General features: G+C 67.8%; 55 protein-coding genes (2 of these 55 cut by a window edge). 35 read left to right on the top strand and 20 right to left on the bottom strand.

Annotation, left to right across the window (positions count from 1 at the left end):
- Window positions 1-725, top strand: the 3' portion of a protein-coding gene (locus CFB40_RS19835) for an epoxide hydrolase family protein (RefSeq protein ID WP_089432140.1). Its footprint begins 562 nt before the window's first position; only the last 725 of its 1287 coding nucleotides appear in the window; its start codon lies off the left edge, out of view; the stop codon is at window positions 723-725.
- 190 nt (window positions 726-915) lie between these two features.
- On the opposite strand, the gene CFB40_RS19840 is transcribed toward CFB40_RS19835, so the two are convergent.
- Window positions 916-1356: an RICIN domain-containing protein gene (locus tag CFB40_RS19840; RefSeq protein WP_089432141.1), complete on the bottom strand. Its 441-nt coding sequence runs from the start codon at window positions 1354-1356 to the stop codon at window positions 916-918.
- A gap of 484 nt (window positions 1357-1840) precedes the next feature.
- Between CFB40_RS19840 and fabI the strand changes: the two genes are divergently transcribed.
- From fabI to CFB40_RS19915, 15 genes are all read left to right on the top strand, one after another.
- Window positions 1841-2650, top strand: coding sequence for an enoyl-ACP reductase FabI (gene fabI, locus CFB40_RS19845; RefSeq protein WP_089428321.1), 810 nt, complete (start codon window positions 1841-1843; stop codon window positions 2648-2650).
- A gap of 61 nt (window positions 2651-2711) precedes the next feature.
- Complete coding sequence (locus CFB40_RS19850) at window positions 2712-5060, top strand: DUF3141 domain-containing protein (protein ID WP_089432142.1); 2349 nt, start codon at window positions 2712-2714, stop codon at window positions 5058-5060.
- Window positions 5061-5079: 19 nt separating this feature from the next.
- Window positions 5080-6018, top strand: coding sequence for a phosphate acetyltransferase (locus CFB40_RS19855; RefSeq protein WP_089428319.1), 939 nt, complete (start codon window positions 5080-5082; stop codon window positions 6016-6018).
- A 4-nt stretch (window positions 6019-6022) separates the two neighbouring features.
- Window positions 6023-7201, top strand: coding sequence for an acetate/propionate family kinase (locus CFB40_RS19860; RefSeq protein ID WP_089433252.1), 1179 nt, complete (start codon window positions 6023-6025; stop codon window positions 7199-7201).
- Window positions 7202-7229: 28 nt separating this feature from the next.
- Window positions 7230-7484, top strand: coding sequence for a hypothetical protein (locus tag CFB40_RS19865; RefSeq protein WP_089428318.1), 255 nt, complete (start codon window positions 7230-7232; stop codon window positions 7482-7484).
- Between the two features lie 270 nt (window positions 7485-7754).
- Window positions 7755-8798, top strand: coding sequence for an alpha/beta fold hydrolase (locus CFB40_RS19870; protein WP_089432143.1), 1044 nt, complete (start codon window positions 7755-7757; stop codon window positions 8796-8798).
- The gene (locus CFB40_RS19875; RefSeq protein ID WP_089428316.1) at window positions 8798-9340 is read left to right on the top strand and encodes a cytochrome P460 family protein; all 543 of its coding nucleotides are present in this window, start codon (window positions 8798-8800) and stop codon (window positions 9338-9340) included. The genes CFB40_RS19870 and CFB40_RS19875 overlap by 1 nt, the downstream gene beginning before the upstream one ends.
- 301 nt (window positions 9341-9641) lie before the next feature.
- Window positions 9642-9986 carry a DUF4148 domain-containing protein gene (locus CFB40_RS19880; RefSeq protein ID WP_089432144.1) on the top strand — a complete coding sequence of 115 codons (345 nt, stop codon included), beginning with the start codon at window positions 9642-9644 and terminating at the stop codon, window positions 9984-9986.
- Window positions 9987-10070: 84 nt separating this feature from the next.
- Window positions 10071-10862: an alpha/beta fold hydrolase gene (locus CFB40_RS19885; RefSeq protein WP_089433253.1), complete on the top strand. Its 792-nt coding sequence runs from the start codon at window positions 10071-10073 to the stop codon at window positions 10860-10862.
- Window positions 10863-10938: 76 nt separating this feature from the next.
- Window positions 10939-12339: an amidase family protein gene (locus CFB40_RS19890; protein ID WP_089432145.1), complete on the top strand. Its 1401-nt coding sequence runs from the start codon at window positions 10939-10941 to the stop codon at window positions 12337-12339.
- A gap of 423 nt (window positions 12340-12762) precedes the next feature.
- Entirely contained in the window at window positions 12763-13233 is a 471-nt protein-coding gene (locus CFB40_RS19895) for a rhodanese-like domain-containing protein (RefSeq protein WP_089428313.1), read from the top strand.
- 28 nt (window positions 13234-13261) lie between these two features.
- Complete coding sequence (gene epsC / locus CFB40_RS19900; protein WP_089428312.1) at window positions 13262-14200, top strand: serine O-acetyltransferase EpsC; 939 nt, start codon at window positions 13262-13264, stop codon at window positions 14198-14200.
- Window positions 14201-14208: 8 nt separating this feature from the next.
- Window positions 14209-14430 carry a helix-turn-helix domain-containing protein gene (locus CFB40_RS19905; RefSeq protein ID WP_011356215.1) on the top strand — a complete coding sequence of 74 codons (222 nt, stop codon included), beginning with the start codon at window positions 14209-14211 and terminating at the stop codon, window positions 14428-14430.
- Between the two features lie 138 nt (window positions 14431-14568).
- Window positions 14569-15501, top strand: a complete 933-nt coding sequence (locus CFB40_RS19910) for a family 2A encapsulin nanocompartment shell protein (RefSeq protein WP_006479760.1) — start codon at window positions 14569-14571, stop codon at window positions 15499-15501.
- Window positions 15476-17476 (top strand): family 2A encapsulin nanocompartment cargo protein cysteine desulfurase, encoded by a 2001-nt coding sequence (locus CFB40_RS19915; RefSeq protein ID WP_089432146.1) that lies wholly within the window; start codon window positions 15476-15478, stop codon window positions 17474-17476. Before CFB40_RS19910 ends, CFB40_RS19915 begins: the two co-directional genes overlap by 26 nt.
- A 60-nt stretch (window positions 17477-17536) precedes the next feature.
- Here the strand turns inward: CFB40_RS19915 and CFB40_RS19920 are convergent, their stop codons facing one another.
- The 7 genes from CFB40_RS19920 to CFB40_RS19950 all read right to left on the bottom strand — a co-directional run bounded on the left by CFB40_RS19920 (window position 17537) and on the right by CFB40_RS19950 (window position 23684).
- Window positions 17537-18430 carry an acetylglutamate kinase gene (locus CFB40_RS19920; protein WP_089432147.1) on the bottom strand — a complete coding sequence of 298 codons (894 nt, stop codon included), beginning with the start codon at window positions 18428-18430 and terminating at the stop codon, window positions 17537-17539.
- A 48-nt stretch (window positions 18431-18478) separates the two neighbouring features.
- On the bottom strand, window positions 18479-19000 hold the full coding sequence (locus CFB40_RS19925; protein WP_089432148.1) for a PTS sugar transporter subunit IIA: 522 nt from the start codon (window positions 18998-19000) through the stop codon (window positions 18479-18481).
- A 132-nt stretch (window positions 19001-19132) separates the two neighbouring features.
- Window positions 19133-19351, bottom strand: coding sequence for a hypothetical protein (locus CFB40_RS19930; protein WP_256976858.1), 219 nt, complete (start codon window positions 19349-19351; stop codon window positions 19133-19135).
- Between the two features lie 58 nt (window positions 19352-19409).
- Complete coding sequence (locus CFB40_RS19935; protein ID WP_043178447.1) at window positions 19410-19781, bottom strand: DUF6697 family protein; 372 nt, start codon at window positions 19779-19781, stop codon at window positions 19410-19412.
- A gap of 532 nt (window positions 19782-20313) precedes the next feature.
- Window positions 20314-21954, bottom strand: coding sequence for a chaperonin GroEL (groL, locus tag CFB40_RS19940; protein WP_039354347.1), 1641 nt, complete (start codon window positions 21952-21954; stop codon window positions 20314-20316).
- Between the two features lie 12 nt (window positions 21955-21966).
- On the bottom strand, window positions 21967-22257 hold the full coding sequence (locus tag CFB40_RS19945; RefSeq protein WP_011694564.1) for a co-chaperone GroES: 291 nt from the start codon (window positions 22255-22257) through the stop codon (window positions 21967-21969).
- 143 nt (window positions 22258-22400) lie between these two features.
- Window positions 22401-23684 carry an alpha/beta fold hydrolase gene (locus CFB40_RS19950; protein ID WP_089432149.1) on the bottom strand — a complete coding sequence of 428 codons (1284 nt, stop codon included), beginning with the start codon at window positions 23682-23684 and terminating at the stop codon, window positions 22401-22403.
- Between the two features lie 388 nt (window positions 23685-24072).
- Here CFB40_RS19950 and CFB40_RS19955 point away from each other — a divergent pair, with 388 nt between their 5' ends.
- Together CFB40_RS19955 and CFB40_RS19960 are read left to right on the top strand one after the other, a co-directional pair.
- Window positions 24073-24753, top strand: coding sequence for a class II aldolase/adducin family protein (locus tag CFB40_RS19955; RefSeq protein WP_089429172.1), 681 nt, complete (start codon window positions 24073-24075; stop codon window positions 24751-24753).
- A gap of 120 nt (window positions 24754-24873) precedes the next feature.
- On the top strand, window positions 24874-25998 hold the full coding sequence (locus tag CFB40_RS19960; protein ID WP_089428307.1) for a sigma-54 interaction domain-containing protein: 1125 nt from the start codon (window positions 24874-24876) through the stop codon (window positions 25996-25998).
- On the opposite strand, the gene CFB40_RS19965 is transcribed toward CFB40_RS19960, so the two are convergent.
- Genes CFB40_RS19965 through CFB40_RS19980 form a run of 4 tightly spaced genes read right to left on the bottom strand, consistent with a single transcriptional unit; the run spans window position 25989 to window position 29823 of the window.
- Window positions 25989-26777 (bottom strand): ABC transporter permease, encoded by a 789-nt coding sequence (locus tag CFB40_RS19965; protein ID WP_089428306.1) that lies wholly within the window; start codon window positions 26775-26777, stop codon window positions 25989-25991. The genes CFB40_RS19960 and CFB40_RS19965 overlap by 10 nt on opposite strands.
- Window positions 26778-26793: 16 nt before the next feature.
- A complete protein-coding gene (locus CFB40_RS19970; RefSeq protein WP_089432150.1) occupies window positions 26794-27609 on the bottom strand; it encodes an ABC transporter permease in 816 nt (271 codons plus the stop codon).
- Window positions 27609-28715, bottom strand: coding sequence for a PhnD/SsuA/transferrin family substrate-binding protein (locus CFB40_RS19975; RefSeq protein WP_089432151.1), 1107 nt, complete (start codon window positions 28713-28715; stop codon window positions 27609-27611). Before CFB40_RS19975 ends, CFB40_RS19970 begins: the two co-directional genes overlap by 1 nt.
- A 31-nt stretch (window positions 28716-28746) precedes the next feature.
- Entirely contained in the window at window positions 28747-29823 is a 1077-nt protein-coding gene (locus tag CFB40_RS19980; protein ID WP_089432152.1) for an ABC transporter substrate-binding protein, read from the bottom strand.
- 457 nt (window positions 29824-30280) lie between these two features.
- On the opposite strand from CFB40_RS19980, the gene CFB40_RS19985 reads away from it, so the two are divergent.
- From CFB40_RS19985 to CFB40_RS20020, 8 genes are all read left to right on the top strand, one after another.
- Entirely contained in the window at window positions 30281-31453 is a 1173-nt protein-coding gene (locus tag CFB40_RS19985) for an LLM class flavin-dependent oxidoreductase (protein WP_089432153.1), read from the top strand.
- A gap of 50 nt (window positions 31454-31503) precedes the next feature.
- The gene (locus tag CFB40_RS19990; RefSeq protein ID WP_089432154.1) at window positions 31504-32550 is read left to right on the top strand and encodes an ABC transporter substrate-binding protein; all 1047 of its coding nucleotides are present in this window, start codon (window positions 31504-31506) and stop codon (window positions 32548-32550) included.
- Window positions 32551-32583: 33 nt separating this feature from the next.
- On the top strand, window positions 32584-33417 hold the full coding sequence (locus CFB40_RS19995; RefSeq protein WP_089432155.1) for an energy transducer TonB: 834 nt from the start codon (window positions 32584-32586) through the stop codon (window positions 33415-33417).
- Window positions 33418-33458: 41 nt separating this feature from the next.
- Window positions 33459-34175 (top strand): MotA/TolQ/ExbB proton channel family protein, encoded by a 717-nt coding sequence (locus tag CFB40_RS20000; protein WP_089428299.1) that lies wholly within the window; start codon window positions 33459-33461, stop codon window positions 34173-34175.
- On the top strand, window positions 34175-34585 hold the full coding sequence (locus CFB40_RS20005; protein ID WP_089432156.1) for an ExbD/TolR family protein: 411 nt from the start codon (window positions 34175-34177) through the stop codon (window positions 34583-34585). Before CFB40_RS20000 ends, CFB40_RS20005 begins: the two co-directional genes overlap by 1 nt.
- A 34-nt stretch (window positions 34586-34619) precedes the next feature.
- Window positions 34620-35696, top strand: a complete 1077-nt coding sequence (locus CFB40_RS20010; RefSeq protein WP_089432157.1) for an ABC transporter substrate-binding protein — start codon at window positions 34620-34622, stop codon at window positions 35694-35696.
- Window positions 35693-36910 carry an MFS transporter gene (locus CFB40_RS20015; RefSeq protein ID WP_089432158.1) on the top strand — a complete coding sequence of 406 codons (1218 nt, stop codon included), beginning with the start codon at window positions 35693-35695 and terminating at the stop codon, window positions 36908-36910. Before CFB40_RS20010 ends, CFB40_RS20015 begins: the two co-directional genes overlap by 4 nt.
- 192 nt (window positions 36911-37102) lie before the next feature.
- Complete coding sequence (locus CFB40_RS20020; RefSeq protein WP_089432159.1) at window positions 37103-39415, top strand: TonB-dependent receptor; 2313 nt, start codon at window positions 37103-37105, stop codon at window positions 39413-39415.
- A 45-nt stretch (window positions 39416-39460) separates the two neighbouring features.
- Here the strand turns inward: CFB40_RS20020 and CFB40_RS20025 are convergent, their stop codons facing one another.
- Window positions 39461-40420: a LysR substrate-binding domain-containing protein gene (locus CFB40_RS20025; protein WP_089428294.1), complete on the bottom strand. Its 960-nt coding sequence runs from the start codon at window positions 40418-40420 to the stop codon at window positions 39461-39463.
- 184 nt (window positions 40421-40604) lie between these two features.
- Here CFB40_RS20025 and CFB40_RS20030 point away from each other — a divergent pair, with 184 nt between their 5' ends.
- The 3 genes from CFB40_RS20030 to CFB40_RS20040 are packed head-to-tail and all read left to right on the top strand — an operon-like array spanning window position 40605 to window position 43807.
- Window positions 40605-41726: a M20 aminoacylase family protein gene (locus tag CFB40_RS20030; protein ID WP_089433255.1), complete on the top strand. Its 1122-nt coding sequence runs from the start codon at window positions 40605-40607 to the stop codon at window positions 41724-41726.
- Between the two features lie 50 nt (window positions 41727-41776).
- Complete coding sequence (locus tag CFB40_RS20035; RefSeq protein ID WP_089428293.1) at window positions 41777-42565, top strand: ABC transporter substrate-binding protein; 789 nt, start codon at window positions 41777-41779, stop codon at window positions 42563-42565.
- Between the two features lie 51 nt (window positions 42566-42616).
- Complete coding sequence (locus CFB40_RS20040; protein ID WP_089432160.1) at window positions 42617-43807, top strand: porin; 1191 nt, start codon at window positions 42617-42619, stop codon at window positions 43805-43807.
- 51 nt (window positions 43808-43858) lie between these two features.
- Here the strand turns inward: CFB40_RS20040 and CFB40_RS20045 are convergent, their stop codons facing one another.
- Complete coding sequence (locus CFB40_RS20045; protein WP_089432161.1) at window positions 43859-44878, bottom strand: zinc-dependent alcohol dehydrogenase family protein; 1020 nt, start codon at window positions 44876-44878, stop codon at window positions 43859-43861.
- A 126-nt stretch (window positions 44879-45004) separates the two neighbouring features.
- Here CFB40_RS20045 and CFB40_RS20050 point away from each other — a divergent pair, with 126 nt between their 5' ends.
- The gene (locus tag CFB40_RS20050) at window positions 45005-45916 is read left to right on the top strand and encodes a LysR family transcriptional regulator (protein WP_089428290.1); all 912 of its coding nucleotides are present in this window, start codon (window positions 45005-45007) and stop codon (window positions 45914-45916) included.
- Between the two features lie 45 nt (window positions 45917-45961).
- Here the strand turns inward: CFB40_RS20050 and csgH are convergent, their stop codons facing one another.
- From csgH to CFB40_RS38110, 6 genes are all read right to left on the bottom strand, one after another.
- Window positions 45962-46282: a curli-like amyloid fiber formation chaperone CsgH gene (gene csgH / locus CFB40_RS20055; RefSeq protein ID WP_089432162.1), complete on the bottom strand. Its 321-nt coding sequence runs from the start codon at window positions 46280-46282 to the stop codon at window positions 45962-45964.
- Window positions 46283-46353: 71 nt separating this feature from the next.
- Complete coding sequence (locus CFB40_RS20060; protein WP_089432163.1) at window positions 46354-47730, bottom strand: beta strand repeat-containing protein; 1377 nt, start codon at window positions 47728-47730, stop codon at window positions 46354-46356.
- Window positions 47731-47862: 132 nt separating this feature from the next.
- Window positions 47863-48402: a hypothetical protein gene (locus CFB40_RS20065; protein WP_143329866.1), complete on the bottom strand. Its 540-nt coding sequence runs from the start codon at window positions 48400-48402 to the stop codon at window positions 47863-47865.
- 31 nt (window positions 48403-48433) lie between these two features.
- The gene (locus CFB40_RS20070; protein WP_089428286.1) at window positions 48434-49372 is read right to left on the bottom strand and encodes a CsgG/HfaB family protein; all 939 of its coding nucleotides are present in this window, start codon (window positions 49370-49372) and stop codon (window positions 48434-48436) included.
- A gap of 23 nt (window positions 49373-49395) precedes the next feature.
- Window positions 49396-49833 (bottom strand): curli assembly protein CsgF, encoded by a 438-nt coding sequence (locus CFB40_RS20075; RefSeq protein ID WP_089428285.1) that lies wholly within the window; start codon window positions 49831-49833, stop codon window positions 49396-49398.
- Between the two features lie 30 nt (window positions 49834-49863).
- Window positions 49864-50232 (bottom strand): CsgE family curli-type amyloid fiber assembly protein, encoded by a 369-nt coding sequence (locus tag CFB40_RS38110; protein WP_143329867.1) that lies wholly within the window; start codon window positions 50230-50232, stop codon window positions 49864-49866.
- Between the two features lie 826 nt (window positions 50233-51058).
- Here CFB40_RS38110 and CFB40_RS20090 point away from each other — a divergent pair.
- From CFB40_RS20090 to CFB40_RS20110, 5 genes are all read left to right on the top strand, one after another.
- Window positions 51059-53017, top strand: a complete 1959-nt coding sequence (locus CFB40_RS20090; RefSeq protein ID WP_089432167.1) for an arylsulfatase — start codon at window positions 51059-51061, stop codon at window positions 53015-53017.
- A 16-nt stretch (window positions 53018-53033) separates the two neighbouring features.
- Window positions 53034-54083, top strand: a complete 1050-nt coding sequence (locus tag CFB40_RS20095) for a formylglycine-generating enzyme family protein (RefSeq protein ID WP_089432168.1) — start codon at window positions 53034-53036, stop codon at window positions 54081-54083.
- Window positions 54080-54889: a MetQ/NlpA family lipoprotein gene (locus tag CFB40_RS20100; protein ID WP_089432169.1), complete on the top strand. Its 810-nt coding sequence runs from the start codon at window positions 54080-54082 to the stop codon at window positions 54887-54889. Before CFB40_RS20095 ends, CFB40_RS20100 begins: the two co-directional genes overlap by 4 nt.
- A complete protein-coding gene (locus tag CFB40_RS20105) occupies window positions 54883-55869 on the top strand; it encodes a YkgJ family cysteine cluster protein (RefSeq protein WP_089432170.1) in 987 nt (328 codons plus the stop codon). The genes CFB40_RS20100 and CFB40_RS20105 overlap by 7 nt, the downstream gene beginning before the upstream one ends.
- Window positions 55870-55934: 65 nt before the next feature.
- A protein-coding gene (locus CFB40_RS20110; RefSeq protein WP_039354446.1) for an antibiotic biosynthesis monooxygenase family protein crosses the window boundary here: on the top strand, window positions 55935-56057 show its beginning. 204 nt of this gene lie beyond the right edge of the window; only the first 123 of its 327 coding nucleotides appear in the window; it begins with the start codon at window positions 55935-55937; its stop codon lies off the right edge, out of view.

The following is a 56057-nucleotide window of genomic DNA, read 5'->3' on the forward strand; positions in this document are numbered from 1 at the left end:
GCTGGGGTTCCGACCACATCGCGCGCGCTTGGGGCGAGCTGATGGCGCGGCTCGGCTATACGCGCTTCGTGTCGCAGGGCGGCGATTGCGGCTCGGTGATCTCGCACCGGATGGCGATGCAGCGCGTGCAGGGCCTCGCCGGGATCCACGTGAACATGCCGGCGACGGTGCCGCCGGATATCGCGACGCTGCTCGCGACCGATGCGCCCGCGCCGGCTTCGCTGTCGCAGAAGGAGAAGGCCGCGTACGAGAAGCTCGCGACGTTCTATCGCGACAACTGCGGCTACTCGGCGATGATGGTCACGCGCCCGCAGACGGTCGGCTATGCGCTGGCTGATTCACCGTCAGGGCAGGCGGCGTGGATGTACGACAAGATTTCGCAATGGACATACAGCGGCGGCGTGCCCGAACGCTCGATTCCGCGCGACGAGATTCTCGACGACATTTCGTTGTACTGGCTGACGAACACCGCGACGTCCGCCGCGCAGATCTACTGGGAGGATCACTCGAACAACTTCAACGCGGTGGACATCTCGCTGCCGGCCGCGATCACGGTGTTTCCGGGCGAAATCTACCAGGCGCCGCGCAGCTGGGCCGAGCGCAGTTATCACAACCTGATCTACTTCAACGAAGTCGACAAGGGCGGGCATTTCGCGGCATGGGAGGAGCCGGCGCTGTTTGCGCGTGAAGTGCGTGCCGGGTTCCGGCCGTTGCGGCGCGTGTAAGCGGGGAGGGAATGGCGAACGCGGGCCGGCGCGGTCATGCGGCCTGCGTTCGTTTCTGCTTTGCGGTTCAGCACGCCCACGCGGATGGCAACCTCGGCTGCCTGCGATTCGGTGTGTCATGCGAACCGGCAGTGACGAACGATGGTGCGCCGAACAACTCAATCGGCACACCACCGAAGCCCGGGTCAGGTCACTTCTTGAACGAATCCTGCGGGACGGGAACCGGGCTCCAGATCTCCGCATCCGATGCGTTGGCCGTGTACGTCCAGATGTACGTGCCCTTCGCGACGTTTCTCCACTGGAGATCGAAGACAAGTTGCGAATTGCTCACGTTTTCGATGTAGCCCGATTGCGCGTCGTCCGATTGCGGGTCGAATTGCCATTGCTGAGAGGCCGACGCGTTGTTTTTCTTGTAGGTGTTCAGGTAAAGGTATTGCTCGGCGGATACCGTTCCGCAGTCGATGGCGAGCGTGGGGTCGCTGTGCAGCGTGATTCCGCCATCCGGTTGGAAGTCCCACTCGGTATACAGGTTGTCCGTACTGGTGGGAAGGAGCACCAACCTGTTGCCTTTGACGCGATCGGTGACGCCGATGAGCCAGCTGTTGTCGGCCGAGTAATAAATTTTTGCCATTTTTTCCTCTGAGCGGTAATTGGATGAGTCGATAAATGAACGCTTCTTTCCCGACAGCAGCCTCGCGTGTAAATCATTCTTGCCCTTGATGCATCTGCATATAGTCGACGAAAAATCGTCGGCGCTTGATTGGCAAGGTTTAATGATGGGCGTCTGCCTGGGACAAACATTAGGCCCGCCACATCGCTGGATCAATTACATGCGATTACACGAAGGGTCGCTACCGTGTCGGGAACGGGTCGACCTGCAACGCTGGCCTGATGAATTGCCCACGATTGAATGACATATCGATGAAATCGATCCTTCCGGATCGAAACATTCCATCGTAATTATCTGATTTGAAAGCGATTTTGATAAAAATCAAACATATATCGCGTGAATGATCTGGTAGTTTGAAACCCTCAATACAATGATTCGCGGCATTAAGGCAATTCGGCCCTTTCGCAGTTTCGCCCGATGAAAAAATACGTTCCGAGGTTTCGCGATGACGAATAACGACGTGCGCGAGTCGCGCGCGCCTGGCAATGGCGTGCGGCCGCTTGAAGGCAAAAGAGGCATCGTCGTCGGCCTGGCGAACGAGCAGAGCATCGCCTGGGGATGTGCGCGCGCCTTTCACGCAGCGGGGGCCGAACTGGCCGTGACCTGGCAATCCGATCGAGCGTTGCCGTACGTCGAGCCGCTGCTGGAGCAGCTGAAGCCGGCGATCGCGATGCCGCTCGACGTCAGCCGAACCGACCAGATGCGCGACGTGTTCGACACGATCGGCGAGCAGTGGGGCCGCCTCGATTTTCTGCTGCATGCCGTCGCCTATGCACCGAGGGCCGACCTGCACGGGCGGGTCGTCGACAGTTCGCCGGAAGGGTTCGCGCTCGCGATGGATACCTCCTGCCACTCGTTCATCAGGATGGCGAAACTTGCCGAGCCGTTGATGGATTCCGGTGGCAGCCTGATGGCAATGACCTATATCGGCGCCGACCAGGTCATCGCCGAGTACGGCGTGATGGGGCCGGTCAAGGCGGCGCTGGAGGCCACCGTTCGCTATCTGGCCGTCGAGCTGGGGCCGGCCGGCATCCGCGTGCATGCGGTGTCGCCCGGTGCATTGCCCACGCGCGCGGCCTCCGGGCTGCCGAACTTCGATCACCTGCTCGACGACACCGCACGGCGTGCGCCATTGCGCCGGCCGTTCGACATCGACGACGTCGGCGCGCTATGCACCTTTCTTGCCAGCGATGGCGCACGCGCGATGACCGGCGGCGTTCACTACATCGACGCGGGGATGCACGTGCTCGGCTGACGCGAGACGGCCGCTCCCGGAATGCGTCGGGATTCACCTTGCCCCTCTGGAGAACAGTGTTATGGATGCTGCCACGCAACTGGCGCGCAGTCACGAGATCGCCGCGGAGATTGCCCACGTCCTGCAAAAGCGCACGCAGCACGCGCTGGAACAGTACGGAAAGCGGTTGAGCGAAGCATTCGACGGCAGCGACAGCCCCGGCCACGACCCGGGCGCCGCGCCCTTCGCCACAGCGCTCTCGCCGTTGAGCGCATGGCATTACGCGGTCGACACCGTCCAGCGCTCGCTGCTGTTCTGGGACACGCTGCGCGAGCGCGGCACGCAATACGTCGAGCGCGCGGGCCAGGGGCTCAAGCCGGTGCTGCATTTCGACTACGACGTCGTGCTCGACGGCCGGCAGTTCGAGCGCCCCGTCAATTACGCGCTCGTTCACATCCAGCCGCCGGACGGCGTGATCGTCGACGCCGCCAAGCGGCCTTACCTGATCATCGATCCGCGCGCGGGGCACGGCCCCGGCATCGGCGGCTTCAAGGACGATTCGCAGGTCGGCGTGGCGTTGCGCGCGGGGCATCCGGTGTACTTCGTCGTGTTCTTCCAGGAACCCGAGCCCGGCCAGACGCTGCTCGACGTGTGTGCGGCGGAACAGGCGTTCGTCCGCAAAGTGCGGGCGCTGCATCCGGACAGCCTCAAGCCGGCCATCGTCGGCAACTGCCAGGGCGGCTGGGCCGCGATGATGCTCGCGAGCTCGTCGGCGGACGATACGGGCCCGATCGTCATCAACGGCGCGCCGATGTCGTACTGGAGCGGCGCGTGGAGCGACGGGCCCGGCGACAATCCGATGCGCTATGCCGGCGGCCTGCTCGGCGGCACCTGGCTCGCGTCGTTCTCGTCGGACCTCGGCAACGGCAAGTTCGACGGCGCGTATCTCGTGCAGAACTTCGAGAACCTGAACCCGGCGAACACGTTGTGGGACAAGTATTACCACGTGTACGACCACATCGACACCGAGCCGCCGCGCTTCCTCGAGTTCGAGCGCTGGTGGGGCGGCTACTACCTGATGAACCGCGAGGAGATCGAATGGATCACGCGCAACCTGTTCATCGGCAACAAGCTCTGGTCCGGCGAGGTGCGGGACGGGACGGGCAAGGCGTTCGACCTGCGCGAGATCCGCTCGCCGATCATCCTGTTCGCGTCGATGGGCGACAACATCACGCCGCCGCAGCAGGCGTTCAACTGGGTCGCGGACATCTACGGCAGCACCGAGGAGATCAAGTCGCGCGGGCAGGTGATCATCGGGTTGATGGAAGAGGATGTCGGGCATCTGGGCATCTTCGTGTCGGGCAAGGTCGCGAAGAAGGAGCACGCACAGATCGTCAGCGTGCTGGATGCCGTCGAAACGCTGCCGCCCGGCCTCTATGCGATGTCGATCGAGGAAGTGAAAGGCGCCGACGGGAAAGTCGCTTACGAGGTCACGTTCGCCGAGCACCGTCTCGAAGAGATCGCGCAACACTTCAACCGCTTCGGGCGCAAGGACGAACAGGCGTTCGAGGCGGTCGCCGAGCTGTCCGAATTCACGCAGCGCGCCTATGAACTGTTCATGCAGCCGTTCGTGCAGCAAGCCTCGAACGAAACCACGGCGCGCGCGTTGCGGGAATTTCATCCGCTGCGTTTTCAGCGCTGGGCGTTTTCCGATCTGAACCCGTGGCTTGGCTGGCTGAAGCCGGCTGCCGACACGGTCAACGCGCATCGCCAGCAGGCCGACGATATCGAACCGTGGCGCAAGCTCGAACGCCGTGGCTCGGACGTCGTCAGCGCGTCGCTCGATTTTTTCCGCGCGATGCGCGATGCCGGCACCGAGTCGCTGTTTTTCACGCTGTACACGCAGCCCTTCATGCTTCATTTCGCGGAGCAGAATCGCGATCGTCATGCCGCGTCGCCGGCGGCGACGGACCCTCGCGACCTGCCGTTCGTGAAGGACGCGCTCGCGTCGATCGATCGGGGCGGCTACACCGAAGCGGTTGCGCGCGCAGCGTTTCTGCTCGAACGCAGCGGCGAGCCGTTTCCGCTGGCGCAGCTGGCGACCGAGCGTGAACTCGCCGAAACCTACGCCGAGTATCTGCCGGACCTGCCGCCCGACCAGTGGCGGCGCATCTACGGCGAGCAGGAAATCATCGCGACCTACGCGCCGCAGCAGGCCGTCGCGACGCTGCCGGCGCTGCTGGTCCGGCCTGAGGATCGGCAGCGGCTGCTGACGTTGCTGGACAAGCTGCTGGGCGATCCGCGCGTGCAGAGCGCGTCGGTGAGCGAGCAACAGTGGGCGGCCCTGCAACGCATCCGCGCGGTGCTGGGCGCGCCGCCCGCGAAGCGGCCGGCCAAGGAGCCGGTAGCGGCCCTCGAGCGTGTGCAGTGACGGACAGCCAGGAACCACGATGGAAAACAGACACGAGAAATATCTCCGCCTCATCGAACACTGCCGGACGCTGGCGCCGATGCCGACGGCCGTCGCGCACCCGTGCGATCGAAGCTCGCTCGAAGGGGCGCTGGAGGCGGCGCGCAAGGGGCTGATCGAACCGATCCTGGTCGGCCCGCGGGCCCGGATCGAAGCGACCGCCGCGGCGTGCGGGCTGTCGATCAGCGACTATGAGATCGTCGATGCGCCGTACAGCGAGGCGTCGGCAGCCGCGGCGGTGCGGCTCGTCCGCGACGGGCGGGCGGCCGCGCTGATGAAGGGCAGCCTGCACACCGACGAGCTCATGGCCGAAGTGGTGCGTCACGATGCCGGATTGCGCACCGGCCGGCGCATCAGCCATTGCTTCGTCATGGACGTGCCCGCGCATGCCGATCCGCTGATCGTGACCGACGCGGCGATCAATATCGCGCCGACGCTCGAGGAAAAGGTCGACATCCTGCAGAACGCGATCGATCTTGCGCATGCGCTGGCCTTTCCGCAGGTGCGCGTGGCGATCCTGTCGGCGATGGAGACGGTCAACCCGAAAGTGCCGTCGACGCTCGAAGCCGCCGCGCTGTGCAAGATGGTGGACCGGCGGCAGATTACCGGCGCGCTCGTCGACGGCCCGCTTGCGCTCGACAACGCGATCGATCCCGAGGCCGCGCGCATCAAGCAGATCGATTCGCCGGTGGCCGGGCACGCGAACGTGCTGATGGTGCCCGACCTCGAAGCAGGCAACATGCTCGCCAAGAGCCTGTCGTTCCTGGCCGGCGCGGACGCCGCAGGGATCGTGCTCGGCGCGCGCGTGCCGATCATCCTGACGAGTCGCGCCGATTCGTTGATCACCCGGCTGGCTTCATGCGCGGTCGCGATGCTCGTCGCGAATGGGCAGCGTGAAGCGGCCGCGCACGCGGGGTGACGCCATGGCAGACGTGATTCTGGTGTTGAATGCCGGCTCGTCGAGCATCAAGTTTTCCGCGTTCGACGTGCAGGGCGACACGCTCGGGCTGATCGTGCACGGTCAGGTCGATGGGCTTTACACGGCCGCCGCGCACTTCAGTGCCGTCGACCATCACGGGGAACATCACGAGCAGCAATGGGCCGGCGTCGAGACGTTCGGCCATCACGAAGGGCTCGAGCAGATCGCCGCGTTCCTGGAGGCTCACCAGGAAGGGCATCGTCTCGCGGCGGTGGGCCATCGCGTCGTGCATGGCGGCCAACGCTTCAGCGGCCCGGTGCGCGTCACGCCCGAGATCGTGGCCGAGCTGGACAAGCTCACGCCGCTCGCGCCGTTGCATCAACCGCACAACCTGACGCCGATTCGCATCCTCGAAACGGTGCAGCCCGGCATCGAGCAGGTGGCCTGCTTCGACACGGCATTCCACCGCACGCAGCCCGCGGTGACCCAGGCGTTCGCGCTGCCCGAGTCGATCACCAGCCGGGGCGTGCGCCGCTATGGATTCCACGGGCTCTCGTACGAGTACATCGCGAGCGTGCTGCCCGACGTCGCGCCACAGGCGGCGCGCGGGCGCACGGTTGTCGCCCACCTCGGCAACGGCGCGAGCATGTGCGCGCTCGTGGCGGGCAAGAGCGTCGCGAGCACGATGGGGTTCACTGCCGTCGACGGGCTGCCGATGGGCACGCGCTGCGGCAACCTCGACCCGGGCGTCGTGCTCTTCCTGATGGAAGAGCTCGGGATGGACGTGCGCGCCGTCGAGGATCTGATCTATCGGCGCTCCGGGTTGCTCGGGGTGTCCGGTATCTCGAGCGACATGCGCACGCTGCTCGCGAGCGACGATCCGCATGCGCGCTTCGCGATCGAGCTGTACGTCGATCGCATCGCGCGCGAACTCGGATCGCTCGCCGCGGCCATGGAAGGCATCGACGCGATCGTCTTCACGGCGGGGATCGGCGAGCACGCGGCGGCGATTCGCGAAGGCGTGATGCGCCGTGCGGCCTGGCTCGGCGTCGAGATCGACGTCGACGCGAACCAGGCCGGCGGGCCGCTGCTCACGACGGCGTCGAGCCGCGTGTCGGCGTGGGTGATCCCGACCAACGAAGAACTGATGATCGCGCACCATACGCGCCGGCTGATCCGGTGAGTGCAGTCGAATCGAGAAAGGAGCCGTCATGGCCGAACTGTTGCTGGTCAATGTCGAAGAACACGCACGCGACGACGAGGTCGGCGCGTTCCTGACCCGGTATGGATTCCCGCTGTTCGATTCGATCGAGCGGGTGCCGGCCGGGATCGGTAACCCGATCGCGCTGCTCAGGTTCAGTACGCTGTCGTCGGTGGCGCTCTACACGTTGCGCGCACGGATCGATCACCTGTCGTGGCGGGGACGGTCGATTCGTGCGCATATCCTGCCGGATCGGAAGGTGTGAGCGGATTCTCATGTCAGCGTGGTTGAAGGGGGGAATGCGGGCTGATTCCCCTGTAAGCACGCCTCTCCAGCACGATTTTTGAATCGCCGTGTGTCGTGTTCACGCACAGATACGTTGGGATACAAAGCCTCTGGATGGATCGGATATAAATCCGGTGAAGCGATTCACACGGCAGCGCAGTGCCAACGCCGCCGCCGCGAACGCGGATTCCCGAGCGCCCCTGCGCGCCGTGGTCCCCCTTCCTTAGCGATCGACACTGGAGAACGAGTCATGCCTGAAACCGTGAACACCCGCCGCCGCCTGATCCTCGGTACGACGCTGGCCAGCCTGAGCCTCGCCGACCTCGGCTTCAGCGCCCTCGCGCATGCGCAGTCGGCGCCCGATGCAGCGCCCGCAAAGCGCACGGCCGGCGTCGCGTCGCTGGGCACGATTCACCAGATCGACGCGGGCGTGCTCAACGTCGGGTATGCGGACCTCGGGCCGAAGAACGGCCCGGTCGTGTTCCTGCTGCACGGCTGGCCGTACGACATCTACAGCTACGCGGAAGTCGCGCCGCTGTTCGTCGCGGCCGGCTATCGCGTGATCGTGCCGTACCTGCGCGGCTACGGGTCGACGACGTTCCGTTCGGCCGACACGGTGCGCAACGGCCAGCAGGCCGTGACGGCCGTCGACATCGTCGCGTTGATGGATGCGCTGAAGATCGACCGCGCGGTGTTCGGCGGCTACGACTGGGGCGCACGCACGGCCGACGTGATCGCGGCGCTGTGGCCGCAGCGCGTGAAGGCGCTGGTGTCGGTGAGCGGCTACCTGATCGGCAGCCAGGCGGCGAACGCCGCGCCGCTGCCGCCGCAGGCCGAGCTCCAGTGGTGGTATCAGTTCTATTTCACGACCGAGCGCGGCGAACTCGGCTACACGCAGAACCGCGATGCGTTCAACAAGCTGATCTGGCAGCTCGCGTCGCCGAAATGGCAGTTCTCCGACGAAACCTATGCGCGCACGGCCGCATCGTTCCAGAACCCCGATCACGTCGCCGTCGTGATTCACAACTATCGCTGGCGCCTCGGGCTCGCGAAGGGCGAAGCGCAGTACGACGACATCGAGCGCCGCCTCGCGGCCGGGCCGGCGATCACCGTGCCGACGATCACGATGGAAGGCGACGCGAACGGCGCGCCGCATCCGGCGCCGGCCGCCTACGCGAAGAAGTTCACCGGCAAGTACCAGCACCGCACGATCACCGGCGGCATCGGCCACAACCTGCCGCAGGAAGCACCGCAGGCGTTCGCCGATGCGATCCTGCAAGTGGAGCATCTGTGATGCGGGCGCGCGTGGGTGTGATGCGCCGCATCATGCGACGCGCGGTCGTCGCGGGCGTGCTGCTGGCCGGCGCGTGGTCGGCCAGCGGTCCGGCCGCATTCGCGGAGCAGCCGAAGCCGGCTGCCGCCGCTTCGCCGATCTATGGCGTGACGATCCCGCCTGGCTACCGGAAGTGGGAAATGGTCGCGCCGGCCGAGGAAGCCGCGCCACTCGACGAACTCCGTGTGGTGCTCGGCAACCCCGTCGCGATCCGTGCGCTCGAACAGGCGACGCTGCCGTTCCCGGACGGCACGATCCTCGTGAAGCTCGCGTACAAGCGCAAGCAGTCCGACGAGCTCCCGAGTGCCACGGTGCCGGGCCAGGCGACGACCGTGCAGGTGATGGTGAAGGACTCGCGCCGCTATGCATCGACGGGCGGCTGGGGCTTCGGGCGCTTCATCAACGGCGTGCCGGCCGATATCGGCCAGCATCAGACGTGCTTTGCGTGCCACCAGGCGCGTGTGAAGAACCACGACTACGTGTTCACGCGGCTTGCGCCGTGACGTGCGTGGTTTGATGGGTTCGACCGAAGGCGTGCCGTGTATGGCACGCCTTTTTTCATGGTGAGTGGGCTTGGGGGATCGCGTCAGCAGACGGGCCAGTGAACGATGCGGCAGCCCGGTTTGTATCGCACTGTATCTGCGGCCGTTCCTGAAAAACTGGCATGCAGAAAGCCCCGGTTTCGGAAACATCGCAGATACGTGCGCGGGTTCTACTGTCGACATGCAGGAAACGTTCGATACCAGACGATCTGGATCGGATGCCGAATGATCGACTGACCTACCTATCTCAAGGAGAACCCTCATGAAAGCCGCTCGAATCCTCGCCGTTGCCGTCCTCGCTGCCATCCCCGCCCTGTCGTTCGCCGATACCGGCCACGGCCTCACGCGCGCCGACGTGCGCGCCGATCTCGTCCGCCTGGAGAAGGCCGGCTACCGCCCGGCCAGCAGCGAAGCGAACTACCCGAACGATATCGCGGCCGCGGAGAACGCCCTCGCCGCGGAGCAGGTCGCGCGTTCCGACCAGAACGGCCCGTCGAAGTCGCAAGGCGACAATGTGGCCGATGCATCGGCGCCGGCCGGCCATCACGATGCCGCTCAATCGCGTTCCGCGCGGAATGCCGCCGACGACCTGTACGCGCATTCGTGATTGGCTGCCGCGCTTGCCTCAGGCGGGCGCGGCCACCACTGCAGCACTACATGTGAAAAACACAACAGAGCAAGGAGCATGACGATGGCCGGTTTGATGAAACGCGTTCTGGTATCCGCCGCGGTGATCGGCGGACTGTTCGGTGCGGTAGCGGCACAGGCCGCGCCGAAAGAAGATCTGAAGGGGACGAACGTCGTGCTCGTGCACGGCGCGTTCGCCGACGGGTCGAGCTGGAACCGCGTGATTCCGCTGCTCGAGGCGCGTGGCCTGCACGTGGTGTCGGTGCAGAATCCGCTGAGCTCGCTCGCCGACGATGCGGCCGCGACGAAGCGCACGATCGACGAGCAGAAAGGGCCGGTCGTGCTGGTCGGCCATTCGTGGGCCGGCGTCGTGATCAGCGAGGCGGGCAACGACGACAAGGTGAAGTCGCTCGTGTACGTCGCCGCGTTCGCGCCCGACAACGGCCAGTCGATCGCCGACGTCACGCAGGGGCTGCCGGCGCCCGCGTGGGCCGGTGAGCTGCGCAAGGACGCGGGCGGTTTCGCGACGCTGTCGGACAAGGCGATCGCGCAGGATTTCGCCCCCGACCTGCCGCCCGCGCAGCAGCGCATCGTTGCGGCGACGCAGGGGCCGTGGTACGGCGGTTGTATCTCGGAGAAGGTCACGCAGGCCGCGTGGCATGCGAAGCCGTCGACGTTCGTCGTCGCGACGCAGGACAAGATGATCGACCCGACGCTGCAGGAAGCGATGGCGAAGCGGATCGGCGCGACGGTCACGCGCGTGAACGGCAGCCATGTGTCGATGCTGAGCCAGCCGAAGGCCGTGGCCGACGCGATCATCGCAGCGGCCGAGCGCGCGAAGCAGGATGCGCAGTGAGAGCACGCGGCGCCGCGCTTTCGCAGGAAAGTGCGGCGCCATGAGTGAGTGTGATGTCCTTCCACAAGGAGAAGTCATGACGGAACTCTGGCAGCTGCCCGCAACCGAACTCGCGAAGCGCGTGCGGCATCGTGACGTGTCCGCGCGAGAAGTGGCGGATGCGGTGCTCGACCGTCTCGAGGCGGTGAATCCGGCGATCAACGCGGTGATCGAACACCGGCCCGACGATGTCCGGCGGCAAGCCGACGAAGTCGATCGCGCGATCGCGCGCGGCGACGATCCGGGGCCGCTCGCGGGCGTGCCCGTGACCGTGAAGATCAACGTCGACCAGGCGGAATTCGCGACGACCAACGGCACGCGCCTGCAGGAGAACCTGATCGCGCACGCCGACAGCCCGGTGGTCGGCAACATCAGAAAGGCCGGCGGGATCCTGCTCGGCCGCACCAATTCGCCGACGTTCGCGTTGCGCTGGTTCACGTCGAATCTCGTGCATGGCCACACGCGCAATCCGCGCAACCCGTCGCTGACGCCGGGCGGATCGAGTGGCGGTGCGGCGGCAGCCGTGGCCGCCGGGATCGGTCCGCTTGCCGTCGGCACTGACATCGGCGGCTCGGTGCGTTACCCGGCCTACGCCTGTGGCGTGCATGGCATTCGTCCGTCGCTCGGTCGCGTGCCCGCGTTCAACGCGTCGTCGCCCGAGCGTGCGATCGGCGCGCAGCTGATGTCGACGGCGGGGCCGATTGCACGCACGATCGACGATCTCTCGCTCGCGTTGCGTGCGTTCGCCGCACCGGACCCGCGCGATCCGTGGCACGTGGCGGTGCCGTTCGACGGGCGCGAGGTGCCGAAGCGCGCGGCACTGTGCGTGCGGCCGGGTGGCTTGCAGGTCGTGCCCGAGGTCGAGGCCGCATTGCGCGATGCCGCACGGCGGTTGATCGATGCCGGCTGGACCGTCGACGAGATCGACGACACACCGCCGATGCGCGAGGCGGCGCTGTTGCAGGAGCAGCTCTGGCTCGGCGACGGATTCGACGCTTTGACGAACGCGGTCGTGAAAGACGGCGATCCGGGGGCGGCTGCCGTGGTCGAGGCCGTGCGCGGCAAGGTGCGCGACCTGCCGGCCGACGTGATCAGCCGCGCGCTCGTCCGGCGCACGACGTTGACGCGGCAGTGGCGGCTGTTTCTCGACGAGTATGCGGTGCTGCTGCTGCCGGTGTCGTCGGAACTGCCGTTCCCGGACGATCTCGACCGCCAGGGGCAGGACGGGTTCGATCGCGTGTGGGAGGCGCAGCTCACGTTGCGCGCGTTGCCGGCGATGGGGCTGCCGGGATTGGCCGTGACCACGGCGCTCGTGAATGGCGTGCCGGTCGGCGTGCAGGTGGTTGCCGCGCATCATCGCGAGGATCTGTGCCTGCTCGCGGGGCGCGATATCGAAGCGCGCGGCGTGCCGGTCGCGCCGGTTGACCCCGTGGTGTGACGCGTTGAAGCGCGAGTGCATCGGCGATGCCGCGTCCGGCGTCGTGTCGATGCATTCCGCCAGCCAACAGGATGTCACCCGTTGTCCCTGCATGCGCGCCCGTGCATGCAGGCCATTTCGGATTCCGTTGCAACGCGCCGCACGCCGCGTTGATCGTCTGCCGCGAACCCTTTCAAAATCCTTCGATGCGTGACATCGAACGGTCACCATGCTTCCCGTCCTGCTCGCCGATGAACCCGCCCTGATAGCGCGCGTCTGCTATTGCATTCCTCGCGGCGCTGATTAGGAAATGAATTTTTATTGGTTCTGCTTGCTCTTCCTCGCTCGCATAGTGGCGCTGACGGCTATAGACAGCACGCAAGCTGCAACGGCCGCATTCCCGGTGTCTTTGATCATACGAATCAACGAAAACAAGGAAGTGTCATGACGGTTGCATTGGAAGAACGAACCGCTGCGCAACAGGCGCTCGAAGACGCGCGCGCGGCGGCTACGGCGGCCGGCACGCCCTATGCGGGCGGCGTCGCGCCGGAAGCGGCATGGGCGCTGTTCACCGCCGGCGATGCGCTGCTGGTGGACGTACGCACCGCCGAGGAACGGAAATTCGTCGGCCACGTGCCGGAATCGCTGCATGTGCCGTGGGCAACGGGCACGAGCCTGACGCGCAACCCGCGCTTCGTGCGCGAACTGGAAGCGAAGACCGGCAAGACGGCCGTCGTGTTGCTGTTGTGCCGCAGCGGCAACCGCTCGGCGCAGGCGGCCGAGGCCGCGACGAAGGGGGGCTTTACGCAGGTATTCAACGTGCTCGAAGGGTTCGAGGGCGACCTCGACGAGCGGCAGCATCGCGGCGGCAGCAATGGCTGGCGTTTTCGCGGCCTGCCGTGGGCGCAGGACTGATTCACGGCCGTTACGGGGAGAAAGCAGCATGGCCGCATTCGACATCGACGACATCGTTCAATCGCTGCAAAGCGTGCGCCGTGCATGGCGCGAGAAGCAGCGGCGCTCGCTGGAACCGGGCGGGCGCGACCTGCCGGCGCGCGAGGCGCTCGCGCAGATCATCGGCGCGCTGAAAGGCGTGCTGTTTCCGATGCGGCTCGGGCCGCCCGACCTGCGCCAGGAGAGCGAGAACTTCCACGTCGCCCATGCGCTCGACGCCTCGCTGAATGCGCTGCTCGCGCAGGTGAAGCTGGAATTGCGCTACGCGGCACGGCAGCGCAATGCCGACGAACCGGTCGATAACGTCGATGACGTGGCGTCGACCGCCGTGCAGGCATTCGCCGCGCGCTTGCCCGAGATTCGCCGGCTGCTCGACAGCGACGTGCTGGCCGCGTTCCATGGCGATCCGGCGGCCGGCAGCGTCGACGAGGTGCTGCTGTGCTACCCGGGCATCCTCGCGATGATCCATCACCGGCTCGCGCATGAGCTGTACGGGCTCGGCCTGCCGCTGCTCGCGCGGATCATCGCCGAGCAGGCGCATGCGGAAACGGGTATCGACATTCATCCGGGCGCGCGCATCGGCGCGGGCTTCTTCATCGACCACGGCACGGGTGTCGTGATCGGCGAGACGGCGATCATCGGCGAGCGCGTGCGCGTGTACCAGGCCGTCACGCTCGGCGCGAAGCGCTTTCCGCGCGATGCGGACGGCCATCTGGAGAAGGGGCACGCCCGCCATCCGATCGTCGAGGACGACGTGGTGATCTATGCGGGCGCAACGATCCTCGGCCGCGTGACGATCGGACGCGGCGCGGTGATCGGCGGCAACGTATGGCTCACGCAGGACGTGCCGGCCGGCGCGAACATCACGCAGGCCGTGCTGCGCAGCGAAGCGAACGCCGCGCCGCGCGCGGCGGCGCGCGTCGCCTAGGAGGCGCGATGAGTGACCTCATCCATCACTTCGGCGCCAACGTGCGCAAGCTGCGCGAAGCGCGCACGTGGTCGCAGGAGCAGCTGGCCGAGCATGCGGGGCTGAACCGCTCGTATGTCGGCGAGATCGAGCGCGGCGAGGCGATCGCGTCGATCGTCACGGCCGACAAGATCGCGCGCGCGTTCGACGTGTCGATCTCGACACTGCTGCCGGGTGCGTACGTCACCTGAGGCTGCCTCGTTTCATTTCCCTTTCGGTTGCACGCGACCTGACGGCTATAGCATGTTGAGCCGGCAGGTGCGTGCTTCCGATAATCACCGAGCGTCATAAGCAATCCCGTTTTTCATCTAAAGAACCCGGAGCCACACATGTCGACCGTTGCAAGCGGCACGGCTGCGCTGAGCGATCACGCCGCCCGCCAACTAGCGAACGCTACCAAGACCGTCCCCCAGCTTTCCACGATCACGCCGCGCTGGCTGACCCACCTGCTGCAATGGGTGCCGGTCGAGGCCGGCATCTATCGGCTGAACCAGGTGAAGAACCCGGAAGCCGTGCGCGCCGCGTGCACGCAGCTCGAGGACGAAAGCGTGCTGCCGCAGACCTTCGTGCCGTACGAGGAACAGCCGCGCGAGTATTTCCTGAACGCGGTGAGCACGGTGCTCGACGTGCATACGCGGATCTCCGATCTTTACAGCAGTCCTCACGACCAGATCAAGGAACAGCTGCGCCTGACGATCGAGACGATCAAGGAGCTGCAGGAAAGCCAGCTGATCAACAACCCCGACTACGGGCTGCTCGCCAACGTGACCGACGAGCAGCGGATCTTCCCGCTGACGGGCGCGCCGACGCCGGACGATCTCGACGAGCTGCTGACCAAGGTGTGGAAGGAGCCCGCGTTCTTCCTCACGCACCCGCTCGCGATCGCCGCGTTCGGCCGCGAATGCACGCGGCGCGGTGTGCCGCCGCCGACGGTCAGCCTGTTCGGTTCGCAGTTCCTCACGTGGCGCGGCATCCCGCTGATCCCGTCGGACAAGGTGCCGGTCGCGGACGGCAAGACCAAGATCCTGCTGCTGCGCGTCGGCGACAAGCGCCAGGGGGTGGTCGGCCTCTATCAGCCGGGCGTCGCGGGCGAGCAGGGCCCGGGCCTGTCGGTGCGCTTCATGGGGATCAACAACCAGGCGATCGCGTCGTACCTGATCTCGCTGTATTGCTCGCTCGCGGTCCATTCGCCGGATGCGCTGGCTGTCCTCGATGACGTCGAAATCGCCAAGTTCCATGACTATCCCGACACCTACCGTTAATCCCGGCCTGGCCGGCGGCGACGCGCACGCGCTGCCGCACGCGCCGCTGCCGGCCGGCTTGCCCGACCCGGCGACGCTTGCGCGGCTCGCGTCCGAGTTCTTCGCGACGCCGCCCGGGCAGGCCACCGCGCCCGGGCTGTCGGCGGGCAGCGGTGCGGTGGGCGGCGTGCCGTCCGCGTTGCCGGCCGCCGCGCCGATCCTTGCGTCGGTGAGCAACCCGGTACCCGGCGGTTCGCCGCTCGCGGGCCCGGGCGGTGCGGGCACCGGCGTGCCCGGTCTCGCGCTCCCGCAAGGGAAAGTGCCCGGTGCGAACCTCGCGCCGTCCGCGCCGACGCACGTGCTGTCGCTCGGCAACCGCGCCCCCGCGCTCGCGCCGCATGCGGCCGCGCAGAACGGGCTGCCCGACAACGTCGTGTCGATCGCGCCCGCGCTCGAACCGCGCGTCGGCGGCGCGGCGCTCGGCGTGCCGCAAGTGAACGCGCCGGCATCGGAAGGCGCGGCGAAGGCCTCGCCGTACTACTTCACCGACGGCTCGCTGCAGGGCTGGCAGGCGACGCCGCAGGACATCGTCGTGCCGTCGAACGGCCTTGCTTCGCCGGAAGCGTTCGGGCTGCCGGGCGACGACGCGCTGCGCGAACTGCTCGCCGTGCATCGCGACGGGCCGGTGTCGCGTGCGTCGGGCGCCGACGTGCCGCGCTACTTCATCGACGATGCGCACGCAGCCGAGCCGCAAGGCCAGCTGTATCGCGGCGCGCATCCCCCGTTCGACGTGAATGCGATCCGCCGCGATTTCCCGATCCTGCAGGAGCGCGTGAACGGCAAGCAGCTCGTGTGGTTCGACAATGCAGCGACGACCCACAAGCCGCAGGCCGTGATCGATCGTCTCGCGTACTTCTATGCGCACGAGAACTCGAACATCCACCGCGCGGCACATGCGTTGGCCGGCCGTGCGACGGACGCGTACGAGCATGCGCGGGAAACGGTGCAGCGCTTCATCGGCGCCTCGTCGCCCGACGAGATCGTGTTCGTGCGCGGCACGACCGAGGCGATCAACCTGATCGCGAAGACGTGGGGCGTGCAGAACGTCGGTGAAGGCGACGAGATCGTCGTGTCGCATCTCGAGCACCACGCGAACATCGTGCCGTGGCAGCAGCTCGCTGCGCTCAAGGGTGCGAAGCTGCGCGTGATTCCGGTCGACGATTCGGGGCAGGTGCTGCTCGACGAATACCGGAAGCTGCTCAACGACCGCACGAAGATCGTGTCCGTCACGCAGGTGTCGAACGCGCTCGGCACGGTCGTGCCGGTGAAGGAGATCGTCGAGCTCGCGCATCGTGCGGGCGCGAAGGCGCTCGTCGACGGCGCGCAGTCGATCTCGCACATGCGGGTGGACGTGCAGGCGCTCGATGCGGATTTCTTCGTGTTCTCCGGGCACAAGATCTACGGGCCGACCGGGATCGGCGTCGTGTACGGCAAGCGCGCGATCCTCGACGACATGCCGCCGTGGCAGGGTGGCGGCAACATGATCGCGGACGTGACGTTCGAGCGCACGGTGTTCCAGCCGCCGCCGAACCGGTTCGAGGCCGGCACCGGCAACATCGCGGATGCGGTGGGGCTGGGCGCTGCGCTCGACTACGTGAACCGGGTCGGCATCGAGAACATCGCGCGCTACGAGCACGACCTGCTTGCGTATGCAACGAGCGTGCTCGCGCCGGTGCCGGGCGTGCGGCTCGTCGGCACGGCCCGCGACAAGGCGAGCGTGCTGTCGTTCGTGCTGAAGGGCTATGAGACCGAGGAAGTCGGGCAGGCGCTGAACGAAGAGGGCATCGCGGTGCGCTCGGGGCATCACTGCGCGCAGCCGATCCTGCGGCGCTTCGGGCTCGAGGCGACGGTGCGGCCGTCGCTCGCGTTCTACAACACGTGCGACGAAGTCGATGCGCTGGTGAGCGTCGTGCGGCGGCTTGCCGCGCGGCGCTGACGCCATTCGCTTGCGGCGGCCCGAGCGGGTCGCCGCAAGCGTTTTATCGCTACCAGAAAGTCAGAACCGCACGACCTGCTTCTGCTCGACGCCGAAGCCGTCGCGTAGCACGCTCGCCGAATCCGCGAAATAGCGGCGGGTTTCCGACAGCAGGTCGGTGTTGCCGCGACGGCAGAACACGACCCCCGATCCCTCTTCCGTCAGCAGTTCGTCGATCAGCGATTCGGGTTGCCCGATGTCGGCGAGATGGACGTTCTGCACGCCGTGCGCAAGCGCATCGAGCGCGTCCCGCACGCAAGGCGCCGCCGCGGCCGCCGGGTGCTCGGCGAGCCAGTGCTCGAGTTCCGTGATGCCGTACAGCCCCGCGAGTTCGCCAAGTTCGCGCAGCAGCGTGCCGTCGACCATCATCACCAGCGTGACGGCGCCCGTTCGCTGCGCGAAGAGGCTGCCGAGCCGCTCCGCGCGCAGCAGGTGATCGTGGCCTGCGTCGTCCGGGGCGACCGGCATCACGACGGGCACCAGCCCATTCTCGAGAAATGCGTTCAACGCGGTGCCGTCGAACCGTGCGACCGCGCATGTGCCGACGCGGTCGGAATCCGCGCTCGCCACGAGCAGGCCGCCGTCGTGCCCGTCGATGCCGATCGACTTGGCGCCGTGACTGCCGATCAGGCGCACCAGTTCATGATTGACGCCCGCCATCGCCGCGTGGACGGCGTGGATCGATTGCGTGCCGGCCGCGGCCGGCACGCCTTGCACGACGATCGGGCGAACGCCGGTGAGCGCGAGCAGCGCGACATCCTGCGCGAAGGCCTGGCGGGCGCGCGCATCGCTCGCGGCGCCGCCATCGACGATGACGACGGTCTGCCCGTGCAGGGCCTGCATGAACGGCAGCGAACGCGCCAGGCCGGCTACGCGGCGGGACGTCGGGGTGGGACTTTCAGGGTCTGGGAACATGGGAGTCCGAATGGATGAAGGGAATGCCTGCCGCCGCAGGGTGCGGCATCAGGGCGTGCGTTGCATCAGCTGGTGAATCTCGTCCGGCGTTAGCGCATCGCGCGATGCCTGCCGGAACGGGCGTTCGCTGAAACACCGCGCCGCGTCGGCCAGCAGTTCGAGGTGCGCGCGGTTGTCTTCCTGCGGCAGGACCAGCACGATGAATTCGCGCACGGGCTTGCGGTCCGGTGCGTTGAAGCTGAACGGATACTGCGCGCGAACGAACAGCGCGACGGCCGAGCGGAGACCGGCGACACGCGCATGCGGAATCGCGACGCCCTGGCCGAGGCCGGTCGAGCCGAGTTGCTCGCGCTTCGTCAGTTCGGTCCTGATCCGTTCCGCGGATACGCCGCTGCTGCGCTCGATATAGTGCGCGACGAGGGCGAACAACTGGATCGCGCTTTCGACCGGTACGTCGAGCAGGATGTGGTCCGGCGGGCAGGCGTCGGCCAGCCGGGTCGCGAACGGTGTGCCGCCGCGTCGGTAGGGAAGGTCGGGTTGGCCGCCGGCGGCGGCCTGCTGCGTTTGCATGCGGATCTCTCCGTGTCGGGATGACAGGGAAATCCTAGACAAAGCCGCGTAAAGACGGTGTTAGATACGAGCGGGCCCGGCATTAAAATTGTGTATCGATTGCCGGTGGAACCGGGCCCGAAGCGTAGCGCTTCAGGTACCCGACAGCACGAACGGCAGCGTTGTCAGCAGAAACACCGAAATGCCGACCACCGGCGCGCCGAACGCGATCGCCGCGAACGCCACCGCGGCGCTGGTCAGCACGAGCGTTCTCGACACCCGTCGGTGCCGGTCGTGTGCAGCCGCCCTGTCATCGCGGATTGCACCGGTCCGCGTACCGATCACGTGTTTCCAGAACGTCAGGCCAAGCATGATGGCTCCTGTATGAAAGATGGCCGGAATGGGGCGCGCGACGCGCCCGGCATGCCTGTCAACAACGCTTGAGCTTGAGCACGCGCGAGATCTGCCCGGACGTGAAGCTGCTGTTGCGTACGTAAGGCGCGCAGTCGAGCGGTGCGGTGAGCGATTCGCTGACGACGTACTGGCCGACGAAGCGGTACGCATCGGTGGCCATGCGGATGAACACCGGAATCGCATCGCGTTGCGCGGCGAGCGTCCTGCCGGCCGCCCGCGCGGACGCGCTGCCGTCGCAGAGGATCACGTCGGGCGCGTGCGGGTTGAGGTCCGTGCGCAGGCAGGCGGCCACGACCTTGCCGTTCTTCGTCGGCAGGAATGCCTGTTTGCTGCCGCCGCAGGCGGTGTGGATGAATTCGCGGGTGTACTGCTTGTCGATCTCGAACATGATCGGGCTCCGGTATCGGAAACTTCCGTTGGTTAAATCAGGTATGCAAAGCAACGCGATCGGATCGACATTTCTGACGCAGGCATGCCAATCGATCGTTGCCGGGGCGGCGGATCGATGGCGCGTCGTGAGGCGGGAATTTCCGCGCGGACACGCTTGCATCGCGCGATGCGCGATCAGCGCATCGACGTCGTGTTCAAGCGTGCACGGTAAGGACTACGGCGCGCACCGTCCGCCTGCCGGCAGGACGGTGGCTCGGGAACAGAGAGACGCAGGCGTCCTGCCGGTCAGGCAGAAAAGCAACTCGGAGGGCGAGGACTTCGGATGCGCATGTGCGTACTCGGTAATAGATGGATTGCGAACACATTCTAGTGAACGCATACGTGGGCGCAAGTAAAAAGGTCGTAAAGGTTGTGTAGTCCGTGCGGTCCGGCGCACCAAGCAAAAAACGCGTGACGACTATCGTCGCCACGCGTTTCCGGTTGCTTCAGGACGGCGCGCATGCCGGCGAACCGGCATACGCGTCGGGTCATCAGAAATCAAACCCCGGCCCGCCCGCACCCGGGCCGCCCGGCGCCGCCGCCGGTGCCGCGTCCTTCGGCGCCTCGAACACGGTCGCATCGGTCGTCAGCAGCAGCCCCGCGACCGACGCCGCGTTCTGCAGCGCCGTGCGCGTGACCTTGGTCGGATCGAGCACGCCCGATTCGACGAGGTCGCCGTATTCACCGGTCTGTGCGTTGTACCCGAAGTTGCCCGAGCCTTCGGCCACCTTCGCGACGACGACGCTCGCTTCCTCGCCCGCGTTCGTGACGATCTGGCGCAGCGGTTCCTCGAGCGCGCGCAGCACGATCTTGATGCCCGCGTTCTGGTCGGCGTTCACGCCCTGCAGTTCGCGGATCGCCTGCCGCACGCGGATCAGCGCGACGCCGCCGCCCGGCACGATGCCTTCCTCGACGGCCGCGCGCGTCGCGTGCAGCGCGTCGTCGACGCGGTCCTTCTTCTCCTTCACTTCGATCTCGGTGGCCCCGCCGACCTTGATCACCGCCACGCCGCCCGCGAGCTTCGCGACACGTTCCTGCAGTTTTTCACGGTCGTAGTCCGACGTGGCTTCGTCGATCTGCACGCGGATCTGCTTCACGCGCGCCTCGATGTTCTTCGCATCGCCCGCGCCGTCGATCACGGTCGTGTTTTCCTTGCCGACCTCGATGCGCTTCGCCTGGCCGAGCTCGGCGAGCGTCGCCTTCTCGAGCGTGAGGCCCGTTTCCTCGGCGATCACCTGCCCGCCGGTGAGGATCGCGATGTCCTCGAGCAGCGCCTTGCGGCGGTCGCCGAAGCCCGGCGCCTTCACGGCGACCGTCTTCAGGATGCCGCGGATGTTGTTCACGACCAGCGTCGCGAGCGCTTCGCCTTCGACATCTTCCGCGATGATCAGCAGCGGCCGGCCCGACTTCGCGACCTGTTCGAGCACCGGCAGCAGGTCGCGGATGTTCGAGATCTTCTTGTCGTGCAGCAGGATGTACGGGCTTTCGATCTCGGCGATCTGCTTGTCCGGATTGTTGATGAAGTACGGCGACAGGTAGCCGCGATCGAACTGCAGCCCTTCGACCACGTCGAGCTCGTCCGCGAGCGACTTGCCGTCCTCGACGGTGATCACGCCTTCCTTGCCGACGCGGTCGATCGCTTCCGCGATGCGCTGGCCGATCGATTCCTCGCCGTTCGCGGAGATCGTCGCGACCTGCGCGATCTCCTTGCTCGTGGTGGTCGGGCGGCTGATCTTCTTCAGCTCGTCGACGGCCGCCGCGACGGCCTTGTCGATGCCGCGCTTCAGGTCGAGCGGGTTGAGCCCGGCCGCGACGTATTTCTGGCCTTCACGCACGATCGCCTGCGCGAGCACGGTGGCCGTCGTGGTGCCGTCGCCGGCGGCGTCGCTGGTGCGCGACGCGACTTCCTTCACGAGCTGCGCGCCGATGTTCTGCAGCTTGTCCGCGAGTTCGATTTCCTTCGCGACCGACACGCCGTCCTTCGTGACGACCGGCGCGCCGAAGCTGCGTTCGAGCACGACGTTGCGGCCCTTCGGCCCGAGCGTGACCTTTACCGCGTTCGCGAGAATGTTCACGCCTTCCGTCAGCTTCGCCCGTGCGACGTCGCTGAAAATGATTTCCTTCGCTGCCATGATTGCGCTCCGTTATTGATTGACGACCGCGACGATGTCTTCTTCGCGCAGCACGAGAAACTCGTTGCCGTCCACCTTGACGGCCTGGCCCGCGTACTTGCCGAACAGCACGCGCTCGCCGACCTGCAGGTCGGGCACGATGCGCTGGCCGTCCGTATCCTTGCGGCCGGGGCCGACGGCGATCACTTCACCCTGGTCGGGCTTTTCCGCCGCGCTGTCGGGGATCACGATGCCCGATGCGGTGGTGGTTTCCTGGTCGAGTCGCTTCACGATCACGCGGTCGTGCAAGGGGCGTAGGCTCATTGGTTCGTCCTGTGCTGATCTGTTGAATTGGGCTGGCACTCTTTAACAGAGAGTGCTGACGAGTATAAAAATGCGCGGCGGCGCAATCCAATAACGGATTCCGAAATGCATTCGCGCCGTCGTGCAAAAGCGCGTTGCCTCCGCTATTGCGAAACGGCTGGCTGGGCGGCGGGCGTGCAGACCGGGCGGATCGTCTCGCCGGCGAGCACGCGCTTCACGAACGGAATCGAATCCGCCAGCGACGCGTTCACGGTGCCGTTGTGTTCGCGGCCCGCATACAGGTGCGCCTCGACCGTCGTGCCGGCCGCGCACGCATCCTTTGCAAGCGCGAGTTCGAGCGGTGCGAGCCCGTCGTCCGCGCCCGCGCCGATGAAGACGGGCGTGGCGATCTTCAGCGTCGGGTACGTCAGGTATTCGTCCCACCATGCCTTCAGCCGCGCATCGCCGCCGGGCTTGACCGTGTTCGCGTGCGTGAGGTGCGCGAGCGCCGCGTCGTCCTCGAGCGATGCAAGGCAACTGATGCGCGACTGTTCGAGGATCGGCAATGCCTGGTCGGTCAGCACCTCGTCCGCGCGCAGCGACGGGTCGATCTGCTGCGCGGAGAGCACCGAATAGAACTGGTACGCGAGCGTCGGATCGACGCGCTCGGGATCGCGCCGGTACGCGCTCTCGAACTTCGGTAGCGACGCGAGCGTGGCGGGCGACGCGTTGTAGATCGTGCCGGTGGCCACGGTCGCACGGATCGCGAGTTCGGGCGCATAGGCCGGTGCGTAGCCAGCCGCCGCGAACACGGCCGAGCCGCCTTGCGACTGGCCGACGAGCACGACCTCGTTCGCGAGGCCCGGCACGCCGCCGAGCACCGCGCGCACGCTGTCGAGCAGCGTGTAGCTGTTCGAGCGGTTGTTGAGCTGCGGATTCGGGCCGGGCGTGCCGAGCCCCTGGTAGTCGGTCGCGACGACCGCGAACCCTTGCTGAAGCCACGCGTTCAGGTAGCGCACGTCGCGATACGAGCGGCCGAACCACGACGGCGCGCAGATGTCGGCCATCCCGAACGTGCCGTGCGCCCACGCGACGATCGGCCAGCCGCCGGCCGGCGGCGTGCCGCGCGGCACGAACAGCGCACCCGATACGGCGATCGGCGTGCGGCCGCCGACGCCATCGGTCGATGCATAGAGGATGCGCAACTGGCGGCCGGCGCTCGCGAGCCCGAGCGTCGCCGGAAGCGGCTCGGTGCGCAACAGCACGCCGGGCGTCGCCGGAATGTCGCGATCCCACGTGTAGAACGCGGACACGCGGCCGTCGCCCTGCAACGGATCGGGCGCAGGCACGCGGCCGGGGGAAGCTGCATGCGAGAGGAGAGACGAGACGGCGAGCGCCGAAGCCAGCAGCGTGCGTGCGGCGTGGCCGCGCAGGGGGAGGAGCGTCATGGTCGGATGGGTGTCGGTGAAGTCGGATCGGGCGCGCCGGACAGCGCGCGGCGCGGGCCGACCACGACGCAAGTTTCGAACCAGCGCAGCCGTTCGGCGCGTGGCGCGAGACACGACGGGCCGCTGCGCCGTACGGCGAGCCGCGCACGCTCTCGGCGGCTGCGTGTCGCGCAGCAATCCGGGCCGGCAGGTTGTTGCTCCCGCAACAGAGGTGCATGCGTGGATCGCACGGCGCGCGTCGTGCCAAGCGCACACGCACCGCGCCACGGGCCTTCGACGCATGCCTGCCCGGCTGGCACGATTGCTGCTGATCCGGTGGCCGTGCGTCGCGGTGTCACGACATCGCGATGTGAGCCCATCCGTCCATCCGATCAAGGAAACCGTCCTCATGTCCGTCACCTCAACCATCGACAGCGGCGAACTCGTGGCATTCGTCGAGCGCGCCACGCGCGAATTCACGCAGGCCGAGCGCGTGCTGAAGGACACGCGCACGCTGTCCGCGACCAACACGTTCCAGGCGTTCCAGCGCGTGCCGGGCACGGAACTCATCGTCGCGCTATCGGCGCCGAGCCCGTGGGCCGCGTCGCAGGAGATCCAGCCGGTCGTCGTGACGTTCGACGGCAACGTGCTGCACGGCGACGCGCGCGCGGGCGGCAACGGGCCGCGCTATGCGGACGTGTTCCGCGAGGCGCCGGAAGTCGGCGTCGTGATCCACGTGCATGGCCCGTACCTCGGCGCCTGGGCGAGCGCGCATCGCCCGCTGCCGATCCGCTATGCGCCGGCCGCGCGCTACACACGCGCCCGCGAGATTCCGGTGTACGTCGATCGCCGTCCCGGCGAGCCTCGCTTCATCGTGGACACGATCCGCCGCGACCCCGAGGTGCCGGCGATCATCGAGGCGAACGGCGGTGCGACGTTCTGGGGCAAATCGATCCTCGACGTGTCGAAGTACATCCTGATCCTCGAGGAAGCCGCGTATTTCCAGGCGCTCGCGGAACCGCTCGGCGGCTCGCTCGAATTCGGGCCGGGCGCGCTCGAGCAGCAATGGAAGATGACCGGTCTCGCGTGACCTCGTGCCGCGGCCGGCGCAATCCGGCCGCCGTCATACCGATAGCTCGATGAATTGGTTCGTGGCCGGCGCGCGCCTTGCTATCGTCGAACCTTCCCCGTTCAACACGCCGGTCGTGCCATGGCCATCTTCAGCTTGCCGGACCCGACTTCGCATGCGATCACGATTCGTGCGAAGGCGCTGACGTTCGACGATCCCAAATCGCGGGTGCTGCTCGAGCGCATCCAGCTCGTCGCGCCCAGCGACGCGACCGTGCTCGTCACCGGCGAGAGCGGCACCGGCAAGGAGCTGATCGCGCGCCTCGTGCATTCGCTGAGCGAGCGCCGCGACGGCCCGTTCGTCGCGGTCAACTGCGGCGCATTCTCCGAGACGCTGATCGAGAGCGAGCTGTTCGGCCACGAGCGCGGCGCGTTCACCGGCGCGATCAACAGCCAGCCCGGCTGGTTCGAATCCGCGAATCGCGGCACGCTGTTTCTCGACGAGGTGGGCGACCTGCCGCTGTCCGCGCAGGTGAAGCTGCTGCGCGTGCTGCAGGAGCGCGAAGTGACGCCGGTCGGCTCGCGCAAGACCGTGAAGATCGACGTGCGGCTCGTCGCGGCCACCAACGTGAATCTCGAAGCCGCGGTGCGCGCGGGCAATTTCCGTGAGGATCTGTACTACCGGCTCAACGTCGTGAAGCTGAGCCTGTTGCCGCTGCGCGAGCGGCCCGGCGACATCGCGCCGCTGATCGAACACTTCATCGACACCTACGCGAAGCGGCTGCGCGTGGCCGCGCCGACGCTCACGGACGCCGCGCGCGCCCGGCTGCATGCGCACGCATGGCCCGGCAACATCCGCGAACTCGAGAACGTGATCCACCACGCGGTGCTGATCTGCGCGGGCGGCGCGATCGACGTGAGCGACCTGCAGTTTTCCGCGCTGTCGCTGGCGCCCGATGCCGGTGATCCGCGCAGCACCGCGGCGGCACCGCCGCGCCGGGCGCGCGACGTGGCCGAGGCCACCGATGCGCTGCGCCACGCGGTGATCGAACTGCTGGATCTCGGCACGCCGGCGCTGTGGCAGCACATCGAGGACACCGTCTACCGCAGCGTGTTCGACTACAGCGACCACAACCAGCTGCGCATGTCGCGCCTGCTCGACCAGTCGCGCAACATCGTGCGCGCGCGGCTCGCGCAGCTCGGCATCCTGAAGCCGCGCGACGCGGGCGACGCCGACGCCGACGCGCGGCTGCGCCGTCAGGCGTGATCGCGCCAGCGCAGCGCACGCTGCGCGATTCGCTCGCATAGCGCACTCATGCCGACGGCAAGCGCCGTCACGCCCAGCACGCAGACCAGCAACACGTCGGCACGTGCGCCGGCCTGCGCGTTCTGCATCAGGCTGCCGACACCCGCACCCGCGTTGAACAGCAGCTCGCTGCTGGTCGCGGTGATCCATGCGAACGGCACGGCCTGCAACACGCCCGCGAACAGGTCGGGCAGCGCGCCCGGGATCAGCACGTCGCGCCACAGGCCGATGCGCGTCAGGCGATACGACTGCGCGAGTTCGACGTAGCGCGGATCGACGCGGCGCAGCCCGTCGAAGCTGGCGGTGGTCATCGGGTAGAACGCGGCGAGCGCGATGATGAACACCTTCGCGAATTCGCCGGTGCCGGCCCACAGGCTCAGCAGCGGAATCAGCCCGAGCAGCGGCACGTAGCGCAGCGCCTGGAACGCCGGCTCGCCGAGCTTGCGCGCGAGCGTCGAGCGCGCCATCGCCGCGCCGAACAGGAGCCCGACCGCGACGCCGGCCGCGAGGCCGAGCGTCGTGCGGCGCAGGCTCGCGCCGAGATCGGTGGCGAGTTCGCCGCTACGCGCGAGTTCGACGAGCGCGGCGCCCACCTGTTGCAACGGTACGAACGCGTATTGATGGGCCGCGTCGCCGGACGACGCGGATTGCCAGGCGGCGACCAGCAGGGCCGGCACGACGAGGCCGCGCGCACGACGGCGCAGCGCGGCGAACGAGAATGAGGGGATGGCGAGGGTCATTCGGATACCTGTTCGTTCAGCGCGCGGGCGTCTGCCAGCGCAATGCGTAGCGTTGCACGAGCGCGATCGACCGGTCGATCGCGAAGCCGATCAGCCCGATCACGGCGACGTCGATGAGTACGACGTCGAGCCGCAGCATCTGCCGCGCCAGTTCCATCATCTGGCCGATCCCGCTGTCGGCGCTGAGCAGCTCGACCGCGACGAGCGCGAGCCACGCGCGCGCGAGCGCGATCCGCACGCCGGTCAGCAGCGGTGGCAACGCGGCCGGCAGTAGCACGTCGCGCAGCAGCGCGAAGCGGCCGAGCCCGTAGTGCCGCGCCATCTCGACGAGGTCGCGCGGCGCGTCGTGCACGCCCGTGTACGCGGCCAGCGCGACCGGAAAGAACACGGCCTTGCCGACGACGACGAGCTTCAGCGGCTCGTCGACGCCGATCAGCAGGATCAGCAGCGGAATCAGCGTGAGCGTCGGCACTTGCCGCAGCAGGTCGAACGTCGGCCGCAGGTAATCGGCGAACGGCCGGCTGCGCGCGAGCAGGATGCCGAACGCGGCACCGCCGGTCGCGCCGATCGCGAAGCCGAGCGCGAGGCGATGCAGCGTGATCAGCAGGTTGTCGCGCAGTTCGCCGGTGTCGAGCAGCGTGCGCAGCGTTGCCGCAAGCCGCTCGGGCGGTACGACGAGCTGCGGCGGAAACCAGCGCTGCGCGCTCGCGAGCCACCACAGCGCGACGAACGCGACGGGCGTGGCCCACCACAGCGCGATGCCGCCGAGCCGTGCGAGTCCGGGCAGGCGGAGCGCGCGTGCGCCGGTCGACGCGAGGGCATGCATCGGCATCAACGGCTCGCGACGCGCGCCGCGTCGGTGCGCCAGTAGCCGTCGAGCCCGAGCTGCTTGAGCGCGGTCGATACGAACGTCGGCGCGAGCAGCGCGTTCACGTCGACCGGCGTGGACGTCAGGCCGGCCTGGCGGCTGTACGCGATGACGTCGCGGTAGTGGCCGGTCAGCGCGGGCGTGAAGAGCGGCGCCCATTGGTCCTTCCACGGCGTCGCCTCATCCGCGTATTCGCGGCGCACGATGCTTTCCGGCTGGCCGGACGCGCTCAGGATCTTCACGTACGCATCGCGGTTCTGCGGCTGCGAGATCCAGTGGGCGGCACGCACGTAGGCCGTCGCGACGAGCTGCGTGAGGTCGGGGTAGCGCCGCACGAAATCGTCGGACGCCCACAGTTCCGCGCGCATCTTCCAGTCGTCGGGCGCGGTCTTGGTCGACCAGATGATCTTGCCGACCTGCTTGTCGACGAGCGAATACGCGTCGGACAGCGTGAAGAAGCCGTCCACGCGGCCGGCCGCGACGGCCGCCGCGCCGGCCTGCGGGTCGAGGTTGTAGATCTTGAAATCGGACAGCTTCAGCCCGTTCTCGGCGAGCAGCTTGCTGAACGTGACTTCCCACGGCCGGCCGCGATTGAGCGCGATGCGCTTGCCTTTCAGGTCGACGATCGATTTCGCGGTCGAGCCGGCCGGCACGACGAGATACGTGTTGCTGCCGACACCGCCCGGCACGATCAGCCGCGTATGGGTGCCCGACGCGTTGACGACGACCGACGGCAGATCGCCGTAGCCGGCGAAATCGATGCTGCCGTTCGTGAACGCCTCGTTCACGAGCGTGCCGACCGCCGCGGTCGACACGGGTACCCATTGCAGTTTCACGTGCCGCGCGGCGAGCGCCTTCTCGAGCGACTTGTCGGCGTCGATTAGCGCCGATGCGCCCGCGTATTGCGTCTTGCCGCCGCTCGAATAGGCGACGACGGCGATCCGCACGACCTTGGGCGCGTCGTCCGCATGCGCGGCCGGTGCGACGAGCGATGCCGCGACGAACGGCAGCGCGGCGAACAGCGCGTGCAGCGGGCGGCGCAGCGCGGCGAGGGAGAGCGTATGTTTCATGATGGTCGGGAACGGTAGGCGGAAAAGGGGCTCACGCGCGCTTCTGCAGCGATGGCCGCAGCACGTCGGCGAGCGGGCGCGGGTCGATCCAGTCGGCGACGTCGAAGTCGGCTTCGAGAAAGCCGTGGTCGTGCAGGAACGTCTTGAAGTCGTCGAGCGCGGCGACCGATTCGTCGTCGAGGTTGACACCGAGGTGCCGGTGCAGCTGGTTGCCGTACGCGGCGCGGACCCAGTCGATCGACGACGCGGTCTCGCCGGCCACGTAATGCGCGGTTTCGTCGGGATGCGTGCCGGCCCAGTCGCCGGCCGCGACCACGAGCTTCAGGAAGCCGGCGACGATGTCCGGATGATTCGCGAGCACGTCCGCGTTGACGGTCAACGGGCGCGGCGTGCCGTTGTTGTTGCGGATCGTGCGCTCCGGATGAAAGCCGATGTCGATCACGACGTGCGCGCCGATCAGCTGCGCGATCTCGAGGCCGGTCGAGCCCTTCACGTAGATCGCGTCGACCTCGCCGCGCAGCAGCGCGCCGGCTTCGGCCGCGTACAGCGCGCGGCTCGAAAAGCCGTGCGGCGACGCGAACAGGTCCGCCGCGCGCGCCGGCCCGACGGCCTGCAGCGTGCGGGCGCGCACGTCGACGAGCTCGACGTCGCGCGTGGTCAGCCCGTCGAGGCTCAACGCGTTGACGAAGCCGCGCAGCGCCGACGCGCGAAAGATGTCGATGCGGTCGTCGGGGCGGCTCGGGATCGCGATGCGGCGCCCGCGCAGGGCCTTCACCGAGCGGATGCCCGACTCGGGCCGCGCGAGGATCAACTGCGATTCGTCGACCCACGACAGCCCGATCACGCGCGTGTTCGCGCCGTTCGAGCGCGCCCACATCGCGGGGATGCTGCCGCCCTGGCGGAACGACTGCGCGAGCGTGTGATCGCTGATCGACGACACGTCGTGCCGCGTGGCGCCGCGCGGCGAGCGGATCGCGACGCCGTCGGCCGACGTCTCGCCGTTGAGCCAGCCGAGATGCACGGCGATGCCGAGCGGGGTCGGCACGGGCGACCGGGCGTACCAGAACGTCTGCTGCTTGTCCGATGACGAATCGGGCCTGTCTGTCATGGGTGAGATTCCCTCTCTGCGTAAGCATGGTTGAAGCCCGGTCGCGCACGGTGTCGCGGTGTCGCACGCGCGGGCCGGTCAACGTTGCAAGTTCCGGGCCAGTGAACGGAAACGGCGCGGCCGCACGCGGCGCGGGCATCGCGCGGGAGGAGCGGTGCGCGTACCGATGCAGGGCCTGTTGCGCCAGCAACAGTCGCGTCGGCTGCTGTTGCGCGCGCAGCAGCAGTGGGGGCGGTGCAGCAGCGCGATACGGGCGTGTCGCGGCGGTATGGACGACCGCGAACGCAGGCGATTCGATTGCCGCTGACGCCCGGTATGCAAGGCAATGCGCGGGATCGCCGGCGACCACGTTCGCGCAGCGGCGAGCGCGTTGGCACACCGCGTGCTTTACAGCGCAGCACACGCGCGGCACGGCGATGCCGCACGCAATCCGAATGGCCCGACCAGGAGAACTCCGATGGCTGTTGAATTTTTGTGGCGCCTGCCGATGCATGGCGACGGCCGGCGCGCGCACGACCTGCATACGCGCGGCGAATGGAACCGCCAGCGCGCATCGCGCGTCGCGCCGAAAGTCGACGACGACGATTTCGGCTACATCGACTATCTGTCGCAGGTCGCGCGCGCGGCCGATATCGCCGGCTTCCACGGCGCGCTGATTCCGATCTTTCGTTTTACCGAGGAACCGTGGGTCGTGGCGGCCGCGCTGGCGCGCGAGACGCGCCGGCTGCGGCTCCTGATCGCGCTGCAGCCGCATTTCGTGCACCCGGTCTATGCGGCGCAGATGGCCGCGAGCCTGCAGCGGATCAGCCGTGGGCGCGTCGAGTGGAACGTCGTCACGGGCGGCGGCGGCCCCGACCAGCGTGCGTACGGCGACTTCATCGATCACGACAGCCGCTATGCGCGCACCGACGAATTCCTCGATGTCGTGAAGGGCGTCGCGGCCGGCGAACCGTTCACGTTCGACGGCCGCTTCTACCGCGTCGAAGCCGGCGGCCTGCTGCCGCCGCTGAGCGGCCAGAAGCCGCCGCGCATCTACCTGGCCGGCGCGAGCGACGCCGCGCTCGCGGTTGCCGCGAAGCACGGCGACGTGCACCTGAGCTGGGGCGAACCGCTCGCGAAACAGAAGGAAGTGATCGATGCGGCGCGCCGCGCGCTTGACCGCCAGCACGCCGAGCGCGACCTGCGCTTCGGCATGCGCATCGACATCCTGGCGCGCGAGACCGAGGAGCAGGCGTGGGCCGAGTTGCGGCAGATGTTCGCGACGGTGGGCGACGCGACGCGCGGCGGCTTCGGCGGGCGCGGCGAATCGTCGGAGTCGGTCGGCGCGAAACGCCAGTTCGCGCTGCACCAGGGCAACACGCAGCACTTCGACGACCTGATCGTCGGCCCGAACCTGTGGGCCGGGATGTCGCAGATTCGTGGCGGCCCCGGCTGCGTGATCGTCGGCAGCCACGAGCAGGTGGCCGAGCGGCTCGCGGAGTACGTCGACATCGGCGTGTCGACGTTCATTCTCGCGAGCAACCCGCATCTCGAGGAGGCGTACCGCGTGGGCGAGGAAGTGCTGCCGCTCGTCGACGGCGCGCTGAACGCGCGCGGCACGCAGGCGGCGCTGCGCGTGGCCGGCGCATGAGCGCGACGGCATTGCCGCGCCATCCAACGACATCGACAAGGACATTCACCATGACGACACTCGCTGCGCAGGCCACGGCCTGCGACGCACTCTGGTACACGCGCTGCCCGGTGCCGACCGCGCTCGGCATCGCCGTGCATCGCGGCTGGTTCGACGAGGAGTTCGGGCCGGACGGCATCACGCTGAATTCGCTGCAGGAGACGGCCGATGCCGGCAAGCGCGAATCGCATTTCGATCACAGCCTGCCGCACTCGTTCCGGCAGGGCGGCAACATTCCCGCGCTGTGGGCGCGGGCGCGCGGCGCCGATACGCGCGTGATCGGCCTGTCGTGGACCAACGAATTCCAGGCGATCGTCACGTTGCCCGATCGCGGCATTCGCTCGGTGCGCGATCTGCGCGGCCGGCGGCTCGGGTTGCCGCGCCATCCGATCAGCATCGACTTCTGGCGGGCGGCCGCGCTGAAAGGCTTCCTGAGCGCGCTCGAACTGGAAGGGCTCGGGCACGGCGACGCCGAATGGGTCGACCTGCCCGACGAACGTGAACGTCGCACCGGGCCCGCATCGTTTGCGCGCGGCCCGCACGAGTACGGGATCGAGATCGCGGCGCTCGTGCGCGGCGAGGTCGACGCGGTGTTCGTGAAAGGCGTCGAAGGGCTCGAGACCGTGCATCTGATCGATGCACAGGTCGTCATCGATCTCGGCGCGCACCCCGATCCGCTCGTGCGGATCGGCAACGGCACGCCGCGCACGCTGACCGTCGATCGCGCGCTGATCGACGCGCGCCCCGATCTCGTGAGCCGCTTCCTGTCGGTGGTGGTGGGGGCGGGCGACTGGGCCGCGCGCCATCCGGCGGAGACGGTTGCGTATATCGGCCGCGAGACGCGCGCGTCCGACGAGTGGGTGCGCTATGCGTACGGCGCGGACGTGCACCGCCATCTGGAGACGGGGCTCGCGCAGACGTCGATCGACGGGCTGGTCGCGTTCAAGGATTTCCTCGTCGAATGGGGCTTTCTCGAACAGGATTTCGATGCGCGCGCGTGGATCGACCCGGCGCCGTTCACGCGCATCGACCGGCAACGCCATGCGTGGGTTGCGTAGCGCGCCGCGGCGCGTCATTGCAAGGAGTCGAGCATGACAGGTCTGACGATCGAATACGGCGTGCCGCCTGCGCGCCGGCATGCGGCGCGTGCTGCGCCGCGTGCGGGTGCGAGCGGGGCGGCGGCGGTCGCGCGTCCGCCGTCCGCTTCGCCGTCGGCACGGCCGGATGCGCCGAAGGCGAAGCCGGGCGCGTGGCGCGTCACGGGTGCGATTGCGCTCGCCGTCACGGCGCTGCATGCAGGTGTCGCGTTGCTGGCCGCGCGCACACCAGCCGCGCCGCCCGTGCAGCCGCCGCGGCCGCAGCCGTTGACGGTCGAACTGACGCGGCCGCCCGAACCGTTGCCGCAGGCCGCGCATCCGCCGCCGCCGGCAGTGCCGCCGGCAGTGCCGCCGGCAGTGCCGCCGAAGCCGTTGAAGCAGGCGCCGACCCCGCCGAAGCCGCGTGCGGCCGTCGCGCATCCGGCGCCGGCGCCCGCTGCCGCGCCGCAAGTCACCCGCGAGGCGGCCCCTGCGACGGCGGCACCGGCCGCCGCCGCGCCGGCCACGCCGGCTCCCGCGCCGGCCGCACCTGCCGCGCCGGTACGCGAAACCGCACCGATCGGCGACGCGGCCTACCTGCGCAACCCGGCGCCCGACTATCCGGCGTTCGCGCAGGACCAGGGCTGGGAAGGGCGCGTCGTGCTGCGCGTGCACGTGCTCGCGAACGGCTCACCCGATTCCGTCGAGGTCCGCACGAGCAGCGGCCGCCGCATGCTCGACACGGCGGCGGTGGCCGCCGTGAAGCGCTGGACGTTCGTGCCCGCGAAGCGCGGCGACGAAGCGGTCGACGGCTGGGTCAACGTGCCGATCGATTTCAAGCTGGGCTGACCCGCCGGGCAGCCCGCCACATTTTCAAAGGAACTCACATCATGAACGGTATTCCGACCACCTTTATCGTCCAGGGCGCGCTCTGGCTGCTCGTCGTCTTCTCCGTCGTCACGTGGACGCTGATCGTCGTGAAGGCGATCCAGAGCCTGCGGGCGAGCGCGCGCAACCGGCGCTACGTCAGCGCGTTCTGGGCGGCGAACAGCTTCCACGAGGCGGCCGCGCTCGACGGCGCGAACAGCCCGGTGGGCGAACTCGCCGCGACGGGCTTCGACGCGCTGCGGCGCGCCGACGAGAGCAGCGCGCACGACCTCGAACACAGCTGGAGCCGCCACGACCTGCTCGAACGGCATCTCCGGCAGCAGATCCACAACGCGCGCCGGCGCGAGGAGGCGGGGCTGGCGGTGCTCGCGTCGATCGGCAGCACCGCGCCGTTCGTCGGCCTGTTCGGCACCGTATTCGGCATCATCCATGCGCTGACCGCGATCACGCACAGCGCGTCGGCGAGCATCGACGTCGTGGCCGGGCCGATCGGCGAGGCGCTCGTCGCGACCGGGATCGGCATCGCGGTCGCCGTGCCGGCCGTGCTCGCGTACAACTTCTTCGTGCGCCGCGTGAAGGCCGCGTCGGCCGACCTCGACGCGTTCGCCACCGATTTCGTCACGCTCGCGCAGAAGGCCGGCTTCCGCGTGCCGGCCGCCGCCGCCGCGCCCGCGCCGGCACGCCGTGCCGGCGACACCCGTCAGGAGGCCTTCGCATAATGGCCTTCTCCTCTTCCTCCGACAACGACGACGTGCTCAGCGAAATCAACATCACGCCGCTCGTCGACGTGATGCTCGTGCTGCTCGTCGCCTTCATCGTCACGGCCCCGCTGCTGAACAACGCGGTGCACGTGAATCTGCCGAACACCGTCGCCACGGCGCCGGCCGATCGCAAGCCGAACGTCACCGTGAGCGTCGACGACAAGGGCGTCGTGTATCTCGACAAGCGGGCGGTCGCGCTCTCCGCGGTGCCGGCCGAGCTGGCCGCGCTGAAGGCCGGCCGGCCCGACGTCGCGCTCGACCTGCAGGCCGACGAGCACGTGCCGTACGGCACGGTCGCGAAGCTGATGGCCGCGATCGAGCATGCGGGCATCACGCGGCTGTCGGTGCTCACCGCGCCGCGCGGCTGACGCGCGGTTCACGACTCCCTCCAAGAACGCATCCATGAGCATCACGGCTTCCTCCAACGTCCAGTCGATCTGGTACACACGCTGTCCGGTGCCGACGCCGCTCGGCATCGCCGCGCATCTCGGCTGGCTCGACAGCGAATTCGCCGGCGACGGCATCACCGTGCGCGCGCTGCAGGAGAGCCAGCACGCGGCACTGCATCACGCGCACGTCGATCATTCGCTCGACAACGCATTCCGGCAGGGCGGCAGCATTCCCGCGCTGTGGGCGCGCGCGGCCGGCGCCGAGACGCGCGTGGTCGCGCTGACCTGGGTCGACGAGGCGCAGGCGATCGTCGCGCTGCCGGAAAGCGGCCTGAAGCGGCCGAAGGACCTGCGCGGGCGCCGCATCGGCCTGCCGCGCCGCGACGGCGAGCGCATCGACATCTTCCGCGCGGCGGCGCTGCGCGGCTTCGTCAGCGCGCTGTCGCTCGACGGGCTCGGCCCTGCCGACGTCGAATGGGTCGACGTGCCCGCGTCGAACCTGCGCGCACCGGTGTCGACACCGGCGACGCGCGACGCGGCCTTCAGCCATCCCGCGAGCCTGTCGAGCCGCCGGCTCTATGCGGCCGAAGCGGCCGCGCTCGTGCGCGGCGAGGTCGACGCGATCTACGTGAAGGGCTCGCTCGGGCTCGAAACCGCGCACCTGATCGGCGCGCAGGCGGTGATCGACATCGGTTTTCATCCCGATCCGCAGATCCGCATCAACAACGGGTCGCCGCGGCCGCTGACCGTCAATGCGTCGACGCTCGACCGGCATCCCGACATCGTCAGCCGCTTCCTCGCGCGCGTGACCGATGTCGAAGGCTGGGCGCGCGAGCACGAGCAGGACGTGCTCGGCTATCTCGGCCGCGAGACGGGATCGGGCCATGACTGGCTGCGGCTCGCGTACGGTGCGGACGTGCACCGGCGGCTGCGCACGGATCTCGACGAAGCGTCGATCGCCGCGCTCGACGATTTCAAGCGCTTCCTCGTCGAATGGCGCTTCCTGCCGGCCGACTTCGACGTGCGCGCGTGGATCGACCGGCGCGCACTCGACGGCATCGCGACGCGGTCTCGCGACGCCGCGCGGTGAGCGCATCGGCACGCGTCGCCGACGCATGGCGGCGCGAGCGCTTCACCGGCGGCTTCATGCTGCTGGCGCTCGCGAGCGGCACGACGATCAGCATGGCGCAGCTCGCGACGACGCTGTACGCGCTCGCGCTCGGCGTCGACAGCGCACGGCTCGGCATCATCGCGGCGATGGAGCCGCTCGGCATCGCGCTGATGACGCTACCGGCCGGGCTGCTTGTCGCCCGCTACGGCGCGCGACGCGTGTACTTCGTCGCGAGCATGGGGCCGATGCTGCTCAATCTCGTCGTGCCGTTTACCGGCGCATGGTCGCTGATCGCGCTCACGCAAGTGTCGATCGGGCTGTGCATCCCGTTCCGGATCGTGTCGATCAACGGCGTGTTCCTCGCGCGTCTCGCGCAGATCGGCCTCGCACGCGCCGGCTGGTACCGTGCGGCGATGTCGGTCGGCACCGGCATGGTCGGGCCGTGGCTCGCGAGCGGGCTGCTCGGCGCGCACGGCGCGGTCGCGACGTTCTGCGTGGCATCCGCGAGCTTCGCGGGCATGGCGCTGTTCAGCCGGACGCTGCTCGGCGATGCGGAGCCCGCGGCGCGCGGTGCGCCGCCTGAACCCGGTGGCCTGCGCGCGTTGCTGGCGCTCGCGTGGAGTCACGACGTGCGCCAGCAGCTCGTGCTGGAAGCCGTGAACAGCGCGACCCGTTCGCTCGCCGGTGCGTATACGGTGGTGCTGGCGATCCAGTCGCTCGGGCTGTCGCAAACGAAAGCCGTCGCGCTGCTGACGCTGCAGGGCGTCGTCGCGGTGATCGCGCTGTTCGGGCTTGGGCATGTCGCGCAGCGGATGACCGCGCGCCGCTGCCACGCGCTCAGTCTCGCCGGCGCCGTGGCCGGATTGCTCGCGCTGGGTCTCGCCCATGACGCATGGGTCGTCGGCGCGGGGCTCGCCGCGCTGTGCGCCGGCTCGTCGCTGCTGCATCTCGTCAACATGCAGCGCCTCGGCCGTCACCCGGCCGACAAGAGCCAGGTGTCGAGCCTCTACAACCTCGCGTCGATGACGGGCGCGTTCTGCGGCCCGCTGGCTGGCAGCGCGCTCGTGCCGAGCGTCGGGTTGCCGGGCGTGTTTCTGTGCTGGCTGCCCGTCGTCGTGCTGGTTACGTTCGCGTTGCGCGTTGCAACGAAGCGGCGCGACGCATCGCGGTCCGTGACTGCAAAGTTCTCCTGACCACTCTCATCGGGTGTTGCGTGACAAGCAGTTTGCTTCCCGTCACAGATGCGCATGCAGCAACACCCGCGCCACCCACATACCGGAAGCCCCGTGCGACGGGCTTCTCGATGCTGGCATCCGAATTGCAATAGATCACCCGTGCGTCGCGCACGCACGTGCGTTCAACCGATCAAACAGGATGACTCATCGATGTTCAGGAAAAAACTAATCGTCACCGCGCTGGGGGGGCTGCTGACGGGTGCAGCCGTATCGTTGCCCGCCTGGGCGGAAGAGGGCGCGGTGACGGCGGCGCCGGACGCGAAGCCGGCGCAACAGGGCGCGGACGATGCAGCCGCGGCAGCGCCGAAGGCCGCCCGTGCGACCCGCGGCACGGCCGCACGCGAAACGAATCTCGGCACGGTGACGGTGACCGCGCGCCGGCGCAAGGAGAGCATCCAGGACGTGCCGGTCGCGGTGAGCGCGCTGAGCGGGGACACGATCAAGAACAACGAGCTGCGCGTGGTGAACGACGTCACGAAATATGTGCCGAACTTTACCGGCCAATCGACCGAAGGCCGCGAGCGGCCGCGCTGGTTCCTGCGCGGCGTCGGCAGCAACGATCCATCGGACTTGTCGCTGAGCCCGATCGGCGTGTACTTCGACGACGTCTACATCAACAGCGTGTTCGGGCAAGGCTTCCCGCTGTTCGACCTCGATCGCATCGAAGTGCTGCGCGGCCCGCAGGGCACGCTGTGGGGCAAGAATACCGTCGGCGGCGCGCTCAGCATCACGTCGCAGAAGCCGACCTTCGACGTGAGCGGCTACGGCAAGATCGGGCTCGGCCAGTACAACAGCCGGCTCGCGGAGGCCGCGATCGGCGGGCCGATCGGCAAGAACGACGTGCTGGCCGCGCGCGTGTCGGTGTATCACGAGAACGCCGACAGCTTCTACACGAACACGGTGCAGCAAGGGCGCTTCGGCGGCTTCCACGACAATGCGGTGCGCTTCCAGGTGCTGGCCGTGCCGACCTCGGATACCGATTTCCTGTTCAACATCCACGGCCGCAACTACACGGGCGGCGGCAACGCGTGGCACGCGCAGGGTGCAGGGCCGGGCGGCGCGAACCAGTTCGGCTTCGTCGGGTCGAGCGATCCGTACACGGTGTCGCTCAACGCGCCGTCGAGCGATCACATCTCGACCTGGGGCACGTCGCTCACCGCGCACTGGCGCATCAACCCGGCTGTGACGCTGACGTCGATCACCGCGTTCGAAGGGCTGCATCGCTGGTATCAGGACGACGAGGACTATTCCGCGTTCGACGTCGCACGCTCGCACGATCGCCTGTCGAGCCGCCAGTTCTCGCAGGAATTCCGGCTCGAATCGCCGCAGAACGACCGGTTCAGCTGGCTCGTCGGCACGCACCTGTTCACCGAGCAACTGGCCGAGCAGGGTGCCGGCGGCGGCCTGCCGGGCTCGCCGTCGCCCGCGTTCTACCACCTGACCGACCTCACGCAGCACACGCAGAGCGCGGCGATCTTCGGCAGCGTGAAGTATCGGTTCACCGACCGCTTCAACGTGACGGGCGGGCTGCGTTACACGATCGAGCGCAAGAACATCAACCTCACCGGGCTGCAGGGCACCGGCAACGTGACGTTCAGCAACCCGGGCAGCTGGTGGGATCCGTCGTCGGTGTCGTCGCCGCTGGCGGTCAGCGCGCGGCAGAACCAGACGAACACGTGGCGCGCGCCGACCTGGGACCTCACGCCCGAATATGCGCTCAGCAGCAACGTGCGCGCGTATTTCCGCTATGCGCGCGGCTTCCGCTCGGGCGGCTACAACGGCAACGCGTATACGCAGAGCACGGTGTCGACCGTGTCGCCGGAGTACCTGACCGATTACGAGGTCGGCATCAAGAGCGAGTGGTTCGACAAGCGGCTGATCGTCAACGCGAGCGTGTTCCACTACGACTATCGCGACATCCAGGTGTTCGCGCTGGCGCCGAACCCGTTCGGCGGGCCGCCGGTGTCGACGCTGTCGAATGCGGGGCAGGGGCGCGCGGACGGCTTCGAGCTGGAGCTGAAGGCGCAGCCGGTCAACAGCCTCTACCTGTTCGCGAACCTCGGGATGCTGAACACGCGCTACACGGAGTTCCGCTACGTGCCGACCGCCGTCGGCAATTCGTTCGCGCGTTCGCCGCATACGACGATCAACGCGGGCTTCGACTATCGCGTGCCGGTGTCGTTCGGCACGCTGACGGCCGGCGGCGACGTGAATTACCGCAGCCGCGAGTACTTCAGCGCGACGCGGCAGACGATGCCGCAACTCTGGCAGGGCGGCTACACGGTGCTGAACGCGCACGTGTCCTACACGACGCCGAACCAGAAGTACATCGTGACGGGCTACGTGACGAACCTGACCAACAAGGTCTACAAGAAGCTCGAGCTGCTGCCGTCGTATGGCGCGTATCCGGCGCTGTACGGCGATCCGCGCACGGTCGGGATCACGCTGACGGCGAAGATCTGACGGGCAACATGCGGCGGCGCGGCGGCGAGCCGCGCCTGCCGCGCGTCAGATCAGCAGCGACAGCGTCCTGAACAGCGCGAGATCCGCCTTGCGTGCCGAGCGCGCATGCCGGCGGATCACGTGCAGCAGGCAGTCGATGAAGCAGCGCGCCGCGTCGCTGAGCGTGCTGCTGCGCCGCGTGACGATCCCGAGGTCGCGCGGCTCGAAGGTCTCCTTCAACTGCAACGCGCGCATCCGTTCGCCGAACGACGGCACGGCCGCGAGGATCGTCGGGCACCACGTGCACATGTCGGCCTGCTCGAGCATCGTCTGCAGCATCGCCACCGACTGCGCACGCACGATGCGCCGCTCGTCGATTTTGGCGCCGTGGCGCGTGAACAGGTAATCGACGAGCGCGGCCTGGCCGTCGGCCGCGAAATTCAGCACCCAGTCGTGGTCGAGCAGGTCGTGGATCGACCGCGCGTGCTCGAGCGGATGGCCGGCGCGCACCATCACCGCGGTCTCGTAGCGCAGCATCGGCTCGAACGCGAATTCCGGCGTGCCGCCCGGTTGCACGTGCCCGAGCGCGAAGTCCATGCTGCCGTCGCGCAACAGCGGCTGCGCGACGGCCATCAGCGCTTCGTAGAGCTCGAGGCGCACGTCCGGCATCTGCTCCCGAAAACGCAGCACCGCCTCCGCGAGGAAGGTCATCGTCAGCCACGGCGTGACGCCGATGCTCAACCGGCCCTCGACGCGGCCGCGCATGCGCTCGAGATCGCTCTGCGCGTGTTCGAGCTGCTTCAGCACGAGCTTCGCGTGCGTGAGCAGCGTCTTCCCGTATTCGGTGAAGCCGATCCCCTCCGGCGCGCGGACCAGCAGCGGCAGGCGTTCGCTGGCCTCCAGCTCGCGCAGCGCGCGCGTGACGGCCGCCTGCGACAGCCCGAGCGTGCGCGCCGCGCCGCGGATGCTGCCGGCCTCCGCGCTCGCGACGAGCGCCTGCAACTGATGCAGCTTGATCGTGCTCATGGTGCGATACCCGACAACGAAAGGTTGTCATCATAACGAAACCGCGGCTGTTCGCCGGGATTTTCGCTGCCTACGATGCGGGCACGGTCGGTCATTCGGGCGATCGGCAACCGGAACGCATCGAGGAGAATCGGGGTTGGACCACACACCTATCCATCCGGAAATGGCGGCCATCGAGGCGGAAATGATTGCGCTGCGCCGCCGGCTGCACGCGCATCCGGAGCTTGGCTTCGAGGAACACGCGACGAGCGATCTGGTCGCCGGGTTGCTGACAACGTGGGGTTATCGGGTGACGCGCGGGCTCGGCGGCACGGGCGTGGTCGGCACGTTGACGCGCGGCCCCGGCAAGCGGCTCGGGCTGCGCGCGGACATGGACGCGCTGCCGATCCGCGAGGCGACCGGACTGCCGCACGCGAGCCGGTGCGACGGCGTGATGCACGCGTGCGGCCACGACGGCCACACGGCGATGCTGCTCGCGGCGGCGCGCTGCCTGGCCGAGCGGGAACGCTTCACGGGCACGCTGAACCTGATTTTCCAGCCGGCCGAGGAAGGGCTCGGCGGCGCGAAGCGGATGATCGACGACGGGCTGTTCGACCAGTTTCCATGCGATGCGGTGTTCGCGATGCACAACGTGCCGGGCCTGCCGGCCGGCGTGCTCGGCTTCTGCGACGGCCCGGCGATGGCCTCGGCCGATGAGGTGCAGGTGCGTGTGACCGGGCGCGGCGGGCATGGCGCGGCGCCGCATACGACGATCGATCCGGTGGTCGTGTGCGCGTCGATCGTGATGGCGCTGCAGACCGTCGTGTCGCGCAACGTGAACCCGCAGGAGATGGCGATCGTGACGGCTGGCTCGATCCATGCGGGCGCCGCATCGAACGTGATTCCGCCGCACGCGGATCTCGCGCTCAGCGTGCGTGCGCTGTCGCCGGACGTGCGGGCGCTGCTTGAACGGCGCATTCGCGAGATCGTGCACGGGCAGGCCGCGAGCTATGGCGCGACCGCCGAAATCGACTACCGGCACGCGTACCCGGTGCTCGTCAATCACGCGGAGCAAACCGCGTTTGCCCGCGACGTCGCCCGCGAATGGGGCGGCGACGGCGCGCTGATCCCGAACCTGCGGCCGATCGCGGCCAGCGAGGATTTCGCGTTCATGCTGAACGCGTGCCCCGGCAGCTACCTGTCGATCGGCAACGGCGACGGCGCCGCCGGATGCGGGCTGCACCACCCCGGCTACGACTTCAACGACGCGTGCCTCGCCACCGGCGCGAGCTACTGGATTGCACTGGCGGAGCGCTACCTCGCGTGATGGGCCCGCACGATTTTGACTGACGATTCACACAAGGAAGGAGACTGGCAATGAAGCAGTGGAAACGGATGGCGGCGCTCGCGGTGGCGCTGGCGGCAGGGGCGGCGCATGCGGGCGACTGGGCGGGCAAGGAGATTCGCCTCGCGGTCGATCCGACTTACCCGCCGCTCGAATACAAGCTGCCCGACGGCACGCTGACGGGTTTCGGGATCGACATCACGAACGCCTTGTGCGCGGAGCTGCATGCGCGCTGCGTGTGGGTCGAGTCGAGTTTCGACGGGATGATCCCGGGGCTGCTCGCGCGCAAGTTCGACGTGATCGCGTCGTCGATGACGATCACGCCGAAGCGCCAGCAGCAGATCGCCTTCACGAACCGGATCTCGAATGCGCCGGCGCGCCTCGTCGCGCGCAAGGGCTCGCCGCTGCTGCCGACGGCAGACGCGCTGAAGGGCAAGCGCGTGGGCGTCGAGCAGGGTTCCGCGCAGGCTGACTACGCGGTCGCGAACTGGCAGCCGGCCGGCGTGCAGGTCGTGTCGTACCAGAACCAGGATCAGGTCTATGCCGATCTCGTGACGGGCCGGCTCGACGCGGCGTTCCAGGCATCGATCGCGGCGAGCGACGGCTTCCTGAAGAAGCCGCAGGGCAAGGATTTCGCGTTCGTCGGCGCCGCGATCGACGACGTGAAGTACTTCGGGCAGGGCGACGGGCTCGGGCTGCGCAAGCAGGACAACGACCTGCGCGAGGCCTTCAACCACGCACTTGCGACGATCCTCGCGAACGGCACGTACCAGCGGATCAACAAGAAGTACTTCGACTTCGACATTTACGGCGCGAAGTAAGCGGCGACGCCCGGAAACGGGCAGTCACGACACGATAAATAAGGAAAACGAATGAACTGGAGATTGGCTTTCATCGCGGTCCCGGCGCTGTGTGCAGCGCCCGCGCTCGCATTCGCGCAAGGCAGCGTCACGCTTTACGGGCTCGTCGATGCGGGCATCGACTACACGAACAACGTCGGCGGCCACAGCGCGTGGCAGATGGCAAGCGGTTTCGCGCAAGGCAGCCGCTGGGGGCTGAAAGGCACCGAGGATCTGGGCGGCGGCTACAGCGCGCTGTTCCAGCTCGAGAACGGCTTCAACGTGAACAACGGCACGCTCGCGCAGGGCGGCCGCATGTTCGGGCGGCAGGCGTACGTCGGGCTCAGCAGCGCGCGGTTCGGCACGCTGACGCTCGGCCGCCAATACGATGCGGTGGTCGACTATCTCGCGCCGACGACCGCGAACGGCAGCTGGGGCGTCTACCCGTTCTCGCATCCGCTCGACAACGACAACACCGGCAACACGTTCCGCGTGAACAACACGGTGAAGTATGCGAGCCCGGATTTCGCCGGCTTTTCGTTCGGCGGTACGTACAGCTTCAGCAACGACACGGGCTTCGCGAACAACCGGCAGTGGAGCGTCGGCGCGCAGTACGAGCAGGGCGGCTTGCTGGTCGGCGCGGCGTTCCTGAATGCGGACAACCCGGGCGCGACGTCGGGCGGCGCGATCGCGGGCTCGGGGTCGGTCGGCGCCGATGCGAACTTTGCGTCGGCGCGGCTGCGGATTTTCGGTGCGGGCATCAACTACACGGCGGGGCCCGCGACGGTCGGGTTCGCGTACACGAACAGCAACGTCACGCGGCCGACCGCGAACGTCGGCTACCTGTTCGGCGACGAAACGATCGAGCCGGTGACCGGCCCGCTCGCGGGGGGCACGGTGTCGTCGATCAAGTACCAGAACTTCGAGGTGAACGGCAAATACCAGTTCACGCCGGCGTTGTTCGTCGGGGCGCAGTACGTGTACACGACGGTGCGCTATAACGCGACGACGGGCAGCGCGAAGCCGAAGATCCATTCGCTCGGGCTGATGGCCGACTACAACCTGTCGAAGCGCACGGACGTGTACCTGATGGGCGCGTACCAGCGGATCGCGGGCGACGCGACGGGTTCGTCGCTCGACCAGGCCTATGTTCCCGGCGCGGCGGACCTGTCGTCGACTTCGAAGCAGCTGATGGTTCACGCGGGGATCCGTCACAAGTTCTGAGTGCGATGACGGAAGAGGCGGCGGGCCGAGCGACCCGCTGCCTCGACGCGCTTACTGCGCGACGCGGATCACGACCTTCCCGAAGTGCTGCCCCGACTGCAAGTGCGCATAAGCCTGCGGTGCTTCGTCGAAGCCGAACACGCGATCGACCACGGGCCTGATCTGCTTCGCGTCGACGAGGCGCACGACATCGTCGAGCATCGCGCGGCTGCCGACCATGATCCCGTGCAACTGCCGGATCCCGCCGATCAGCGACAGCAGCCCGAGTTCGGGGCCGGCGAAGCTGCTGAGGCCGCCGATCACCGACACGATGCCGCCCAGCTTCGTCGCGGCGACCGAGCGCGGCAGCGTGTCCTTGCCGCCGACTTCGACGACCAGATCCGCCCCCGCCCCGCCGGTGAGCCGCAGCACGTCGTGCTGCCATTCGGGCGTCGCGCGATAGTTGATGGTGGCGTCCGCACCGAGTGCGCGGGCGCGCTCGAGCTTCGCATCGCTCGACGACGTGACGATCGTGCGCAGCCCCGCCGCATGCGCGAGCTGCAGTGCGATGATCGACACGCCGCCGGTGCCGAGCAGCACGACGGTCGCGCCGGGCCGCAGGCCGCCGTCGGCGAACAGCGCGTTCCACGCGGTAATCCCGGCGCACGACAGCGTCGCCGCCTCGTCGTAGTTCAGATGCGCGGGAATCGCGACCAGCGCGGCTTCGTCGGATACGAAATGTTCGGCCAGCACGCCGTCGAATTGCGCGCCGGGCGACCCTGAGACTTTCTGCGGCGTCGGTGGCCCGTCGATCCAGTGCGGGAAGTACGTGTTGATCACGCGATCGCCCGGCTTGAAGCGCGTGACGTCGCGGCCGGTTTCGATGATTTCGCCGGCGCCGTCGGCCACCGGGATCAGCGCGTCCGTGCCGATGCCGAGATAGTCGCCGCGCGCGAACATCAGGTCGCGGTAGTTCAGGCCGGCGGAGTGGATCTTCACGACGACGTCGGTCGGCCCGACCGCGCGGCGTGTCGCGTCGATGCGCCGAAGCCCGGCCGCGCCGTCGCCCGGTTTCACTTGCCATGCGTGCATGTCGACTCCTTTTCGAGATAGAGCGGACTATCATAGTGTTGCGCACGGGGACGCATTGGCGAGAATTCGGCCGATGACTGTCGCCTGTGCGGACACAACCCCGTGACCCAACTGGAGCGGAATCGCATGGACGAGCGGCTGAGAGGCGTGGCCGAATTTGTCGACGTGGTGGAGTCGGGCAGCTTCGCGGCGGCCGCGCTGCGGCTCGGCGTCACGCGCTCGGCCGTCGCGAAGGTCGTCGCGCGGCTCGAACGCCGTCTCGGCGCGCGGCTCCTGCAGCGCACGACCCGCCAGCTCGGCCTGACCGACGAGGGGCTCGTCTATTACGAGCAGTGCCGGCGGCTGCTGGCCGAACTCGGCGAGACGGAGGCCGCGCTCGACGCGGGGCAGCGCGAGCCGGCGGGGCGGCTGCGCGTCAGCGTGCCCGTGCTGTTCGGGCGGCAGTGCGTGGCGCCCGTCATGCGGCGCCTCGTCGAGCGCCATCCGCGGCTCGAGATCGACGTGTCGTTCAGCGACCGCGTGGCCGACCTGGTCAATGACGGCTTCGACATCGCGGTGCGCATCGGCGAGCTGGCCGATACGAGCGCGCTGGTCGGCCGCAAGCTCGGCGTGCAGCGCATGGGGATCTGCGCGTCGCCCGCGTATCTCGACCGTCATGGCCGGCCGGCGGGGCTCGACGCGCTCGCGTCGCACGTCGGCATCGCGTATTCGCGCGGCGGGCAACCGACGCCGTGGCGGGTCCTCGGCGCGGACGGCGCGGTGCACGACCATCGCCCGGCCGGCCGCCTGCGGCTCGACGACCTGCAGGCGATCGCCGATGCGGCCGCCGCCGGCGCGGGCCTCGCGTGGCTGCCGTGCTGGTTGATGGCGCCTTACCTGCGCGACGGCCGCCTCGCGCTCGTGATGGACAGCAACAGCGTGTCGGGCGCCGAAGTGTTCGCGGTGCGGCCGGCCTCGCGCCAGGTGCCGTCGAAGGTGCGCGTCGTCATCGATGCGCTCGTCGACGAGATACCGCGCATGCTGGCGTCGGACGATTGAGGCGGGCGCGGTGCGGCGATCGCGACAGGCGCACGCCGCACCGGCTCAATTCGTGGCCCGGTGCGGATTGCAGTCCACCGAATACTCCGCGTGCTCGCCATTGACGTGCAGGACCAGCGTCGCCTGGCAGATGTCGCCCGAATCGACGCTCAGCCGCAGCGTCGCCAGCGACTGATCCTCGCCGCCGGCGAGTCGCGATTCGCCGGAGCGCGTCAGCGAGGCCGAGCCGGCGCCGCCGGTCCTGGTGATGCGCAGGCTGTACGACACGTCGACCGGCGCGGCCGCCCGCACGTGCGGCACGATGTTCACGCCGCCGGCACTGGCGGCGATGTCGAAATAGGCGTTGAGATCGTGAATGCCGACCATGATCGTCCCCTGTCGAATGAAAAAAAGGCCGAACGGGCAACCGTCCGGCCTTTTCGTTACGCCGGCGGTGCTTAGTGCTGCTTGAGCGAAACGGTGTTGTTGAAGCCGTTCTGGTTGATGCTCGCGTAGTTCGCGTTGCCTTGCTGTACCAGCGTGGCGTTGTTGTTGTAGCCGATCTGCGTCACGTAGCCCTGGTTGCCCGTGCCCGACACCTGCGACGCGTTGATGATGTTGAAGCCGCCGGCCTGCGACAGGCTCAGCACGTCATCCGCGCCCGTCTGCGACGCATTGGCGTAGTTGCCGATGTCGCCCGACTGGCTCACCGTCACCGACGAGCCCGATGCGGCCGACTGCGTCACCGCCGCCAGGTTGTCCGCCGACGCCTGCGTGATGGATGCCGTCGAACCGGCCGAGTTGCTCTGCGTGATCGACGCCGTGTTGAACGCGGCCGTTTGCGTGATGGACGCGCCGTTACCGTAGCCGTACTGCTGCGTGATCGTCGCGTTGTTCGACGCGGCCGACTGGTTGATCGTCGCGTTGTCGCCGAACTCGAACCACTGATTGACGGTTGCATTGTTGCCGTCGGCGGTCTGCGTGATCGACGTCGCGTTGCCGGCCGCCGCGAGCTGGTGCACCGTGGCGTTGTTGCCGCTCACGCCGCCCGATTGCGAAATCGTCGTCGTGTTGCCGCCGCCGAACGACGAGTTCACGGTGGCGGTTTCGGTGCCGCTCTGGGTCGTCGTGACCTGGTCGCCAGCCTCGGCAAACTGCGTCACGCTGGCGTTGGTCGTGCCGCCCGTTTGCGTGATCGACGTCGCGTTCCCGCCGCCCCAGGTCGTCTGGACGTTCGCGGTGCCGTTGTTGCCGGTCTGCGCGATGCCGACGGTGTTGCCGACCGTGTCCGTCTGCGCGACGGTCGCGTTGTTGCCGATCGCCGACTGGCTCGGCGTGCCCTGGTTGATCGTCACGTTGTTCCAGCCGCCGCCTTGCTGCGAAATCGACGCGCTGTCGATGTAGCTGTACTGGTTGATCGTGTTGGTGTCGTATTGCGGCCCGCCCGTGTAGGCCGACGTCGTCTGCGTGATGGTCGCCGAGAAGTCGCCGCCGCCGGACTGCGTCACGTAGTTCCGCTCGTTCGACGTGCCCGTCTGCGACACGTTCACGCTCGAATACGGCTGCGCCCACCAGGAGTTCTGCTGGATCACGGTCGTGTCGCCGTTGCCGCCCTGCGTCGTCACGTTGGCGACGAACCCGTAGCGGGGATCGTTGCCGGCTGCCGACTGGTTGATCGACACCGCATCACCGTTCGTCGCCGTCTGTTCGACGGTGGCCGAGTTGAAGTTGCCGGTTTGCCCGATGTTCACGGTGTTACCCGACGAATCGGCCTGTGCGGCAGCCGATGCGAGCATCAGCACTGCGATTGCGATTGCAGACTTGGTCACCTTCATTTGTTGCTCCTGATTCGAAAGAAAATTCGCCGGAAAAGCGGATCTTTTGCCGGCACCCCCGCCAATTGAGGACGCTCTCACGTCCCGCACCTCACACCACTTGAAGCAAAGCACCTGCAAACTGCATAACCGTTACCGCGTCAGCACCGTGGCGCGCGCACCGTTGCCGGTCTGGATCACCTGGATGCCGGTGTTCGATCCGCCCTGCACGAGGTTCACCGCGTTGTTGCTGCCGTTCTGCGTGACGCGCGCCGACAGCGACGTGCCGACCTGCGTCGAGTCGACCGAATTGCCGGCGCCGTTCTGTTGCACCTGCAACGTGTTGCCGTTGCCGCGCTGCGTCGCATGCAACCTGTTGCCGACGCCGGCCTGCGACGCCGCGATCCAGTTCTGCGCACCGGCCTGCTGCGCGACGATCGCGTTGCCGTCGCCGGCCTGCCAGATCAGCGCACCGTTGTGGCCGGCCTGGTCCAGCGACGCGGCATTGCCGACACCGCTCTGGCGGACCGCGACGATGTTGCCGCTGTAGTCGAATGCCGGTTCGGGCGGGCCGAGATCGTTGAGCGGCACGGGTGCCGCAAACGCCGCCTGCATGGCGGCCGCTGCCCACACGGTCGCGAGCGCCTGCCGCGCCACGCGGGCGCGCCCGTTCCGATCATGGTGTCGATTCATCCTGTTTTCTCCGCTGGCCGGCGTGGGCCGGTTAATGAGTGGACGCGCCCTGGCGATCGATCTTCTGCGGGTCGTACGCGGTGTTCGCGTCTTCCATGTCCTGCGCGTATTTCCGGTCTTCCTGCAGATACCGCTGCATCGTCGGGTCGTACCAGTCCTGGTCGTTCTTCAGCACCCAGGTCTGGTTCGCGACGCCCTGGACGATCAGGTGCGTGAGCGCCGATTCGATTGCTTCGTTCACGCAGATCTGCGCGGGTTCGTTACGTGTCAGCCCGGCTTCCGCCTGCAGCAGGTCCTTGAAGCCGACGAAGCGATAGATGCCCGTGTCGACCTGATACGAGTAGACGGTCTTGGTCGTCGACACGCTGTTGAGCACCTGGCCCGTGCGGATGTCGATCGCGCGCAGGTTGACCGTGACCTGGTCGATCCGGTACTGCGTCGACCCGCTGATCCCGAGGTAGGCGACACCGGCCCCGCCGGTCCGGACGTTCGTGTCGTAGCCGACGATGCCGCCTTCGAGCACGATGTTCGCGGGCATCAGCGGTGCCATCGCATCGTTCTGCGCCTTCTTCGCATCCGCGCCGTCGGTGGCGCGCATGATCTTGCGTTCGGTCAGCAGGTCCTGCAGGTTCTCGCGTTCCACCGGCGTGAACCAGCCGGAGTCGCGCATCGCCTTGACGAGGAACGACGCGCCGCCCTGCGTGACCTGCGACGAGAAGGAGCTGTCCGGCGATGCCTTGTACTGCCCCGTCAGATCGCGAAAGCCGTACACGGCCGCGACGATCTTGCCCTTCGGCGGCGGCAGGTGCGTGAGGTCGCGCGTGGTGCGCGTCGGCGGCGTCAGCGTCGCGTTGCTCAAGGCCGGCATCGGCCGCGTGACGCAGCCGACCAGCGACAGCAGCAACAGCGCGCCCATGGCGATCCGTGTCGTCCCCGTGTTCAAGCGTGTGCGTTCAGCATTTTTTTTCATGATTCGCTCAGTCTTTTTTCGATTTATTGGCCGTTGCTGACGATGAACGTCGAGGTCGCTCCCGTCGTCTTGTCGGTGGTCGTCACTTGCAGGTTGCCGTTGCCGGCCGCACTCACGACGATCGTGAAGTTGCCCGTGCTGATCGTCCCCGGCTTGAGCTCGCCGTTGGTGCCGACGATCGAGTTCGTCACCGAGCCGGCGACGCGCGACAGGATTGCCTGCTGCAGCTGCGCATTGAACTGGTCGAGCGATGACGTGGACGTCGGCGATGAAAAGGCCGACAGCGACGGATCCGTGTGCTTGTTTTGCGCGTTGGCCTCGTTGAGCAGATTGGGGCCGTTTGCCGGGTTGCCGCCGAAGTTCGGGTTGTTCGGCTGATAAACCAGCGTCGACGACCACGCATACGGCGACACCGCGGTCATCGCGACCAGCGCGATCACGCTCAATCTGATTCGATTCATTTTCCCTAACCCCTGTTTTTGATTAATCGACTAAATCTCGTCTTTGGCCAGATCCGAATCGGGAAACAGCAAATTCGACAGATCGTCCTGAATGACGGTTTGAAAGGAAATACTGGCGGCGCTTTCGGCCACGGCCTTGACGTTTGCGCGTGCGATCGGCAGGAAGGTCTGGAACACGCGCTTTTGCTGGAATTCGACCCAGATCAGGCTGCCGTAGCGCCCGGAAGGGCGTTCGTGAATGGCGACCATGTAGCGCTCGCTCAGCGGGATTTCCGACCACGTCTGCGAGAAGTAGGTATAGAAATCGCGGCCGGCGAGCGTCACGGCATCGGTCGTGACCGTGCCGCCGAGCTGGTCTTCCGGAAGGGCATGGCGGGCGGCGGCCCGGGCGCCGGCCAACGCGGCGCCGGTGGCCGGCTTCGCCGCGGCCGGGCCCGCGCCGGGCGCGGGCTTCGGTGCTTCAAGGACGCGTTCGGCGTTCAGCAGCGTCGAGGGCGGCGCAATCGGATGCCCGCCGTTCACCGCCGCGGAAGGCGGTGCGTCGACGGTGTCTTGTGCCTGCGCGCGCGCCGTCGCGAATAGCGACAGGCACGTCACGACCCCCCAGGCCAATCGCCTGCTTGCGCTCGATACCATTTCCCCGACCCCGGAATCACTTGTACGAAATAAGGCCCCGCCCGATTTTCGGGTTATTCGTTCCTGGTCGAACGCGGCACATGGTGGGGGGAATCACCAAGAGGCATGCCCGCCGCTGTTTTAAACGGTATATTTTTTTAAGTCGTTATTCGTCTAATTTTTGAATCGCATATTCTCGACATGTAAAACGTTTGCGAGTTCGTTATTCATTAACAAGCTTTCTTTTATAAATGTAGAATTACAGTTTAATCAGACGATATTTAATGAAAATCGTGATTTGAAAATTCCTCGCGATGCTGACGCGGAGAAAACGTAACGTGTTGCTACGGCTTCGGCCGTAACGACACGACGTAACGTCCCGTTACGCACATGGAATCGTCCGACGAAAGCGCAGGTTCCGGCGCTCGCGACGATTCCCGCGCGCCGGTGTCGGCGCGCATCGCGCACGCGCACATGTGTGCGCGCGGATGGCGGGTATTCTGTTTGCGCGCATATTCCGCCACCCCGTTAGCATGTGACGAATCGGACTTTGGTTGCCGCGCACGCGACGCTAAGATCGCCGATCCCGTAGATCGAGCGTTCCAGAACAATGAAAAAGTCCGCGTCGCCGTTGCATGCCTTTCGTTTCCGTGTCGTCTGCGCCGCGATTGCCGGCGCGCTGTCGCTTGCATCGTGCGGCGGCGTCGACAGCGATACGCCGTCGTCCCAGACGAACACCCCGCCGCCGCTGGCCGCGAAACGCCCGAACATCCTGTACATCATGGCCGACGATCTCGGCTATTCCGACATCCATGCATTCGGCGGCGAGATCAACACGCCGAACCTCGACGCGCTCGTCGCGTCGGGCCGCATCCTGTCGAACCATCACACGGGCACCGTCTGCGCGATCACGCGCGCGATGCTGGTGTCCGGCACCGACCACCATCTCGTCGGCGAAGGCACGATGGGCGTGCCGACCGACGAACGGCGCGGGCTGCCCGGCTACGAGGGCTACCTGAACGACCGTGCCCTGTCGTTCGCACAACTATTGAAGGATGCCGGCTACCACACGTACATCGCGGGCAAGTGGCACATCGGCTCGGGGATCGTCGGCAGCGCGACGGGCAGCGGGCAGACGCCCGACCAGTGGGGCTTCGAGCGCAGCTACGTGCTGCTCGGCGGCGCGGCGACGAATCACTTCGCGCACGAGCCGGCCGGCTCGTCGAACTACACGGAAGACGGCCGCTACGTGCAGCCTGGCCAGCCCGGCCAGCCGGGCGGCACGGGCGGCAGCCCGGCCGTGTTCTATTCGACCGATTTCTATACGCAGAAGCTGATCTCGTACATCGATTCGAACCAGCGCGACGGCAAGCCGTTCTTCGCGTACGCGGCCTACACGTCGCCGCACTGGCCGCTGCAGGTGCCCGAGCCATGGCTGCACAAGTACGCGGGCGTCTATGACGCCGGCTACGACGCGATCCGCAACGCGCGGATCGCGCGGCAGAAGGCGCTCGGCCTGATCCCCGCCGATTTCAAGCCGTTCGACGGCCTGCCTGAAACCACGGCTGCGTCGCCCGCGACCGCGAACAACGGCACGGCCGCCGCGAAATACATCAGCGCGGTGCATTCGGCCGCGGACGGCTACAGCGACTACGGCCCCGGCAAGGTCGACAAGCTGTGGTCGAGCCTGTCGCCGGCCGAGCGCCGTGCACAGGCGCGCTACATGGAGATCTATGCGGGGATGGTCGAGAACCTCGACTACAACATCGGCCTGCTGATCCAGCACCTGAAGGACATCGGCGAATACGACAACACGTTCATCATGTTCCAGTCGGACAACGGTGCGGAAGGCTGGCCGATCGATTCGGGCGCCGACCCGACGGCGACCGATACCGCGAACGGGCAGGATCCGATCTATTCGACGCTCGGCACCGACAACGGCAAGCAGAACGCGCAGCGCCTGCAGTACGGGTTGCGCTGGGCCGAAGTGAGCGCGTCGCCGTTCCGGCTCACGAAGGGCTATTCGGCCGAAGGCGGCGTCTCGACGCCGACGATCGTGCGCCTGCCGGGCCAGACGCAGCAGTTGCCGACGCTGCGCGCGTTCACGCACGTGACCGACAACACGGCGACGTTCCTCGCGGTCGCGGGCGTCACGCCGCCGTCGCAGCCGGCGCCGCCGCTCGTCAATACGCTGACGGGCGTCGACCAGAACAAGGGCAAGGTGATCTACAACAACCGCTACGTGTACCCGGTCACCGGCCAGTCGCTGCTGCCGGTGCTGACGGGCACGGCGACGGGCGAGGTGCATACCGCGCCGTTCGGCGACGAAGCGTACGGCCGCGCGTACCTGCGCAGCGCCGACGGTCGCTGGAAGGCGTTGTGGACCGAGCCGCCGCTCGGGCCGCTCGACGGTCACTGGCAGCTGTACGACCTCGCGGCGGATCGCGGCGAGACGACCGACGTGTCCGCGCAGAACCCGTCGGTGATCAGCACGCTCGTCGACCAGTGGAAGACCTACATGAGCAACGTCGGCGGTGTCGAACCGCTGCGTCCGCGCGGCTACTACTGAAGCCGGGAGCGACACGATGCGGTTCCGGTTCTGGACGATCGGCGCGGCGCTGGCCGGCACGCTGTTCGCCGCCGCGTTCGCGGCCGGCTATGCGAATCCCGTCGCACCGGCGGGCGGCGCCTTCGACGACGCGAATCGCGGCCGCGCGCTCGCGCCGCTGGGCTCGGAGCGACAGTGCGCGCGCTATTCGGGGCTGCCGGCCGGATGGCGCGACGACCCGAAGGCCGGGATGGTGCACCTGCGCGGCGGCGCGTTCGTGTTCGGCAGCACGCGCGGCTATGCGGACGAGCGCCCGGCGGGCGACGGCCGCACGCGTGTCGGCGGGTTCTGGATCGACCAGACCGACGTGACGATCGCGCAGTTCGCCGCGTTCGTGCAGGCGACCGGCTACGTGACCGAGGCCGAGCAGCAGGACGGGGCGGCCGTGTTCCATGTGCCGACGCGCGACGAGATGAACACGCGCGATCTTGCCTGGTGGTCGTGGGTGAAGGGCGCGTCGTGGCGTCACCCGCACGGGCCGGGCAGCGGCATCGACGGGCTCGGCAACCTGCCCGTCACGCTCGTCACGCAGCGCGATGCGCTCGCGTATGCGCGCTGGCTCGGCCGCGACCTGCCGACCGAAGCCGAATGGGAATACGCGGGCAAGGCCGGCCGCGACGACGCAGCGCTCGACGCGGCGCCGCGCGATGCGCAGGGCAAGCCGGCCGCGAACTACTGGCAGGGCGTGTTCCCGGTGCTCGATACGGCCGAGGACGGCCATGCGGGGCTCGCGCCCGTCGGCTGCTACGCGGCGAACGGGTTCCGGCTCTACGACATGATCGGCAATGCCTGGGAATGGACCAAGGACACGTACACGGGCCCGCACCAGTCGCATACGAACGGCGACACGGCGGCCGTCGCGCCGCCGACGCGCCGGCACGACACGCCGATGGTCATCAAGGGCGGCTCGTTCCTGTGCTCGCGCGACTACTGCGTGCGCTATCGCGCGTCGTCGCGCGAACAGCAGGAAGCCGATCTCGGCGCGTCGCATATCGGGTTTCGCACGATTCTGAGGGATGCGTCATGAAGCGCGTCGTGGTTTGCATGGGCGCGTGGCTGATGGCGGCGTGTGCAATCGTTCATTCGGGTTTGACCGTGGCCGCCGAATCGGCCGCACCGGCGGTACGCGTCGGCGTGACGCGCGGCGTACATGCGCAGATCCTGGACGAAGTGAAGCGGGTCGCCGCGTCGCGAGGATTCGGCATCGACGTCGTCGAATTCGACGATGCATCGCGCATCGACGCGGCACTGGCCGACGGCCGGATCGACGCAGCCAGCTTCGAGGATGCACAACAGCTTGCCGCGACGCGCGCGCAGAAGCGCTACGCGCTGACCGAAGTCGCGCCGACCGTCACGCTGCCGATGGCACTCTATTCGCGCAAGCTGAAGAACCTGAACGAACTGCAGCCCGGCGCGACGGTCGCGATTCCTGCCGATCCGCGCGGGATGGCGCGCTCGCTCGTGCTGCTGCAGAACGACACGCTGGTGACGCTGCGCGAGCGGGCCGGCCTGCGTGCGACGCTGCGCGACGTGACCGGCAACCGGCTCGGGCTGAAGCTCGTCGCGCTGCGCCGCGATCGCCTTTATGCTGCGCTCGACACGGCCGCGTTCGTCGCGATCGACAGCGACGATGCCGCGCGTGCCGGGCTGCAGCCCGCACGCGACAGCATCAGCATCGAGGATGCGCGCTCGCCGTATGCGAACGTGCTGACGGTGCGCGAGGCCGATCGCGCGAAGCCGTGGGTCACGCAGCTCGTCGCCGCGTATCACTCGGACGACGTCGCGCGCTTCATCCTCACGCGTTACCAGGATTCGGTGCGACGGCCGTGGTAGACACGTACCTGCTCGCGTGCAACGCATGCGGACGCTGCTGCAACAGCGCGCCGACGCTGTCGTTGCGCGAACTGTTTCGGCACGGGCATCGCTTCGTCGGTGCGCTGACGATCCGTCGCGTGCCGACGCGTCGAACCGGCGAGCGCTGGCGTGCGGGCGGCCGCGAGCACGCGCTCGATGCGGAAGACGTCGCGGCGTCCGATGCGCTGTCGGCGCGGCTGTTTCATCGCACCGGCGGCGCGGGGAGCGAATGGATCGCGCTGACGCTGCAGGGCTACGACTATCCGTCGCTCGGCCGCTGCGCGGCGCTGGCCGACGACGGACGCTGCAGCGTGCATGCGGACAAGCCGTCGATCTGCCGCGCGGTGCCGCTCGATCCGATGCTGCCCGACCGCTTGCAGTCCCGTGTGCTGGCCGCGCGGCGCGACGATGCGCGATGGCTCGGTGCGAACTGCATCGTCGAAACGTCGAGCACGCAATCTGCTGTTGAATCGTCATTCCCGATTCCACTGGTGACGGCCGGGCAGGTCGCGGACCGTGCGGCGCTCGACGCGTATCGCGATGCGCTGGTATTCGAGCGCGCGGTGTGGCGGGATGCCGTGTTCGCATCGTTGACTGATGGCGGCCAGGATGTGCGCCATGCACTGTCGCGGCTTGCGCCCGGCGGCTACCTGACCGTGTCGATCGTGCCGGTGCTGCTGGCCGTCGCATCGATATCAGCGCATTGCCGCGCACGCTGCCTCGCGTTCATCGACGCGCAACTCGCGTTGATCGGTGTGAACATCGAAGCAGCGCTCGTGCGCCGGCACGCCGACGACCGGCCCGCCACGCGCGAGTTGCGCGGCTTCGCGCAGGCGCTTGAACGGGCACGGCACGCCCTGGCCGCGATGCCGGCGCCCGCGGCCGGCATGCGCGAGGACGCCCCACGCATCGACGCGTGGCTCGCCGACCGGCCCGACCTCGATACGCTCGCCGCATAACGACGGCGGCCAGCCGCACGTGCCTTACAATCGGCGCTCTTTCAATCGCTTTCGATGGAGCGGGCATGTACGCGTCGACCTTCATTTTCCGTGCCGGGCAATACGACGACGAATTCCACCGGCTCGACCGGCAGATTGCCGACATGGCGCGCGCGACGCCCGGCTATCTCGGCGAGGAGACGTGGGAG

The sequence above is a fragment of the Burkholderia sp. AU31652 genome (assembly GCF_002223155.1).
In the GTDB taxonomy this organism is placed as follows: Bacteria; Pseudomonadota; Gammaproteobacteria; order Burkholderiales; family Burkholderiaceae; genus Burkholderia.

What these genes read in the sequence shown, in the direction of transcription:
- CFB40_RS19920 (WP_089432147.1), bottom strand. Translation starts at nt 18,430, where the DNA reads ATGTTCCCAGACCCTGAAAGTCCCACCCCGACGTCCCGCCGCGTAGCC.
- CFB40_RS20030 (WP_089433255.1), top strand. Translation starts at nt 40,605, where the DNA reads ATGATTGCGCTGCGCCGCCGGCTGCACGCGCATCCGGAGCTTGGCTTC.
- CFB40_RS19890 (WP_089432145.1), top strand. Translation starts at nt 10,939, where the DNA reads ATGACGGAACTCTGGCAGCTGCCCGCAACCGAACTCGCGAAGCGCGTG.
- CFB40_RS20020 (WP_089432159.1), top strand. Translation starts at nt 37,103, where the DNA reads ATGTTCAGGAAAAAACTAATCGTCACCGCGCTGGGGGGGCTGCTGACG.
- CFB40_RS19960 (WP_089428307.1), top strand. Translation starts at nt 24,874, where the DNA reads ATGGCCATCTTCAGCTTGCCGGACCCGACTTCGCATGCGATCACGATT.
- CFB40_RS19970 (WP_089432150.1), bottom strand. Translation starts at nt 27,609, where the DNA reads ATGCCGATGCATGCCCTCGCGTCGACCGGCGCACGCGCGCTCCGCCTG.
- CFB40_RS20010 (WP_089432157.1), top strand. Translation starts at nt 34,620, where the DNA reads ATGAGCATCACGGCTTCCTCCAACGTCCAGTCGATCTGGTACACACGC.
- epsC (WP_089428312.1), top strand. Translation starts at nt 13,262, where the DNA reads ATGGCCGCATTCGACATCGACGACATCGTTCAATCGCTGCAAAGCGTG.
- CFB40_RS19955 (WP_089429172.1), top strand. Translation starts at nt 24,073, where the DNA reads ATGTCCGTCACCTCAACCATCGACAGCGGCGAACTCGTGGCATTCGTC.
- fabI (WP_089428321.1), top strand. Translation starts at nt 1,841, where the DNA reads ATGACGAATAACGACGTGCGCGAGTCGCGCGCGCCTGGCAATGGCGTG.
- CFB40_RS19850 (WP_089432142.1), top strand. Translation starts at nt 2,712, where the DNA reads ATGGATGCTGCCACGCAACTGGCGCGCAGTCACGAGATCGCCGCGGAG.
- CFB40_RS20060 (WP_089432163.1), bottom strand. Translation starts at nt 47,730, where the DNA reads ATGAAGGTGACCAAGTCTGCAATCGCAATCGCAGTGCTGATGCTCGCA.
- CFB40_RS20035 (WP_089428293.1), top strand. Translation starts at nt 41,777, where the DNA reads ATGAAGCAGTGGAAACGGATGGCGGCGCTCGCGGTGGCGCTGGCGGCA.
- csgH (WP_089432162.1), bottom strand. Translation starts at nt 46,282, where the DNA reads ATGGTCGGCATTCACGATCTCAACGCCTATTTCGACATCGCCGCCAGT.
- CFB40_RS20065 (WP_143329866.1), bottom strand. Translation starts at nt 48,402, where the DNA reads ATGAATCGACACCATGATCGGAACGGGCGCGCCCGCGTGGCGCGGCAG.
- CFB40_RS20070 (WP_089428286.1), bottom strand. Translation starts at nt 49,372, where the DNA reads ATGAAAAAAAATGCTGAACGCACACGCTTGAACACGGGGACGACACGG.
- CFB40_RS19870 (WP_089432143.1), top strand. Translation starts at nt 7,755, where the DNA reads ATGCCTGAAACCGTGAACACCCGCCGCCGCCTGATCCTCGGTACGACG.
- CFB40_RS19935 (WP_043178447.1), bottom strand. Translation starts at nt 19,781, where the DNA reads ATGTTCGAGATCGACAAGCAGTACACCCGCGAATTCATCCACACCGCC.
- CFB40_RS20095 (WP_089432168.1), top strand. Translation starts at nt 53,034, where the DNA reads ATGCGGTTCCGGTTCTGGACGATCGGCGCGGCGCTGGCCGGCACGCTG.
- CFB40_RS20100 (WP_089432169.1), top strand. Translation starts at nt 54,080, where the DNA reads ATGAAGCGCGTCGTGGTTTGCATGGGCGCGTGGCTGATGGCGGCGTGT.
- CFB40_RS20000 (WP_089428299.1), top strand. Translation starts at nt 33,459, where the DNA reads ATGAACGGTATTCCGACCACCTTTATCGTCCAGGGCGCGCTCTGGCTG.
- CFB40_RS19905 (WP_011356215.1), top strand. Translation starts at nt 14,209, where the DNA reads ATGAGTGACCTCATCCATCACTTCGGCGCCAACGTGCGCAAGCTGCGC.
- CFB40_RS19875 (WP_089428316.1), top strand. Translation starts at nt 8,798, where the DNA reads ATGCGGGCGCGCGTGGGTGTGATGCGCCGCATCATGCGACGCGCGGTC.
- CFB40_RS20005 (WP_089432156.1), top strand. Translation starts at nt 34,175, where the DNA reads ATGGCCTTCTCCTCTTCCTCCGACAACGACGACGTGCTCAGCGAAATC.
- CFB40_RS20025 (WP_089428294.1), bottom strand. Translation starts at nt 40,420, where the DNA reads ATGAGCACGATCAAGCTGCATCAGTTGCAGGCGCTCGTCGCGAGCGCG.
- CFB40_RS19985 (WP_089432153.1), top strand. Translation starts at nt 30,281, where the DNA reads ATGGCTGTTGAATTTTTGTGGCGCCTGCCGATGCATGGCGACGGCCGG.
- groL (WP_039354347.1), bottom strand. Translation starts at nt 21,954, where the DNA reads ATGGCAGCGAAGGAAATCATTTTCAGCGACGTCGCACGGGCGAAGCTG.
- CFB40_RS20045 (WP_089432161.1), bottom strand. Translation starts at nt 44,878, where the DNA reads ATGCACGCATGGCAAGTGAAACCGGGCGACGGCGCGGCCGGGCTTCGG.
- CFB40_RS19975 (WP_089432151.1), bottom strand. Translation starts at nt 28,715, where the DNA reads ATGAAACATACGCTCTCCCTCGCCGCGCTGCGCCGCCCGCTGCACGCG.
- CFB40_RS20040 (WP_089432160.1), top strand. Translation starts at nt 42,617, where the DNA reads ATGAACTGGAGATTGGCTTTCATCGCGGTCCCGGCGCTGTGTGCAGCG.
- CFB40_RS20090 (WP_089432167.1), top strand. Translation starts at nt 51,059, where the DNA reads ATGAAAAAGTCCGCGTCGCCGTTGCATGCCTTTCGTTTCCGTGTCGTC.
- CFB40_RS19930 (WP_256976858.1), bottom strand. Translation starts at nt 19,351, where the DNA reads ATGCTTGGCCTGACGTTCTGGAAACACGTGATCGGTACGCGGACCGGT.
- CFB40_RS19855 (WP_089428319.1), top strand. Translation starts at nt 5,080, where the DNA reads ATGGAAAACAGACACGAGAAATATCTCCGCCTCATCGAACACTGCCGG.
- CFB40_RS19860 (WP_089433252.1), top strand. Translation starts at nt 6,023, where the DNA reads ATGGCAGACGTGATTCTGGTGTTGAATGCCGGCTCGTCGAGCATCAAG.
- CFB40_RS19945 (WP_011694564.1), bottom strand. Translation starts at nt 22,257, where the DNA reads ATGAGCCTACGCCCCTTGCACGACCGCGTGATCGTGAAGCGACTCGAC.
- CFB40_RS19995 (WP_089432155.1), top strand. Translation starts at nt 32,584, where the DNA reads ATGACAGGTCTGACGATCGAATACGGCGTGCCGCCTGCGCGCCGGCAT.
- CFB40_RS19990 (WP_089432154.1), top strand. Translation starts at nt 31,504, where the DNA reads ATGACGACACTCGCTGCGCAGGCCACGGCCTGCGACGCACTCTGGTAC.
- CFB40_RS19950 (WP_089432149.1), bottom strand. Translation starts at nt 23,684, where the DNA reads ATGACGCTCCTCCCCCTGCGCGGCCACGCCGCACGCACGCTGCTGGCT.
- CFB40_RS19980 (WP_089432152.1), bottom strand. Translation starts at nt 29,823, where the DNA reads ATGACAGACAGGCCCGATTCGTCATCGGACAAGCAGCAGACGTTCTGG.
- CFB40_RS19915 (WP_089432146.1), top strand. Translation starts at nt 15,476, where the DNA reads ATGACTATCCCGACACCTACCGTTAATCCCGGCCTGGCCGGCGGCGAC.
- CFB40_RS19840 (WP_089432141.1), bottom strand. Translation starts at nt 1,356, where the DNA reads ATGGCAAAAATTTATTACTCGGCCGACAACAGCTGGCTCATCGGCGTC.
- CFB40_RS19865 (WP_089428318.1), top strand. Translation starts at nt 7,230, where the DNA reads ATGGCCGAACTGTTGCTGGTCAATGTCGAAGAACACGCACGCGACGAC.
- CFB40_RS19885 (WP_089433253.1), top strand. Translation starts at nt 10,071, where the DNA reads ATGGCCGGTTTGATGAAACGCGTTCTGGTATCCGCCGCGGTGATCGGC.
- CFB40_RS19965 (WP_089428306.1), bottom strand. Translation starts at nt 26,777, where the DNA reads ATGACCCTCGCCATCCCCTCATTCTCGTTCGCCGCGCTGCGCCGTCGT.
- CFB40_RS20075 (WP_089428285.1), bottom strand. Translation starts at nt 49,833, where the DNA reads ATGAATCGAATCAGATTGAGCGTGATCGCGCTGGTCGCGATGACCGCG.
- CFB40_RS19925 (WP_089432148.1), bottom strand. Translation starts at nt 19,000, where the DNA reads ATGCAAACGCAGCAGGCCGCCGCCGGCGGCCAACCCGACCTTCCCTAC.
- CFB40_RS20050 (WP_089428290.1), top strand. Translation starts at nt 45,005, where the DNA reads ATGGACGAGCGGCTGAGAGGCGTGGCCGAATTTGTCGACGTGGTGGAG.
- CFB40_RS19910 (WP_006479760.1), top strand. Translation starts at nt 14,569, where the DNA reads ATGTCGACCGTTGCAAGCGGCACGGCTGCGCTGAGCGATCACGCCGCC.
- CFB40_RS19880 (WP_089432144.1), top strand. Translation starts at nt 9,642, where the DNA reads ATGAAAGCCGCTCGAATCCTCGCCGTTGCCGTCCTCGCTGCCATCCCC.
- CFB40_RS19895 (WP_089428313.1), top strand. Translation starts at nt 12,763, where the DNA reads ATGACGGTTGCATTGGAAGAACGAACCGCTGCGCAACAGGCGCTCGAA.